At 74.5% G+C, this 57,671-nt stretch carries 31 protein-coding genes and 11 pseudogenes; 22 read left to right on the top strand and 20 right to left on the bottom strand.

Annotation, left to right across the window (positions count from 1 at the left end; translation table 11 throughout):
- Positions 1 to 440: 440 nt before the first annotated feature.
- Positions 441 to 767 (bottom strand): annotated as a pseudogene (locus ACFCY7_RS17130) (IS5 family transposase); the annotation flags it as partial.
- A 306-nt stretch (positions 768 to 1,073) separates the two neighbouring features.
- Between ACFCY7_RS17130 and ACFCY7_RS17125 the strand changes: the two are divergent.
- Positions 1,074 to 1,258, top strand: a pseudogene (locus ACFCY7_RS17125) (hypothetical protein); the annotation flags it as partial.
- Positions 1,259 to 1,325: 67 nt separating this feature from the next.
- On the opposite strand, the gene ACFCY7_RS17120 reads toward ACFCY7_RS17125, so the two are convergent.
- Positions 1,326 to 3,596, bottom strand: a complete 2,271-nt coding sequence (locus tag ACFCY7_RS17120) for an MMPL family transporter (RefSeq protein WP_376485683.1) — start codon at positions 3,594 to 3,596, stop codon at positions 1,326 to 1,328.
- A gap of 175 nt (positions 3,597 to 3,771) precedes the next feature.
- Between ACFCY7_RS17120 and ACFCY7_RS17115 the strand changes: the two genes are divergently transcribed.
- The 3 genes from ACFCY7_RS17115 (at position 3,772) to ACFCY7_RS17105 (ending at position 6,484) form a co-directional block, all read left to right on the top strand.
- Positions 3,772 to 4,944, top strand: a complete 1,173-nt coding sequence (locus ACFCY7_RS17115; RefSeq protein ID WP_376485681.1) for a sensor histidine kinase — start codon at positions 3,772 to 3,774, stop codon at positions 4,942 to 4,944.
- Complete coding sequence (locus ACFCY7_RS17110) at positions 4,919 to 5,581, top strand: response regulator (RefSeq protein WP_376485678.1); 663 nt, start codon at positions 4,919 to 4,921, stop codon at positions 5,579 to 5,581. The genes ACFCY7_RS17115 and ACFCY7_RS17110 overlap by 26 nt, the downstream gene beginning before the upstream one ends.
- A gap of 468 nt (positions 5,582 to 6,049) precedes the next feature.
- Positions 6,050 to 6,484 (top strand): ester cyclase, encoded by a 435-nt coding sequence (locus tag ACFCY7_RS17105; RefSeq protein ID WP_376485676.1) that lies wholly within the window; start codon positions 6,050 to 6,052, stop codon positions 6,482 to 6,484.
- Between the two features lie 40 nt (positions 6,485 to 6,524).
- On the opposite strand, the gene ACFCY7_RS17100 is transcribed toward ACFCY7_RS17105, so the two are convergent.
- A complete protein-coding gene (locus ACFCY7_RS17100; protein ID WP_376485673.1) occupies positions 6,525 to 6,743 on the bottom strand; it encodes a hypothetical protein in 219 nt (72 codons plus the stop codon).
- A gap of 160 nt (positions 6,744 to 6,903) precedes the next feature.
- On the opposite strand from ACFCY7_RS17100, the pseudogene ACFCY7_RS17095 reads away from it, so the two are divergent.
- Positions 6,904 to 7,062: pseudogene (locus ACFCY7_RS17095) on the top strand (DUF6766 family protein); the annotation flags it as partial.
- Between the two features lie 76 nt (positions 7,063 to 7,138).
- Positions 7,139 to 8,413, top strand: coding sequence for a geranylgeranyl reductase family protein (locus tag ACFCY7_RS17090; protein WP_376485670.1), 1,275 nt, complete (start codon positions 7,139 to 7,141; stop codon positions 8,411 to 8,413).
- A 66-nt stretch (positions 8,414 to 8,479) separates the two neighbouring features.
- Here the strand turns inward: ACFCY7_RS17090 and ACFCY7_RS17085 are convergent.
- Positions 8,480 to 8,749 (bottom strand): annotated as a pseudogene (locus ACFCY7_RS17085) (DUF4279 domain-containing protein); the annotation flags it as partial.
- Between the two features lie 2 nt (positions 8,750 to 8,751).
- Positions 8,752 to 8,985: pseudogene (locus ACFCY7_RS17080) on the bottom strand (hypothetical protein); the annotation flags it as partial.
- Between the two features lie 315 nt (positions 8,986 to 9,300).
- Between ACFCY7_RS17080 and ACFCY7_RS17075 the strand changes: the two are divergent.
- The 5 genes from ACFCY7_RS17075 to ACFCY7_RS17055 all read left to right on the top strand — a co-directional run bounded on the left by ACFCY7_RS17075 (position 9,301) and on the right by ACFCY7_RS17055 (position 22,557).
- Positions 9,301 to 10,158 (top strand): DUF4132 domain-containing protein, encoded by an 858-nt coding sequence (locus ACFCY7_RS17075; protein WP_376485669.1) that lies wholly within the window; start codon positions 9,301 to 9,303, stop codon positions 10,156 to 10,158.
- Entirely contained in the window at positions 10,155 to 15,071 is a 4,917-nt protein-coding gene (locus tag ACFCY7_RS17070) for a DNA-binding protein (protein ID WP_376485666.1), read from the top strand. Before ACFCY7_RS17075 ends, ACFCY7_RS17070 begins: the two co-directional genes overlap by 4 nt.
- 294 nt (positions 15,072 to 15,365) lie before the next feature.
- Positions 15,366 to 16,520, top strand: a complete 1,155-nt coding sequence (locus ACFCY7_RS17065; RefSeq protein WP_376485664.1) for an AAA family ATPase — start codon at positions 15,366 to 15,368, stop codon at positions 16,518 to 16,520.
- Positions 16,517 to 20,566, top strand: a complete 4,050-nt coding sequence (locus ACFCY7_RS17060) for a DUF5682 family protein (RefSeq protein ID WP_376485662.1) — start codon at positions 16,517 to 16,519, stop codon at positions 20,564 to 20,566. The genes ACFCY7_RS17065 and ACFCY7_RS17060 overlap by 4 nt, the downstream gene beginning before the upstream one ends.
- Positions 20,563 to 22,557 carry a hypothetical protein gene (locus ACFCY7_RS17055; RefSeq protein ID WP_376485659.1) on the top strand — a complete coding sequence of 665 codons (1,995 nt, stop codon included), beginning with the start codon at positions 20,563 to 20,565 and terminating at the stop codon, positions 22,555 to 22,557. The genes ACFCY7_RS17060 and ACFCY7_RS17055 overlap by 4 nt, the downstream gene beginning before the upstream one ends.
- 35 nt (positions 22,558 to 22,592) lie before the next feature.
- Here ACFCY7_RS17055 and ACFCY7_RS17050 read toward each other — a convergent pair whose 3' ends face one another.
- Positions 22,593 to 23,195 (bottom strand): CGNR zinc finger domain-containing protein, encoded by a 603-nt coding sequence (locus ACFCY7_RS17050; RefSeq protein ID WP_376485657.1) that lies wholly within the window; start codon positions 23,193 to 23,195, stop codon positions 22,593 to 22,595.
- Positions 23,196 to 23,276: 81 nt separating this feature from the next.
- Between ACFCY7_RS17050 and ACFCY7_RS17045 the strand changes: the two genes are divergently transcribed.
- Positions 23,277 to 24,617, top strand: a complete 1,341-nt coding sequence (locus ACFCY7_RS17045; RefSeq protein ID WP_376485654.1) for an MFS transporter — start codon at positions 23,277 to 23,279, stop codon at positions 24,615 to 24,617.
- Here ACFCY7_RS17045 and ACFCY7_RS17040 read toward each other — a convergent pair.
- The 3 genes and pseudogenes from ACFCY7_RS17040 to ACFCY7_RS17030 form a co-directional block, all read right to left on the bottom strand.
- Positions 24,541 to 24,879 carry an NIPSNAP family protein gene (locus tag ACFCY7_RS17040; RefSeq protein ID WP_376485651.1) on the bottom strand — a complete coding sequence of 113 codons (339 nt, stop codon included), beginning with the start codon at positions 24,877 to 24,879 and terminating at the stop codon, positions 24,541 to 24,543. The genes ACFCY7_RS17045 and ACFCY7_RS17040 overlap by 77 nt on opposite strands.
- Positions 24,880 to 24,940: 61 nt before the next feature.
- Entirely contained in the window at positions 24,941 to 26,143 is a 1,203-nt protein-coding gene (locus ACFCY7_RS17035; RefSeq protein WP_376485649.1) for an MFS transporter, read from the bottom strand.
- A gap of 81 nt (positions 26,144 to 26,224) precedes the next feature.
- Positions 26,225 to 26,547: pseudogene (locus ACFCY7_RS17030) on the bottom strand (plasmid stabilization protein).
- Here ACFCY7_RS17030 and ACFCY7_RS17025 point away from each other — a divergent pair.
- Positions 26,539 to 27,666: an ANTAR domain-containing protein gene (locus ACFCY7_RS17025; protein WP_376485647.1), complete on the top strand. Its 1,128-nt coding sequence runs from the start codon at positions 26,539 to 26,541 to the stop codon at positions 27,664 to 27,666. The pseudogene ACFCY7_RS17030 and the gene ACFCY7_RS17025 sit on opposite strands and share 9 nt — an antisense overlap.
- Before the next feature lie 143 nt (positions 27,667 to 27,809).
- Here the strand turns inward: ACFCY7_RS17025 and ACFCY7_RS17020 are convergent.
- Positions 27,810 to 28,040 (bottom strand): annotated as a pseudogene (locus ACFCY7_RS17020) (ATP-binding protein); the annotation flags it as partial.
- Between the two features lie 317 nt (positions 28,041 to 28,357).
- Between ACFCY7_RS17020 and ACFCY7_RS17015 the strand changes: the two are divergent.
- Positions 28,358 to 28,639 carry an STAS domain-containing protein gene (locus ACFCY7_RS17015; protein ID WP_376485644.1) on the top strand — a complete coding sequence of 94 codons (282 nt, stop codon included), beginning with the start codon at positions 28,358 to 28,360 and terminating at the stop codon, positions 28,637 to 28,639.
- Between the two features lie 28 nt (positions 28,640 to 28,667).
- Positions 28,668 to 29,096: an ATP-binding protein gene (locus ACFCY7_RS17010; RefSeq protein ID WP_376485641.1), complete on the top strand. Its 429-nt coding sequence runs from the start codon at positions 28,668 to 28,670 to the stop codon at positions 29,094 to 29,096.
- On the opposite strand, the gene ACFCY7_RS17005 is transcribed toward ACFCY7_RS17010, so the two are convergent.
- The 3 genes and pseudogenes from ACFCY7_RS17005 to ACFCY7_RS16995 all read right to left on the bottom strand — a co-directional run.
- Complete coding sequence (locus ACFCY7_RS17005) at positions 29,044 to 29,454, bottom strand: sigma factor-like helix-turn-helix DNA-binding protein (protein ID WP_376485688.1); 411 nt, start codon at positions 29,452 to 29,454, stop codon at positions 29,044 to 29,046. The two genes, ACFCY7_RS17010 and ACFCY7_RS17005, sit on opposite strands and share 53 nt — an antisense overlap.
- Positions 29,451 to 29,606, bottom strand: a complete 156-nt coding sequence (locus ACFCY7_RS17000) for a hypothetical protein (RefSeq protein WP_376485689.1) — start codon at positions 29,604 to 29,606, stop codon at positions 29,451 to 29,453. The genes ACFCY7_RS17005 and ACFCY7_RS17000 overlap by 4 nt, the downstream gene beginning before the upstream one ends.
- A 91-nt stretch (positions 29,607 to 29,697) precedes the next feature.
- Positions 29,698 to 29,760, bottom strand: a pseudogene (locus tag ACFCY7_RS16995) (hypothetical protein); the annotation flags it as partial.
- Positions 29,761 to 30,222: 462 nt separating this feature from the next.
- On the opposite strand from ACFCY7_RS16995, the gene ACFCY7_RS16990 reads away from it, so the two are divergent.
- Positions 30,223 to 30,564, top strand: a complete 342-nt coding sequence (locus ACFCY7_RS16990) for a DUF3040 domain-containing protein (protein ID WP_376485638.1) — start codon at positions 30,223 to 30,225, stop codon at positions 30,562 to 30,564.
- Between the two features lie 120 nt (positions 30,565 to 30,684).
- On the opposite strand, the pseudogene ACFCY7_RS16985 reads toward ACFCY7_RS16990, so the two are convergent.
- Positions 30,685 to 30,759 (bottom strand): annotated as a pseudogene (locus ACFCY7_RS16985) (hydrophobic protein); the annotation flags it as partial.
- 480 nt (positions 30,760 to 31,239) lie between these two features.
- Here ACFCY7_RS16985 and ACFCY7_RS16980 point away from each other — a divergent pair.
- Positions 31,240 to 31,710, top strand: a pseudogene (locus ACFCY7_RS16980) (metallophosphoesterase); the annotation flags it as partial.
- Between the two features lie 19 nt (positions 31,711 to 31,729).
- Here ACFCY7_RS16980 and ACFCY7_RS16975 read toward each other — a convergent pair.
- From ACFCY7_RS16975 to ACFCY7_RS16960, 4 genes are all read right to left on the bottom strand, one after another.
- Positions 31,730 to 32,182 (bottom strand): iron chaperone, encoded by a 453-nt coding sequence (locus ACFCY7_RS16975; RefSeq protein ID WP_376485636.1) that lies wholly within the window; start codon positions 32,180 to 32,182, stop codon positions 31,730 to 31,732.
- A 141-nt stretch (positions 32,183 to 32,323) separates the two neighbouring features.
- The gene (locus tag ACFCY7_RS16970; RefSeq protein ID WP_376485634.1) at positions 32,324 to 33,097 is read right to left on the bottom strand and encodes a winged helix DNA-binding protein; all 774 of its coding nucleotides are present in this window, start codon (positions 33,095 to 33,097) and stop codon (positions 32,324 to 32,326) included.
- 80 nt (positions 33,098 to 33,177) lie between these two features.
- A complete protein-coding gene (ddaH, locus tag ACFCY7_RS16965) occupies positions 33,178 to 33,990 on the bottom strand; it encodes a dimethylargininase (RefSeq protein ID WP_376485631.1) in 813 nt (270 codons plus the stop codon).
- A 17-nt stretch (positions 33,991 to 34,007) separates the two neighbouring features.
- Positions 34,008 to 34,955, bottom strand: a complete 948-nt coding sequence (locus ACFCY7_RS16960) for a methionyl-tRNA formyltransferase (protein WP_376485628.1) — start codon at positions 34,953 to 34,955, stop codon at positions 34,008 to 34,010.
- A 245-nt stretch (positions 34,956 to 35,200) separates the two neighbouring features.
- Here ACFCY7_RS16960 and ACFCY7_RS16955 point away from each other — a divergent pair, with 245 nt between their 5' ends.
- The 5 genes from ACFCY7_RS16955 (at position 35,201) to ACFCY7_RS16935 (ending at position 54,777) form a co-directional block, all read left to right on the top strand.
- Positions 35,201 to 36,688, top strand: coding sequence for a lysine N(6)-hydroxylase/L-ornithine N(5)-oxygenase family protein (locus ACFCY7_RS16955; RefSeq protein WP_376485626.1), 1,488 nt, complete (start codon positions 35,201 to 35,203; stop codon positions 36,686 to 36,688).
- A 188-nt stretch (positions 36,689 to 36,876) separates the two neighbouring features.
- Positions 36,877 to 37,938 carry an iron-siderophore ABC transporter substrate-binding protein gene (locus ACFCY7_RS16950; protein WP_376485623.1) on the top strand — a complete coding sequence of 354 codons (1,062 nt, stop codon included), beginning with the start codon at positions 36,877 to 36,879 and terminating at the stop codon, positions 37,936 to 37,938.
- Positions 37,939 to 38,018: 80 nt separating this feature from the next.
- Positions 38,019 to 53,000, top strand: coding sequence for an amino acid adenylation domain-containing protein (locus ACFCY7_RS16945; protein WP_376485620.1), 14,982 nt, complete (start codon positions 38,019 to 38,021; stop codon positions 52,998 to 53,000).
- A complete protein-coding gene (locus ACFCY7_RS16940) occupies positions 52,997 to 53,206 on the top strand; it encodes an MbtH family protein (protein WP_376485617.1) in 210 nt (69 codons plus the stop codon). The genes ACFCY7_RS16945 and ACFCY7_RS16940 overlap by 4 nt, the downstream gene beginning before the upstream one ends.
- Positions 53,207 to 53,469: 263 nt before the next feature.
- Complete coding sequence (locus ACFCY7_RS16935; RefSeq protein WP_376485616.1) at positions 53,470 to 54,777, top strand: Rieske 2Fe-2S domain-containing protein; 1,308 nt, start codon at positions 53,470 to 53,472, stop codon at positions 54,775 to 54,777.
- Between the two features lie 135 nt (positions 54,778 to 54,912).
- Here the strand turns inward: ACFCY7_RS16935 and ACFCY7_RS16930 are convergent.
- Both ACFCY7_RS16930 and ACFCY7_RS16925 read right to left on the bottom strand, forming a co-directional pair.
- Positions 54,913 to 56,133 (bottom strand): annotated as a pseudogene (locus tag ACFCY7_RS16930) (BTAD domain-containing putative transcriptional regulator); the annotation flags it as partial.
- A gap of 253 nt (positions 56,134 to 56,386) precedes the next feature.
- Entirely contained in the window at positions 56,387 to 57,637 is a 1,251-nt protein-coding gene (locus tag ACFCY7_RS16925; protein ID WP_376485613.1) for a cation:proton antiporter, read from the bottom strand.
- Positions 57,638 to 57,671: the final 34 nt, after the last annotated feature.

Genomic DNA, 57,671 nt, shown 5'->3' with positions numbered 1-57,671 from the left:
ATGAGCGCAGATCATGAGGATCGACGCGGCATGGCAGCGTTCGTCGCCCGGGCGGGTGTCCGGCAACAGTGAATCTAGGGCCGGACGGAACGTCAGGGTGTGCGGGGCATGCAGCTTTTCTGTGCAACGGGTGCAGCTCGGCAGAGGCCCGCGTCGCTTCCCGTGGGGGATGTCCGGAGTGCGGGGGCCCGGAGTGCGGGCATCGTCGGGCTTGCCGGCGCGGTGTCCCTGGACGGCGTCCAGGGCCAGGTCCAGCAGGAACTCGGGCCGGCTGGTCTGGGGCCGACCGGGGCCTGGTCGGTCGGATGAAGGCGTATCCGTGCGTTCCTCACTGCTCCTGTCTGACGATCCCGCGGACTTTCACGCCTCACCGATCCCGCCAGGGGCCGCGTCCTCGTTCTCGGCGCCGGTTACGCCGGGGCCTACGTGGCCGGGACCCTGGCGCGGCGGTTGGCGCCGTCGCATGTCGAGTCCACGCAGACGATCGACCAGTCGACCGTTCCGACGGTGTCGGAGTGCTGCTGGACGTGGGCCAGCAGCCGGTCCCAGGTGCCGTCGGCAGACCAGTGCCGAAACCGTTCGTAGACCGTCTTCCACGGCCCGTAACGCCCGGGCAGGTCACGCCACGCGGCACCGGTGGACAGCTTCCACGAGATCCCGTTCACGACCTGGCGCCGGTCCCGCACAGGCCTGCCCATCCGGCCCGGCGCCAGCAACGGAGCGATCAACGCCCACGACTCATCCGTCAGTTCATGTCGACGCACCACGAACGGAGCGACGACCGACCGACTTTACGGACACGGCCTAGGGCGCGTATCGAGTCGTGATCAATTTGCGGGATGTGCCTTCGTGGCACGGTCCGGCCCGATGGACGGTCTTACGTGACGCGAGTGCAACTTGCCGATCCGGATGGGGAGTTCATCGAGCCGTACATGCCGATCGGCGAGTACGGCCCGTACCCCGAGCGGCTGCGGCAGCAGTTCGAGGGCGTGATCTGACGGTCCGAGACGGGTGGGCAGTGACGGGAGGTGTCGCAGGAGTTCGGCGCCTGGTCGACCGTCCACAACCGCTTCCGGCAGTGGCGTGACGACGCCGACCTCCACAAGGAGCGGAACACCGTCGAACGCCTGATCAACGAGCTCACAGCATGGCGAGGCATCGCCACCCGATACGACAAGACCCCCGACAGCTACCTCGCCGGTCTCACCTGCGCGCCTCGATGATCTGCATCAAGGGCCTCACCAGGACCACCCGATGATCACGACTCGATACGCCCCTAAACGACGCGCTGAGGTGCCGGACGCCAAGGGCGGGCAGGAGTCGAGTCAACGGTCGACCAGCCGTGGACGCGGGTCCTCACCCGTGGATTCCGCGTCGGTGCCGTCGGTGCCGACCGGGCCGCGGGGAAGCATCCGGTCCAGCCACTTCGGCAGCCACCAGTTGGTCCGGCCGAGGAGTGTCATGGTCGCCGGTACCAGCACCATGCGTACGACCGTGGCGTCGATGAAGATCGCGGTGGCCAGGCCGAGGCCGAACATTTTGGTGGAGGGGTCGTCGGCGACGGCGAAGGACAGGAAGACCGCCACCATGATGAGGGCGGCCGAGGTGATGATCCGGGCGGTGCGCGAGACGCCCTCGACGATCGCCGTGCGGTTGTCGCCGGTGCGCAGGTACTCCTCGCGTACGCGGGAGAGGAGGAACACCTCGTAGTCCATCGACAGGCCGAACAGGATGGCGAAGAGGAACATCGGGATGAACGACACGATCGGAACCGTCGCTTCCAGCCCGATGAGTGCGCCTCCCCAGCCCCACTGGAAGACCGCGACCATGATGCCGTAGGCCGCGCCGATGCTCAGCAGATTCAGCAGTACCGCCTTGAGCGGTACGAGTACAGAGCGGAAGACCAGCATCAGCAGCAGGAACGACATCGCCAGCACGGTGGCGACCAACAGCGGCAGGCGTTCGCTGGTGCGTCGGCCCACATCGGACAGGCTCGCGGCGGCGCCGCCGACGTGGGCCCTGGCCGGGCCGTGCCCGATCGCCGTGGGCAGCACGTCGGCGCGCAGCCGGGCGATGGTGTCGGCCGTGGCCTTGTCCTGAGGGCTGGTGGTCGGGAACACCACGAGGGTCGCGATGCCGGTGGCCCGATCGATCTGCGTCGGCGCGACGGACGCGATGCCCGGATCCGCCGCGACCGTCGCGACGAGTCGGTCCAGCACTCCCGGATCGCCGGCGGGGTCCGCGGCGATGACGAGGGGACCGTTGGTGCCCGGGCCGAACCCCTCGGCGACGAGGTCGTAGGCACGGCGCTCGGTACGGCTGGGGGGCAGTGAGCCGTCGTCGGGCAGGCCGACGCGCAGGCCGAGCACGGGCAGCGTCGCCGTCAGCAGCAGCACCGCCGCGCCGACCGCGTACGGCACCGGGTGCCGGCTGACGTGCCCGATCCAGCGACGCCACCCGGCGGCGTCGGCGGCGCCTGCCGCCGGGTCCCGCCGCCGTGCGAGTCGGCCCGGCCTCCTGGTCTGCAGAGCCCGGCCGATCCGGCCGGCCCGGGCCAGGCGTGGGCCGGCGGCGCCGAGGAAGGCCGGCAGCAGCGTCACCGACGCGACCACCATGATCAGGACGACGATCGAGACGGCGAGCCCGCCCACCGTCATGAACGGTACGTTCGCGACCGCCAGGCCGAGGATCGACACGACGACGGTGCCGCCGGCGAAGACCACGGGCCTCCCCGCCGTGGCCACCGCTCGCCCCGCCGCCTCGCGGGGATCGAGCCCGCGCGCGAGGTACTCCCGGTGCCTGGCGAGCACGAACAGCGCGTAGTCGATGCCCACTCCGAGCCCGACCATGCTGCCCAGGACCGGTGCGAAGGTGGGGACGTCCGTGACCCCCGCCAGTACCGTCATCGTGGCGACCCCGACGGTCAGTCCGAAGACCGCCATGCCGATCGGCAGCGCGGCGGCGACGAGCGAACCGAACGCCAGGAACAGGATCGCGGCCGCGGCGAGGAGGCCGATCAGCTCGCTCGCGCCGCCGTCGGGGTCGGAGAACGCGTAGAAGAGGTTCCCGCCCATCTCGATGCGCAGGGGCAGTTCGGCGCGCAGCCGGTCGCCGAGATCGACGAGGGCGTCGAGGTCTTCGGCCGACAGCCGGCTCTGGTCGGGGTACTGCACCCGGACGACCGCGATCCGCCCGTCGGCCGAGACGAGGCCGCCGCGCACGGCGGTGTCCCCGCCCGCGTCGAGCGCCCCCGCCGGGTCGCTCGTGCCGAGCACGTGCGGCAGCCGCTTCACCTCGGTCTGCAGCCGCGCGAGAGCGGTGCGCGCGCCGTCGTCGTCGAAGAACGTCGCACCGTCGTCGAGGGGGGTGACGACCACTTGGGCGGTCATCCCCTCCTGGCCGGTGCCTGCCCGCTCGATCAGTTCCGCGGCCCGTTGGGAGTCCAGCCCCGGAGCGGTCATCGAGTCAGCGGTCCGCCCGCCGAAGGCGACGGCGGCGAGGACGGCGAGCGTGGTGGCGATGAGCCATGCCGCGATCACCCGCCAGGGATGGCGGGCGGCGCTTGCGCCCAGGCGCAACAGGGCTTTCGAGAGCATCGGGTCCTCCAACCACCTCGTCGGCCGTCCTTGTACGGCCGCCGATGCCGAGGTTCGTCGCCACGGCGCTCCGCGGCATCGGCCCGCGGGCCGCGGATCCGTCGTCCCCGGGGCCGAGCGACGACCCGTCCTTTCGGCCGATGCGCGGCACGCCGCGGTCTCTAGGCTGGGAACCGTGCTCCGAGACGACCTGCGAACCCTGTGGACCGAACCCCGGCCGCCCGACCCGCCCGCCCGGGTGTGGCGGGACTGGGCGCTGCTCGCCGCGGGCCTTGCCGGTGTGGCGCTGGAGGCCACCCTGCGCGAGAACGTCGTATGGCGGCCGGTGGCGGTGGTGTTCGCCGTATGGCTGTGGCTGCTGCCCCTGTGGCGCCGGACCCGCCCGCTGGCGATGGTGACGCTGGCGTTCGGCTCGGTGATCCTGCTCGCGGCGGCCTCGCTCGTCGCCGCACCGCGCGAGCCCGTCGGCCTGTACACCAGCGGGGTCGTGCTCGTGCTGGTGTACGCGCTGCCCCGGTGGGGTTCGGGACGCGAGATCGTGCTGGGCAGCGCGGTGATCCTCGCGGCCGGCGTGCTGTGTTCCGTCACGGACGAGACCCCGTTCCTCGAAAACGTCGTGGGCCTCGCCTTCCTGCTGCTGCCCGGCGTGGTCGGGGCCGCCGTGCGGTTCCGGGGGACCGCTCGCGACCGGCAGTTGGAGCAGGTGCGCTCCCGCGAGCGCGAGCAGCTCGCCCGGGAACTGCACGACACGGTGGCCCACCACGTGTCGGCCATGGTGATCATCGCCCAGGCGGGCAGGGTGCTCGCGGGCACCGACCCGTCCGCCGCCGTCGAGGCGCTGGAGGGGGTCGAGGAGGAAGGGGCGCGCACGCTGGAGGAAATGCGCGCCATGGTCGCCGCGCTGCGCGACCGCGGGGTCGGCGCCGAGCTCGCGCCCCCTGCCGGAGTCGCGGATCTGGAGCGCCTGGTGCGCACCCCGGGCGGTCGCCTCAGGGTCGACCTCGGGCTCGACGGCGAACTGGACGCGCTGCCCCCGGCCGTGGACGCGGCCGTCTACCGGATCGTGCAGGAGTCGGTGACCAACGCGCTGCGCCATGCGGTCGACGCGACCGAGCTCGTCGTCCGGGTCGCCGCGGAACGGCACACGGTACGGGTGAGCGTGCGCGACAACGGCCGGCGCACCGGCCGGGGTCGCGACGGATACGGACTTACCGGACTGCGCGAGCGCGCGACGCTGCTCGGCGGCACACTACGAGCCGGCCCGGGTACCGACCGGGGCTGGCATGTCGACGCCGAACTGCCGAGAGCGAGGAGCCAGAGCGGTGTCCATTCGCGTCCTCGTCGCTGACGACCAGACGATCATCCGCACCGGGTTGCGGATCATGCTGAACGCCCAGCCCGGCATCGAGGTGGTCGGCGAGGCCGCCGACGGACACGAAGCGGTACGTCTGGCCCGCGAACTACGCCCCGACGTCTGCCTGTTCGACATCCGTATGCCCGTACTCGACGGGCTCGAGGCCACCCGGCTGATCGCCGGCCCGGGCGTCGCCGACCCACTGGCCGTGGTCGTCATCACCACGTTCGACCTCGACGAGTACGTCTACGGCTCACTGCGTGCCGGCGCCCGCGGATTCCTCCTCAAGGACACGGGACCGGACCTTCTGGCCCAGGCCGTACGGTCGGCGTCCGACGGTGAGGCGCTCATCGCGCCCAGCGTCACCGTCCGTCTGCTCCAGGCGTTCGCGGACCTGCCCGCCGGCCGGCCCGCGGCCCAGCCGGTCTCCCCCGTCACCGCCCGCGAGGAGCAGGTGCTCCTCGCCGTCGCCCGCGGGCTGACCAACACCGAGATCGCCGACGCGCTGCACATCAGCCTCAGCACGGTGAAGACGCATCTGGCCAGCCTGATGGCCAAACTCGGCGCCCGCAACCGGGTCGAGATCGCGATGTGGGCCTACGAAACGCGCCGTATCCTCCCCGGAACCTGAGCCGGTGCCGGGCCGTGTCCCATGAGTCCCCGCCCGGACATCAGCGCACCGATCGGCTCACGTCGGCTCCACGTGCCTCACCCGCCCCAGAGCGTGACGTACCAGGAGGCCGGAACCGGGACGGTGAGACACCCGATGCGACAAGACTCCCGACAGCCACCTCGCTGGTCTCCACCTGCACGCCTCGATGATCTGGATCAAAGACCTCACCAGGACCACCCGATGATCACGACTCGATACGCGCTCTGGGCGCCTCCGGGTCCCCGATCCTGTGGCCCCCGCCTGGAGTGGGAGGCGCCCGCGGGTCCCGACCCGACAGCCCCGGCCCGACCCGACCTGGCCCGGCCCCGGCCCGGCATGTCACATCCGGGCCGGCTGTCTCGTCCTACTGGCGAGACGCCATCGTCCCGGCAGCCGGGCGAGGGCGAACGGACAGGCCTCCAGGGCACGGACCAGAGGAGAGACCCCATGTCGGCAACCGTGGCAGAACGCAACATCGCGACCCTCCACCGGTTCCACACCGCCGTGAACAGCGGCGACCCGGACACCATCGCGAAGGCCTTCGACGAGCACCTCGCACCCGACCTGGTCTTCCACGCCCCCGTGGCCGTCGGAGCGACCGGGGCCGAAGGACTCAAGCGCGTGTGGGAGGTCCTCCTCACGGCGTTCCCCGATCTCCGCGTCGCCGTCGAGGAGACGATCGCCGAGGGCGACAAGGTCGTCTCCAGGAACACGGTCACGGGAACACACCGCGGCGACTACCAGGGCCTGGCGCCCACCGGGAGGACCGTCAGCTACGGCGAGATCTTCATCCTCCGCTTCGTCGACGGCCGCATCGCCGAGATCCGGGGCGTCGTCGACGTCCTCTCCCAGCTCCGCCAGCTCGGCGCCGTCCCGTCCTGACAGCGGCCCCCCCCGAGAGCCGGGCCGCCCCGGCCGGCCCTCACCTGTGCGGCCGGCCGTAGGAGCGGGCGAACTGTTCGAGACAGCTCGGCTCGTCGGCGCACTTCGCCTCGTCGAACTCGGGGGCGTCCTTGATCCGGTCCTTCGTGCGGCCGACGTACACCTTCTCCTCGGCCGCCTCGACCCGGTAGCCGATGAGGTCGGTCCCCAGCTCGTATCCGGTCCTCGGATCATGGCTCCGGATGCCGGACCCGCTCATGACGACATCTCTTCTCCGCCTCCATCGTCTCGTGGGCCGGCGCCCGCACGTCGTCGCCGGCGGTGACCCGAACGGGTGGGGAGCACGACCGTGCGGCCGCGCGGCCCGTGGTGCCGCCGCCCGAAAGGGCAGGGTGGGAGCGTGAGAGTCCGCCTGTCCCTCGGAACTGCCGGCCGTGGCGGCCGTGGCCGTCCTCTCCGTCTACCTGCGCCAGCGCGGCTCTCCGGAGTCCAAGCCGGTCGGAGCTCCGCACGACGTCACCGGCGTCGAAGGCCGAGGTGTCTCTCCCGTGGCCGAAGTCGCCTCCCGTGACGGGTGATCAAAGGTGCCGGCCCTGGGTACGGATGGGTAGCCGTTCCCCGTCAACCCCGCCGATCGCAGCAGAGGACGTTCTCATGGACCTGTCTCCCCACCGTGACTCGGCGGACGTGATCGTCGTCGGCGCGGGACCCGCCGGCTGCGCCGCCGCGTACCACCTGGCGCAGGCGGGACGCGACGTCCTGCTGATCGAGAAGGCGACGTTCCCGCGGGACAAGATCTGCGGGGACGGGTTGACCCCGCGGGCGGTGAAGGAACTGGTCGGCATGGGGGTGGACGTCGACGGGGACGGGTGGGTGAGGACGCGGGGGCTGCGGGCCCACGGGTCCGGCACGACGGTGGAGATGCCGTGGCCCAGTGTGGCGTCGTTCCCGGACTTCGGGCTGGTGCGCAGCCGGATGGACCTGGACGAGCTGCTGGCCCGCAAGGCGGTGGCGGCCGGTGCCCGGTTGCTGGAGGGGACCAAGGTGACGGGGCCGGTCATCGATCCGAGGACCGGGCACGTCAGCGGTGTGACCGCGCAGGGGGAGGGAGGTCCCCGGACCTTCCGGGCGCCGCTGGTGGTGGCCGCGGACGGGGCGTCGAGCCGGCTGGCCGTGGCGCTGGGGCTGCACCAGCGGGTGGACCGGCCGATGGGGGTGGCGGTGCGCCGGTACTACACGGTGCCGCACCGGGACCAGGACCACCTGGAGGCCTGGCTCGACCTGGAGACGCGGGACGGCCGGGGCCGGACGTACATGCCGTTCGGCTACGGATGGGTCTTCCCGGTGGGGGACGGCACGTTCAACGTCGGGCTGGGGACGTTCCACGTCGGGCGCAAGCCCGAGGTCGACCACCGGCAGATGTTCCGGGAGTGGACCGCGCGGCTGTCCCCGGACCGGGGGTTCGACGACGAACACGCCACCGGTCCGCTGCGCGGGGCACCCCTGCCCGCGGGCCTCAACCGGCGGCCCCAGTACACCCGGGGGCTGCTGCTGACCGGAGACGCCGGGGGAATGATCAACCCGCTGAGCGGCGAGGGCATCGACTACGCCCTGGAGTCCGGCCGCCTCGCGGCCGGCACCGTCGCCCGCGCGCTCGGACGGCCCACCCCGCACGCGCGCGAGGAGGCGCTGCTCCGCTACCCCGAGGAGGTCCGCGCCGCCTACGGCCGCTACTTCACCGTGGGCCGCCTGGTCGTCCAGGCGCTCAACCAGCCCCGAGTCATGAAGCTCGTCGCCACCAGGAGCCTCCGGAAGCCCGTGATGCAGCGCTTCATGTTCAAACTCTGGGCGAACCTCACGGACCCGCACAGCAAGGACGCCCTGGACCGCGTCCTCACCGCCATCCAGCGGGCGGTCCCGGCCGCCTGATTCTGTTGTCAAGTCGGCGGAGTACGACTCATCGGCCCAGGTGAGTACGGGGGCACGTGCACGTGCTCACCTGGCGGCCTCGTCTTCGGTCATGTCGTACTCGTCGACACCGAGCTCCGCGCCAGTGGCGCTGAGGAAGTCCAGGACCTTGCGGTCCAGGTGCCAACCGAAGAGGTTGGGGGCGTCAGCAGCGCCCGGCTGGGCTTGGCCGGTGTCGTTGAAGTAGCGCACGACGTGAAGCACTGCTCCGCCGCCAGTGCCGGCCAGATGCCTGGTGAGGTCGGAGATGCGGTCCGTGTGGGGCTGGAGCCTGTCGAGAATGCGGGTGATCTGCTGGAGAGAACCTCCTGGCCGTGGCCGACGAGCAGGGCCGGCAGCAGCGCGGGTTCCCCGCCGGTCATGTCGATGGCCCGGGTGACCTCGCGGCCCTCGCCCAGGTCCAGGACGTCGCCGATCGGCTTCAACAGCTCGGGCTCGTCGTTGGCCACCCGCCGCGACAGCAGCGTCTTTCCTTCCACACCCAGCACCCCTGGGCGACCCAACCCTACGAATGGCTCGATCAACCCGACCAAGAAGAAGGTAGAGCCGCCTGACCCTCCATCCGGGGCGTGGCTGCCGCGTGGCCGCTGTCTGTCCGTCAGTCCGCCCGCTGCTCGTCCGTAGCCCGTCCGAGAGCGTCCGTCAGCCCGCCCGTCCGCCGCGCGCCCGCCGCCCGTCCGCGCCGCCCCGTCCGCCGCGCGTCCACCGGCTGTTCGTCGCCCCGGTGGCGCCGGGGCGGGCGTTGTCAGTGCCCCTGGATAGTCTCCCCGCATACCGCAGCTCAGGGGCTTCGACCCCGTGGTTCGAGCTGCGCGGAAACCGATGGGACAGGCGGAGGGGCGCGGCTGATGGCGTGGCTGACAGCGGGTGAGGGGTACGAGATCACCCTTGAGGACGGGCGCGTGGTGGCACGGCGCGCCGGGGGACGGCAGCTGAAGACGCTGCCGAAGGCACTGCGCGACGAGCCCGAGGTCGACCGGCTGCGTCGGCTCGCCGAGTGGCTCGACCGGCACGCGGCCGCGTGCGTGGCGCAGGTCGACACCTGGATGGTGTCGTCGCTCCCGGTGCCGACCGAGCTGATCGCCCGGGTGTGGCCGGACGAGGCGTGGCAGTCCGCGCTGCGCGACATGGCCGTGGTCGGCGACGACCCGGACGAGGTCGGCTTCCTGCGGGACGTCACCGCCGACGGCGAGTTGAAGGTGGTCGACCTCGACGGCGAGACCGTACGGCTCTCGCCGCGCACCGTCACCCTCCCGCACCCCATGCTGCTGCCCGACTTGGACGACGTACGGGACTTCGCGGCCGAACTCGGGATCACCCAGCGGGTGGAGCAGATCCACCGCGCCACCTGGGCCCGGCCGGGCACCGGACATCCGGAGACCGCGACGGAGGTACGGGACTACGCGGGCGGCAAGTTCGCCTCGCGCTTCGGCCTCGCGGCCCGCGCCACGAGCCTCGGCTACCGGGTGTCCGGCGGCTACGCCACCTGCAAGGTCCGCGACGGCGGCCGGGGCACCGAGGCGTCGGTGTGGATCGGGGAGCCGTACTGGGACGGGGAGTCGGAGACCGGCGCGCTGACCTGGCACGACGAGGAAGGCCGCGCGGTGCGGCTGAACGAGGTCGGACCGGTCGCCTGGTCCGAGGGGATGCGCATGGCCGCGGCGCTGTACGCCGGCCGCAGGATCGAAGAGGGTGGGGACGCGTGACCAGCACGACCGCTTCCGACAACACGGAGCTGCTCAAGGCCGGAGCGGTGCTCCCGGCCGGCGCCGAAGGCGCGGGAGCCTCGGCCGTCGACATGACCGCACGGGCCTACCGCCACCCGGTGCTCGGCGACGAGCGGGTCGTCGTCCGGCTGACCGCGGCCGAGCTGGGCCCCGCCGAGGACCTCGCCGCAGGCTTCCTCGGACTCGCGCCCCACGGCGAACCGGCCCTGGTGGGCCTCGGCCGGCGCACGGAACTCGGCTTCCCCGAGTGGGTGCTCGTGCACCACCCGGAGGACGGCCACCACGCCCTGGCGGTCGTGCCCGAGCTGGACCGGCTGGCCCGGCAGGCCAGGACCAAGCCCAAGGCCGCCCTCGACGCCTGCCACGAACTGGCCGGGCGGCTCGCCTCGGCCGTGCCGCACTTCCTGCCCGTCTTCTACGAGCAGTCCGCACGGGTCTTCCTCGGTGTCGAGAACCCGACGTACGCCGGCCAGCTCTTCGGCCGCGCCCGCACCAGCGAGGCCCAGCACGGCCTCACCGTCGACGAGGACCGGCTCGACGCCGTCTTCCTCGAATTCGCCCTGGCCGGGGCGCTGCCGGTGAAGGTCCTCGCCGGCTACGGCAAGGAACTGGCGACCCGCCTCGCCCCCGCCGAGGCGTACGAGCGCTTCCGCCGCCTGTGCGTGCGCCGGACCGCCGGCGGCCTCGCACCGTCCGCCCAGGCCGCCGCGGAGCTGCGGCGCCTCGCCCGCGCCGCGGGCCTCTCCGCCGGCGAGGCGGAGCAGGACTACCTCGCCGAACTCCTGCCGCTGCCCGCCACGCTGCGGGCCGCGAGCGGCTGGTGGAAGGCCCACCGCACCGCGCTGATCGCCCTGGCGCGCCGCGTCCCCGAGGTGCGGGGCACCCTGCTGTCGATGACGCCGCCCGGTGGCGAGGCCGAACTGAGCGACCTGTGGCTGGAGATCCTCGCCGAGTCGGGGGCGGACGCGGGACTCACCGACGCGGACGTGCCGGCGTCGGAGCGCTGCGCCGACGGCGCGGCCGGCTGGCTGGAGCGCTTCCACACCGCCCGGCACCGCGGCTGGGGCAACCGCCCGACGCCGCCCGCCCTCCTCGACCTCGTGGAGCGGGCCGCGGGGCGGCTGCGCGCCGACCTGGCGGCCCGGCCCGACGGCGAGGGATCCCTGCGGATCGGCGTCGAGGACGTGAACCTCCTCGACCTGCTGCTCACCCTGGACCTCCCGGTGGCCGACCCCCGCGAGGACGGCCCCAACCGGCGCGGCGACGCCCTGAACCTGTCGGACTGGGCGCGCGGGGAGCAGCCGCGGGACCTGGCCGCGGTCGCCGCCGACCCGCGCTTCCGCCCCGCCTTCCGGCGCGCCGCGTACACGTACAACAGCGCGTCGACCGGCACGGACGTGATGTGCCGGCTCGCCGCGTCGACCGGCGGCCGCCCGATGCTCACCGAGTGGATGCGCGAGGTCGCCCGTGAGTCGGTGGCCGCCGGGCTGCCCGGCCTCCCGCAGGCCATCGCACGCCTGTCGTGGCTGCCGGCCGAGGCCCTGGCGCTCGCGCCCGACGAGGTCGCGGCCGCGGCCGGGGTCGACCTCGGCGTGACGCTGGCGCGCACCCTGCGCGGCGGGCTCTGGGAGGAGCTCTGCTGGCCGGCGTGGGAGGAGGCGCTCGCGGAGCTTTCGCCGACCCAGGACAAGCGCGACGGCCTCACCGTCGTCGAGGCCTGGCCCCACCTGATCGTGGCGAGCACGGCACAGGTGCGGGTCATCGACGCCGACTCCACCGTGCTCACGCACGACCTGCGCGTGCCCACCGGCCACTCGTACCGGTACGGCTTCCACTACGTGGACGGCGCCCTGCTCGTCTTCTGGAGCACCTACGGCCGCGACCGCGAGATCCAGGGCTACTGGCACACCGCCCCCGACACGGTGTTCACCCTGGAGGGCGACGCCGACCACTGGAACCTCCGCTCGCAGAACCTCAGCCTGCCGCTGGCCGGCGGCGGCCGCACCACCGGCGGCGGCGTCCTGCACCACGGCGACACCAAGCTGCCCCGGGAACGCCCGCTGCTCTCCGACGGCACCTCGTACTGGGTGTGGGCGGAGGCCCGCGAAGGGCACGACGCCGCCGGCTGGGCCGAGTACGACCCCGCCGAAGGCGCCCTCGGCCGGCGCTCCCGGCCCGGCTTCCTCGCCGACGCGCTCCGCGCCCACGCCACCGGCACCGAACCCGGCGAGCGTTCCTCGTGGCTCCGGCCCGCCCCCGCGGTCCCGGGCTCCGCCCTGGGCACCCCCGCGGACGGCCTGCTCGGCTGGCGCGTCGTCCGCCTCCCCGGCAACGGCTGGCACGCCGAGGACACCGCCGGACGCTCCGTCACCCTTCCCGAGGGATCCGACATGCCGCTCGCCGCCGTGTCGTTCCCCGGCGACGACCGGCCCAGGGCCCTCACCCAGCAGTGGCGCAAGCTGTCCCTCACCGACCCGGACGGCGTCGTCACCTCGACCACCGACGGCGACCGGAACGAGCTGTACGGCACCGCGAGCGTCACCCTGCCCCCGCTGTCCCACCTGTACGCGCTCCGCGCCCGGGACGCGGAAGGCTCGGCGGCGCTCCGCACCGCCGACGCGGAGACCGCGGGCACCCTCCTGAAGGCGGCCGCCGCCGCTGAGCGCGCCGCGGACCTTCCGGCACTGGTCACCGCCGCGCTGCCGGAGGTCACCGCGCCCGAGCTGGTCGCCGGCGTGGTGCGGGTGCTCCGCTTCGCGCTGCGGCAGCGGAAGGCGCTGGACGCCGTCGCCGCACGGCTCGACCCGGGCGCCGAGCCCGTGCGGGCCCGCGTCCAGGGACCGACCGACCGCCTGCTCGGCGAGGCGCTGAACGGCGTCGCCGGTACCGGCTACTACCGGTCGGGCACCGACGAGGACGTGGCCCACCGCTTCCTGACCGACCTCGCCGCGGTACGCGCCGACACCGCCGCCACGGCCAAGCCGGGCGGGCTGCACTTCGACCTGCCGTCGCTGCCGTACTCCTCGCTGCCCTTCACCACCCTCCTCGACGAACCGGCCGCGCTCGCCTACCGGGCCGTCGCACCCGGCAGCGGCGACCGGCACCGGGCCGCACTGCTCGGCCTGCTCGGCCGGGTCGACGGCCTGGGGCTCGCCTCGGCGGCGGGCTCGGCCGGCCACTGGCGCCGGGTCCTGGTCCACCTCGGGACCGCGCACCTGCACACCCCCGACGGCATGCAGCGCAACTTCTCGCACCGCTGCGTGCTCCCGCTCGGCGGCGGAGCGGCGCTCGGCATCACCGAGCACCACGCGGACGTCGACGGCGGACGGGAGTTCGGGGCGCTCCTCCACGACCCCAGCGGCCGGTTCGACGTGCCCGGCCCCTACACCGTGCGCGGCGACGCACCGGTCGGCGACCGCACGCGCGGCGCCGACTGGCTGACCGCGTTCCTGCGCGAGGCGGCCACCCGCGGGGAGGCACCCTTCCACGCGGAGGCGGCCGAGGAGTTCGGCCGGCTCACGGGCGCCTCCGGCGCACTGGCCCGGCTCGTCCTCGTCGGCATGCCCGGTATCGACAGCTGGGAGAACAACTTCCTGCCGGCGGACCTCCGCAAGACCCTCGGCCTGAAGGTCGCCGAGGCGGCGCAGGCCCGCGACGTCCTGCGCGCCCTCCCCATCGAGGTGCGGCGGTCCGTCGTGGCCGCGCTCCTGCCCGCCGACCCGGCACGCCTCTGGACCGAAGGACCCGACGTGGCGGCCGCGGCGGCCGAGTGGAACACCCGGGTGGGACGGCGCACGCAGGTGCCCGACTGGCTCGCCGCGGAGGCCGCGCGGGCCGCCCGCAGCGGGTGGCCCGTGCACACGGCGCTCCCGGCCCTCCTCGACCCGGCCTCGGCACCGGAACTCAGCACCGACGTGCCCTGGCACATCGAGCGCGACCGACCCGCGACCGTCGCCCCCGCCGAGGAACCGTTCACGGCGTCCGTGCTCACGGGCGCGATGAGCCTGACGGCCTGGCTCGCCCACCGGCTGCCCGCCGGCGACCCCCTGCGAGCCCGGCTTCCCGGGGCCCTCGACGCCGTGCGGCAGCGCCTCGCCTCGCCCGGACTCCTGCTCTCGATCGGCCACTTCACCTCCCTCCCGGACTTCCGCAAGGTGGCCGGCACGCCGACCGAGACCGCACCGGACCACGAGCGGTACGGCGCGGTGCTCATGGCCACGCACGACGACCAGCCCCAGCCGGCGCTGCGGACCGCCCTGCTCGACTCCACCGGCTCCGACCCCTACCTGGCGGCCCTGCGCGGCCCGGACCAGGTGCCCGGCGCCGTCGAGTCGGCGCTGCTGCGCGCGCACGCCCCGGCGTTCGCACGGCTCCTCGCCGACCCGGGCGCGCCCGCCGCCGGCGGGACCGACCCGGACGGCACCTGGTGGCCGCAGGACCCCTCGCGCTCGGTGCCCGCGCTCGTGGACGAGGTCGCCCTGGCCCACGGCCTGGGAGCCGACGCGGCGACGCTCTACCTGATGCTCCTCGCCCTGCCCGACCCCACCGACCGCAACACCGCCCGCTGGACCGGCTGGAAGCCGGCCCGCCTCAAGGCGGCCCGCGCCGAACTCGCCGCCGGCGAGCTCGTGGTCTCCGCCGTACGCACCCGGGCCGGACGCTCCCTCTTCCTGCCCGGCGCCTGGGCCGAGCAGTCGGCACCCGTACCGCCGGTCGAGCAGTGGAAGCTGCCGATGTACGGCCCCGTGGCGGGCACCCGGCCGGTCCTCGGCGCCCTGGTGCCGACCGAACCGGTCGCGGAGCTCTTCGCCCGGGCATGGCGGCGCATCCTCGACGGCGACGTCCCGCGCTTCGAGGAGCTGAAGGTGCGGCGCACCCGGCGCCGCCGCTGAGAGGCGGCGGCAGCAGCGGAGTCCGCTGCGCGCCGCCGCAGTTCGCCGCACGGTGCGGCGCACCCCACCCGGGGCGCCGCACCCGGTCCGGTGCACCCCACCCGGGGCGCCGCACCCGGTCCGGTGCACCCCACCCGGGGGCGCCGCACCCGGTCCGGTGCACCCCACCCGGGGGCGCCGCACCCGGTCCGGTGCACCCCACCCGGGGGCGCCGCACCCGGTCCGGCGCACCCACTTGGGGCTGCACCCCGCCCCCGACATCCCGCACCCGTGTTCCCCCGGAGGAATCCCCGCATGACCGTCACCGAGAAGTCCGCCCCCGCCCGGCAGGTCCAGCCGGCCGAGGAGCGGTACGCCGCAGAGCTCGCCTTCCTCGCCGCGCAGGACCCCGGCCCGCGCCCGCCCGGCTGGGCCCTGACGCCGCGCGCGGTGGTCACCTTCGTCTGCGGGAGCGACGGCGTGGAACTGGCACTGCCCGGGCGCCGGGCGGGCCTGCCGTCGAAGCTGGGGATCGCGCCCAAGTTCGTCGGCGAACGCGCGCTGGTCGAGCGCTGCGTGGTCACCCTGGCCGGAGAGCGCGGACTGCTGCTGACCGGTGAGCCCGGCACCGCCAAGTCGATGCTGTCGGAGCTGCTCGCGGCCGCCGTGAGCGGGACCAGCGCACTGACCGTGCAGGGCACCGCGGGCACGACCGAGGACGCCTTCCGCTACGGCTGGAACTACGCCCTGCTGCTCGCCCAGGGACCCACGCCGCAGGCCCTGGTCGACTCGCCCGTGCTCGCCGCCATGCGCACCGGACGGGTGGTCAGGGTGGAGGAGATCACCCGCTGCCTGCCCGAGGTGCAGGACGCCCTGGTGTCCATCCTCTCCGACCGCAGGATCACCGTGCCGGAACTGACCGCGACCGAGGACGCGGTGGTCGGCGCGGCACCCGGCTTCACCGTCATCGCCACCGCCAACCTGCGCGACCGGGGCGTCTCCGAGATGTCCGCCGCGCTGAAGCGCCGGTTCAACTTCGAGACGGTGGACCCGATCGCGGACGCCGACGCCGAGGCCGTCCTGATCCGCCGCCAGGCCGTCGCGGCGGTGCAGCGGGCGGGCGCGGCCTTCGGCGTCGACGACGCCGTCCTCGACGCCCTCGTCACCGTCTTCCGCGACCTGCGCTCCGGGCGTTCCACCGAGGGCTGGGACGTCGAGCGGCCGGGCACGGTCATGTCCACGGCCGAGGCCGTACAGGTGGCCGCGTCGCTCGGGGTCGCCGCCGCCTACCTGCCCGGCGGGGACGTACTCGACCTGCTGCCCGGCCATCTCCTCGGCGTCGTCCGCAAGGACGACCCGGCCGACCACGCCCGCCTCCTCGGGTACTGGGACGGCCCCGTGCGCCGCCGGGCCGAGAACGGCTCCGCGATGTGGCGTCGGCTCTGGGACCTGCGCGGGAGCCTGCGTTGACGATCCTCGACCCGCGGTCGGCCGTCGACGCGCTCGCCGCGTCGCGCGCCCCGTACCTCCTCGGGGTGCGCCACCACAGCCCCGCGCTCGCCGCGGTGGTGCCCGCACTCCTCGACGCCGCGCGGGCCCAGGTGGTCTGCGTGGAACTGCCGGCCGACTTCCGGCCCTGGCTGGAACACCTGGCCGACCCCGAGACCGTCGCCCCCGTCGCCCTGGCCGGCGCCGGCGACGGCGGACGCCTCGCCTTCTACCCCTTCGCCGACTTCTCCCCGGAGCTCGCCGCCGTGAGATGGGCCCGGGACAACGGGGCGGAGGTCGTGTGCTGCGACCTTCCCCTGTCCGACCCCGGATGGTCCCTGTCCGGCACGGGACCGGCCACCGAACCGGCCAACGGACCGGGCGGGGAGGACGATCCGGCCGACCGGACGGCCGACCGGACGGTCGACCGGGCAGCCGACCGGGTGGACGAACCGACGGACGAACCGGCGGACGAACCGGCGGACGAACCGGCGGACGAACCGGCGGACGAACCGGCGGACGACGAGGCGGAGGAACACGCCGGGACGGGGCGCCGCACCTTCGCCGGCGCGCTCGCCGCCGCCGGTACCGGCCGCGCCGGTGACGACATGTGGGACCGCGCCGTGGAGGTGCTGGCACCCGGCTGCTCGCCGGAGGCCGTGCGTCGCGCGGCCCTGGGCGTCGGCTGGGCCCTGCGTGCCGATGCCGCCGTGCCCGCGACCGACCTCGCGCGCGAGGCCCGGATGCGGCAGGTCGTGGCGGCGGCCGGCGCCGACGGGCGCCGGGTCGCCGCCGTGATCGGCGCCTTCCACGCGCCCGCACTGCTCGCGGCGGCGGCGGCCACAGCCCCGGACACGACCGCGGCCCCGGACACGACCACGGTCACGGACACCGGCACGAGGGCGGACGCGGAGCCGGGGGCGCAGACCGGAGCGGCCTGCCCGACCGGGGTGGCCGACGACACGTCCGGCGCGGTCGCGGACGGCTCCCGGGCGACGCGCCGCGGCCGGGCCCCGGCGGCACCGGAGGCGGCGGTGACCTCGTTCGTCCCGTACTCCTTCGACCTGCTCGACTCCCGGTCCGGGTATCCCGCCGGAATCCGGGACCCGCTGTGGCAGCAGGCCGTGCTGACGGCGGCGGGGGACCCGGACAGGATCCGGGAGGCGGCGGCCGCCGCGGTGACCGGGCTGTGCAGGGAGCTGCGCCGCGCCGGCCACACCGCGGGGACCGGAGAGGCGGCCGAGACGCTGCGACTGGCCTGCGACCTGGCGGCGTTGCGCGGGCTGCCCGCGCCGGGACGCGGGGAGCTGCTCGAAGCGGTGACCACCGTGATGGGGCAGGGCGAACCCCTCGGCCGGGGCCGGGCGCTGGCCCGCGCCCTGGAGGCCGTGTTCGTCGGCACCGCACGCGGACGGATCAGCCCGCACGCGCCGCGCTCGGGCCTCGGCCCCTCCGTGGAGGACGAGCTCACCGCGCTGCGGCTGCCGCGCCCGGACGAGCCGGAACCCCGCGAGGTGCGCCTCGACCCGCTCCGCTCCGCGCTGGACGGCCGCCGCGAAGTGCTGCTGCAGCGCCTGCTCGTCATCGGTGCCTCGTACGGGGAACCCGTCGCGGTGGCGACCACCGGCGACGGCACCGCGCTCGGCACCAAGTGGCGCCTGACGTGGACGCCGTCCGTACCCGCGCGGCTCGACCTCGCGGGCGTACGCGGAGTCACGGCGGCCCAGGCCGCCGCCGGCACGCTCGCGGAGACCGCCCGCCGCGAGGCCGCCGACGGCGGACCCACCCCCGCCCAGATCCTGACCGGACTGACCGCCGCGGCCCGCTGCGACCTGCCCGAGCTGGTCGACGCGAGGCTGCGCGAGGCGTCCGCCGTCCTGCCCGACACCGCCGACCTGCCCGAACTCCTCGCGGCCCTCGACCTCTTGGAAGGCATCCGCCGCGGCCACTACCCCGGCACCCAGGACGACGCCCGCACCTTCGCCGGCACACTCACCGGCGAGCTCCTCGAGGCCGCCGTCCGGTCCCTCCCCGGCCTCGCCGGCAGCGACACCCCGGCGGACGCCGGGGCCCTCGTCGCCCTCGCGGACCGGACGGCCGCCCGCCACCTGGGCCTCCGGCTCGACCAGGCCCTCGCCGCCCTCGCCGCCGACGCGTCGCCGTTGATGCAGGGCGCCGCCCTCGCCGTACGCGTCATGCTCGACCTCGATCCGGCCGGCGGGCTCGGCGAGCGCACGGCGGGCTGGATCGACGGGGCGACCACCCCCGACACCCGACGCGCCCTGACGAAGCGCCTCGCCGGCCTCCTCACCGCCGCCGGCCCGCTGCTCCAGGCCTCCCCGGAGGCACTCACCCCCCTCCTCGACCGCGTGGACGACCTCGCCGACCAGGACTTCCTCGACCGGCTCCCCGCCCTGCGCGGAGGATTCGACGCCCTCGCCCCCGCAGCCCGCGACCGCCTCCTCGCCACGGTCACCGACCGCCTCGGCGACCGCCTCGACCTCTCCCTGGACGCCCCGCCCGAACTGCTCGCCCTGTGGACCGCGGCCGACGCCGCCGGCCTCGCGGCACTGAAGGCCCTGTCCCTGAACGGCCCGGACGCCTTCGGCACGCCGGACGGCGCGCTCGACGCCCGCGCGTCCACCACCGGCGGGGCGGAGGCCGCCGCGCCCTCCGAGGCGACGGACCCCGCCGCCCGGACGGCCACGACTCCGGCCACGACTCCGGCCACAGGCCCGGCTGCCGCTACGGCCACCGGAGCCGCCGCCCCTGCGGCCACCGGCGCCGCCCCTGCGGCATCCGGCCCCGCTGCCTCGACGGCCACGGCCACGGCCCCGTCGGGACAGGTGTCACCCACGGCTCCGTCGGGACAGGTGCCCACGGTCCCGGTCGGGTCGCCCGACCGGCGCCTCGGGCCCGCCGACCGGTGGCGGCTGCTCCTGGGCCGGCACAAGGACCGGCTCGGCGCCGACGCGCGCCGGTACGCCCGGGCCCTGGACGAGCTGTACGGCAGCGGGCGCGGTGAGGGTGCCGACGACGCGGACGGCGGCGGATCCGGGCAGGCCGGGGGACAGGACGCGTCCTTCCCCACGGCACGCGAGTGGTCGCAGGAGCTGGAGGCCCTCTTCGGGGCGGAAGTGCGCGAGGAGGTGCTCGCGGAGGCGGCCGACGCGGGGCGTTCCGACGTGCTCACGCAGCTGGACCCGGCGGCGGTCCGTCCGTCGGTGGAGCTGCTGCGGTCGGTGCTGTCCCTGGCCGGAGGCATGCCCGAGGCGCAACTGGCCCGGCTGAGGCCGCTGGTGAAGAGGCTCGTCGACGAGCTCGCCCGGGAGCTGGCCACCCGGCTGCGCCCGGCGCTCTCCGGACTGGCCACCCCGCGCCCCACCCGCCGCCCGGGCGGTCGCCTGGACCTCGCCCGTACGCTGCGCGCCAACCTCGTCCACAGCCGGCGCGCGGACGACGGCCGGGTCGTGGTCGTCCCGGAGCGGCCGGTGTTCAGCACGCGGGCGAGCAGGGAGGCGGACTGGCGGCTGATCCTGGTGGTCGACGTCTCCGGCTCGATGGAGGCGTCGGTGATCTGGTCGGCGCTGACCGCCGCCGTCCTGGGCGGTGTCCCGACGCTGTCCACGCACTTCCTGGCGTTCTCCACGCAGGTGGTGGACCTCACCGACCGGGTCGAGGACCCCCTCTCCCTCCTCCTGGAGGTCCGGGTCGGCGGCGGCACGCACATCGCGGCGGGTCTCGCCCACGCCCGGTCGCTGATCACCGTCCCCAGCCGCACCCTCGTCGTCGTGGTCAGCGACTTCGAGGAGGGCGCACCGCTCGCCGGACTCCTCGGGGAGGTGAGGGCGCTCGCCTCGTCCGGCGCCCACCTCCTCGGTTGCGCCGCGCTCGACGACTCCGGCGCGCCCCGCTACTCGGTGCCCGTGGCGCGCCGGCTCGTCGCCGCCGGCATGCCGGTCGCCGCCCTCAGCCCGCTCGCCCTCGCCCGCTGGGTGGGCGACCGCCTCCGTGGAGAACCCCGTTGACCCCCGAAGACCTGCCGCCCGTCGCCCCCGACGTCCTCGTCGAAGCGGTGGAGCAACTCACCGCCCGGCTGCGCAAGAAGCTCGACGCCGCCATCGCCTCCTGCGCCGAGCACGCCATCCCTGCCGCCGACGGCACCGTCACCGTCCCCTTCGGCGAGGACGCGCACGTCACCCTCCGCCCCGGCCCGTCCGGTGCCGTCACCCGTGCCGAACAGGCCGTCTGCACCTGCCTGCTGGCCCCCCGCTGCCTCCACAGGGCGGCCGTGCTCGGTGCGGCGCCGATCGCGGACGCGGAGCCGCCCGCACCCGTGGAGGCGGCGGCGGACGGAGGCCCGGAGCCGACCGCCGACGCCGACGGGCGGCCGCCGGAGTCCGCGGACGGCGCCGCGCCCGACGCACGGTCCGGCGCCGCGCCCGCCACGCCGTCCGCAGCCGTGCCCGCGACCCGCTCCGGGGCTGTGCCCGCCACGCCGTCCGGCGGCGTCTCGGCGACGCCCGACGGGAGTGCTTCCGGGCCGGCCGGCGTCCACTCCGCCTCGGCGGCGGAAGCCGAGCCACCCACCTCGCCCCTGCTCACCGCCGCGCAGGTACGGGCGGCGACCGGGCTGTGGACGGCGGCGGCCGAGGCGCTGGCCGCCGGGGTCACGGCCGGTGGGGCGGTGGTCCAGGCCGAGTTGCTGCGCGCGGCCCACACCGCGCGGCTGGCCGGACTGCCCCGTGGCGAGGCCGCCGCGCTGAGGGTCGTACGGGGCCTCCGTGCCGCGCGGCAGCGGGGCGAGGGGCAGCGGCTCGGCGATCTCGCGGCCGCGTTCCGCGAGTTGCTGGCGGGGGCGGCCCTCGCGGCCTCCGGGGTGGTGGGCCCCGGGGTGGTCGGCACCACGCGCCGGACGTACGAACGGGGCGGCAGCCTGCGGGTGTCGGGTCTGTGCCGCGAGCCGGTGCTGTCCGCGACGGGGTACGGAGGCGTGGCCACCCACGTCATGGGTCAGGACGGCTCCTGCTACACGGTGTCCGACGTGCGCCCGGGCGGTCTGGCCCGCGCGAGGGGTGCGGGCACCGCGTCCGTGGCGCTCGGCGGGGCGGTCCTCGACCACGCCGGGCTCGCGCGCGGAGGTCTGCGGATCGTGGGCGCGACCGTCTCCCCGGACGGGCGGCTCGGCGCGGGCCGGGGGGTCAGCGCGACGCCGCTGCGGGGGGCGGAGTGGTCGGAGGAGCCCGCGGCGGCGCTGTTCGCCCGCCCGCTCCACGAGGCGGTGTCCGCCGCGCTGGAGGGCTTCGCGCAGGAGGAAGGGGATCGTGAGGCCGGGCTCATCGGCTGCGACGTGGAGGTGCTCGGCGCGGCGGGGGAGTACCTGGTGGCCCGCGTCGCCGGCGACGGACCCTTGCTGCGGCTCCGCGCGGCCCACCCGCACCCGGAGCTCCCGCACGCCGCGAACCTGCGCAGGATCGCCCGGCACCCGGGGCTCGCCCTCCGGGTCCTGGGCCGCCCCGACCCGGACCGGGCCGCGACGCTCCGCGCGCTCGCGGTCGGCCCCGTGCCGGGAGCCCCGTACACGCTGAGGCTGCCCGAGGAGTGGCTGGGCCGGGCCGACCTGGGGTACGACCGGCTCCAGGGCAGCCACTTCCCGCGCGAGGCGCCGGAGCCCGCACCGCTCGGTCCGGTGGCCGCCGGCCCGGACCCGCTGGCGGACGCGCCCTTGTGGCGGGTCCGCCGTCTCCTGGAGACCGGCGTCGCGGGCGGGCGGCGGGCGCTCGCCGAGGCGGGCCGGGGCGCGGACGCGGCGGGACTGCTCGTGCCCCTGCGCCGCGCGGGTCTCGGCGGAGCCGCGCACCTGGCGGCGGCCCTCACCGCGGAAGCGGACCGCAGACCCCGCGACTCCTTCGGTCGCCTCACCGACGCCTCGCCCGACGGCTATGCCCGTGCCTGGCTCGCCTCGGCCGTCCATCTGGCCGCGGCCGAACGCGCGTTGGTGCTGGCGTCCTGGTCCTGACGCCGGCCGGCGAGGTGCCCGCCGCCCGGCGCGCCTCAGCCGGAGCCGCCGCCCTTCCGGGCGCGGAACGCGGCCGCCTTCGTGCGGTTCTGGCAGGCCGTCGAGCAGAACTGGCGGGCGGCGTTGCGGGAGGTGTCGACGTAGACGCGGTCGCAGCGGTCGGCGTGGCAGACGCCGAGGCGCCCGGCGAGGCTGCCGCCCACGGCGAGGGCGAGGGCGGTGGCGCAGCCGGCGCTGTGTCCGGCGGCGAAGGAGTCGTCGGGGCCGTGGAAGTGCAGCTGCCAGGTGGTGCCGCCGCCGTCCCGGCCCGGGTCCGGGGCGCGGTCGAGCCGGGGGCGGGCGCCGCTGTCCTGGAGGAGGCCGTTGACGGTGGTGGCGGCGACGTCGAGTTCGCCGTCGTGCATGGCCTGGAAGACCCGGCGCATGGCGCGGGCGGTGGCGGCCAGGTACTCCGCCTGGGGGGCGTCGATGGTGCGCGGCAGCGAGCCCTCGGTGTCCGACACGGCGTCCTCGACGGCGCGGGGGAGGTCGGCGCCGCGGGGCACGGCGTAGGGGCGGCCGCGTGCCTCTCCGTCGGTCAGGGTGTTCACGAGCGATACGGCGTGTTCCAGCAGTACCGCGACGTGACTGTCGAACATCACTTGACCAGTCACTCCCTCGATGGTTAGCGTTCGTGACTGACATTACTCGATTCGACAGTCACGCGAAGGGGTGGTGGCATGCCGCGGACCGTATGGCTCCTGGTGGCGGCACGCGCGGTCAACCGGCTGGGCGCCTTCTCGCTGCCCTTCCTGACCGTCCTGATCAGCACCGAGTTCGGGGCGGGCGTCACCACCGCGGGCCTGCTCTCGGCGGGCTTCGGGCTCGCGACGATCCCCTCGCGACTGGCCGGCGGCCGCCTCGCGCGCGGCATCGGGCGACGTCGCACGATCGTGCTCGGCCTCACCGGATGCGCGGTCGCGCAACTGGGCATCGCGGCGGCCGGATCACTGCTCGCGGTGGCGGTCTTCGCCGTCCTGCTCGGCCTCGTCTTCGAGCTGTACGAGCCGCCGAGCCAGGCGCTGATCGCGGACGCGGTCGGCCCCACCGAACGGGTCCGCGCCTACAGCCTGTTCAACGCCGCCCTCGCGGCGGGCGGCACCGGAGCGGGCCTGATCGCGGCCGCCCTGGGACGCTGGGACCTCCGCTGGCTCTTCGTCGTCGACGCGGCCACCTGCCTGCTGTCCGCGCTGATCCTCCGCATCGCCCTGCCCGCCGACCACGCCGGGCCCGCCGACCATGCCGGTCCTGCCGACCGGGCCGAACAGACCGGTCCCGCCGACCACTCCGGCCCCGCCGACCCCGCCGACCACTCCGGCCACGCCGGGCCCGCCGACCGAACCGACCGCGCAGCGCCCGTCGACCGCGTCGACCGCGCCGAGCCCGTACGGCCCTGGCGGGACAGGGCGCTGAGGGCCGTGTTCCTGTCGGGGACCCTGTTCGCGCTCGTCACCACGACGATCGCGATGGGGTTGCCGCTGACGCTCGCGCGGCGCGGCCTCGAACCCGCCGACGCGGGGCTGCTGTTCACCGCGTCGGCGGTGACGGTGGTCGCCGCGCAGCCGGCCCTGCGGCTGCGCCGCCTCGCGTCGCTGTCCGACTCGGGGGCCATCGCGATCGGCCACGTGCTGCTCGCGGCCGGCCTGGCGGGGTACGCGGTCGCGTCGACCCTGCCGACGTTCCTGGCGGCCACGGTGCTGTGGAGCCTGGGTGACGTGCTCGTCCTCGGGCGGGTCCTGACCGTCGTGGCGGACCTGGCGCCGCGCGGCGGCGCGGACGGCTATCTGGCCGCGTACGGCATCAGCTGGGGCATCGCCACGGTCGCGGCGCCGGTCACCTCCACCCAGCTGCTCGCGCACGTCGGGGTGGGGGCGCTGTGGACCGGCGCCGCGGTCCTGTGCCTGGCACTGGCGGCCGCGCAGCCGCTCGTGGTCGGGCCGCTCGTCAGTGCCCCTCGGCGCCGATCGACGGAGCGGGGTCGAGGTCGAGCGGGCGCAGGAAGCGACGCTCGTAGCGCTTGATGCAGCGGGTGGTGCGGGCCAGTTCGAAGGCCGCCTGGCACTCCGCGTCGGTGGCGCTGGCCTTCCGGTAGACCTCGTACTCGGCGAGGCCGGGGAAGGAGAACAGGGCGTAGGCGATGTCGCTGTCGCCCTCGCTCGGCAGGAAGTAGCCGTGGTGGATGCCGCCGAAGCGGTTGACGAGGACGACCCAGCGGCGGCCGTACTCCTCGAAGTCGTCCAGCTTGTCGGGGTCGATCTCGTACTTCAGGTGAACGGTGATCATGCCTCCAGTGTCGCCGACCCGCGCCGGGTATCCACCGGGGATCCGCCGGGGGCCGTCCTCCTCACCCGCGGTCGGCCGCCTCGGTCCGCACCGGCCTGCGGAGCAGGTAGATGGCGGCGGTGGCGACGAGGAGCAGCATGCAGGCGGTGAAGACCAGACCCGCCCGTTCGAGGCCGAGGGGATCGGAGAGGAGGCCGACGCCGATCACCGGGATGGAGATGCCGGTGTACGCGACGAGGAAGAGGGTGGAGATCACCGCCGCGCGGCGGTCCGGCGGCGCGGCGCCCGCCACGGCGGAGAGCGCGGCGCGGAAGGAGAGGCCCTGTCCGGCGCCACCGACGACGGCGGCCAGGACCACGAGCGCGAGGAGCTCGGTGGCGAGTGCGCCGGCGAGGAAGGCCAGGCCGGCGAAGAGGACGGCGCAGCCCAGCGGGAGGGAGCGGGCCACTCCGACGCGTCCGACGGCGAGTTGTCCCGCGGTGGACGCGAAGAAGGCGAGTGCGACGATCAGGCCGCTCACGGCGTGGTCGTCCACGTGGAGGTAGCGGGCGAGGAACGCGGGGCTGACCGAGGTGAACACCCCGAACAGGGCGAAGCCCGCGAACGCGGCGATGGCCGCCGGCACGAACACGGGGCGGACCCGTGCGGGCAGCGCCGGCTTCTGCGGCCGTACGGCGGTCAGGGGCCGGAGCTCCCGCACGGTCTCCGGCAGCCACAGCAGGACGACGGCCGACACGGCGACCAGGGCGAGGTGGACGGCGAACGGCAGCAGCAGGGGCTCGGGGGCGTACTCGGCGAGCACTCCGGCGAGCAGGGGGCCGCAGCCGAGGCCGCCCATGTTGGCGGCCGTCGCCACCAGTGTCGCCCGGGACGCGCCGCCCGGCGGGGCCAGGTCCATGACGTACGCGGTGGCGGCGCCGGTGAACAAGCCGGCCGACAGGCCCGACAGGAGCCGGCCCGCGTACAGCCAGCCGAGGCCCTGCGCGCACAGGAAGCAGACGGCGCTCACCGCCGCGAAACCGAGGCCCCACAGCAGCGTCGGCCGTCTGCCGATCGTGTCCGACGCGTTGCCCGCGAGGAGCAGCACCCCGATGACCCCGAAGGCGTACACCGCGTACACGACGGTCACGGTCAGCTCGGAGAAGCCGAACTCCTCCTGGTACAGGGGATACAGCGGCGTCGGCAGCGTCGTGCCGGTCATCCCCACCACGAACACGGCCCCGGCGAGCAGACACCGGAGCCACCCTTGACGATCACCGACCATGCCGCCGACCGTAACCCCGCCGACGGCTCCGGGCGTGGTGACGCGACCCCGCGATCGGGTTCATCGGAGTCCGGGGCCCGCTCAGTGGCCCAGGGACCGCTTCAGCTCCGCCTTGTTCATCGAGGAGCGGCCGTGCAGGTCGCGGCGCTGCGCCTCGGCGTAGAGCCGGTCGTACGTCGAGCCCTGCGCGCCGCTCTGCGAGCGCTTCCCTCCGCGGCGCGAGGAGGACATGTCCTGGATCGAGCTCTTGCTCGCGGTCTTCGACTCGCCCGTCCGGGCCCGTTCCTCGTTCACGGTGCGTGCCGCGATCTCCGCGGCGCGCTCCTCGCTCTCGCCGCGGTCCAGACGCTCTCCTTGATGTGCTCGTACCGGCGCTCGCGCTTGGCGTTCGATCCGTGGGGCATGGTCCTCTCCTCTCCGGTCCGGCCGCCGAGAACCGCTGGCTGCGCGCCCGGCACGCCCGGCGCCGCCTCCTCGACCTCGCCACCGGGGTGCTCGCGGCCCAGATGCGGCTGCCGCCCGCCGAGGCGTCGGAGTACCCGGAGTCACTGGCCGGGGCGACCGGTCTGTCCGTCGAGGACATCGCGGCGGACATCGTGAACGCGGTGGCCGGGGACGGCGGACCCTTCGACACCGGCCTCCCCAGACCGGCGGCCGCGTCGGGGAGCGCCTCGCCGAGCATCGGTGTCTGCGTCGGAGAGCGCCTCGCCGAGCACTGGTGGCTGCGTCGCGCCGCAGCGGCGGCGGAGACCGCCGAAATCGCGGGCGAGGCGGCGCGGACCCTGCTGGACGACGGGCTCTCCTCGCTCGGCGCGGACAGCCTCTGGCTGTGGCGGCACACCGGCCCGGGCTGCCTGCGCCTCGCGGGACACGCGGGCGTGGGCGCCGCCGAGGCCGTGGCCTGGCAGTGGATCCCCCCAGCTGCACCGGAACCCTTCCGGACCGTCCTCGCCGACAGCGCGCCCGTCCGGCTGGAGGAGGGACCGGACGACGGAGTGCTGCTGCCGGGCCCCGCCGCGGACGCGGCCCGCGCGCTGCTGCCGCTGAGCCGGCGCGACAGGACCGTCGGGGTCGCGCTGGTCGGCCGGCCGGGCCCGGCGACCCTCGACGGGGCGGCGCGGCGGGCCGTCGCCGGACTCCTGGAGGTCGCGGGCACCGTACTCGACGGCGACGACCCCGGCCTGCCGCCCGTGCCCGTGCCCGTACTCGTCGACGTCCTCGACTCCCTGGCGCATCCGGCGGCACTCCTCTGTACGCGCGGCGCGGCCGGGGCGGCGTCCCTGGAGCACCTCGACGACGACGTGGTCACCGCGCTCGGGGGCGCTGCCCCCGCGTACGGCTCCTCCCTCACCCGCGCCTTCCCCGTGGTCCACGCCGAACTCGCCCGGCTGACCCGGCGGGCCCTCGCTCGCCACCACGCGCGTCCAGCGGGCCGCGCGACTGCCCGTGGCACCCCGCGCGGGGGCAACCCCGCCGCGGTGCTGTGGCGCACCGCGGGGTCCCGCTTCACCCCTCCGCTGTAGGGCGGTCGTGATCCCCGGGCCTGGGGATCACGACCACCTCGAACCAGACCGCCTTCCCCCCGGCCGCGCGGGAGCCAGCCCCACGCGGCCGAGAGCCGCTCCAGGAGGTACAGCCCGTGCCCCGAGGAGCGGCCCGTCCGGTGCGGGCCGTGCGGCCGGGGCCGTACCGGGCCCGTGTCGCCGACCCGGACCCACAGCCGTTTGTCGGTCCGGTCCAGACACAGCTCGTACGGGACGCCGCCGTGGGCGAACGCGTTAGTGACGACCTCGGAGACCAGCAGCAGGGTGTCGTCGACGGCGACCCGACCGGTCGCGCCCGCCTTCCCGAACCACTCGCTCAGCGCACGCCGGGTGTGCTCACGGCACTCCCGCATCGCCCCGTCCCCTTCCGCCGGCTCGAAGCGGCGAGTCCGGGAGGTCGCGGGCCGTACCTGCCGATGGGCCATGGGCTGCGCCCTTCCTCGGCCCGCGGGCCGCTACGCGGACGACCGTCGATCACGCAGGGCGACGCCGGCGTCCTCGTACACCCGGAAGATCTGGGACGCCCCGCCCTCCCGCACTCGTTTCTTCCCGGCCCTGAGTACGCCCCGTGGCGCCCGTCCGGCGGCCGGGATGTATCGAATCCAGCCCTGCCGGGAAAGGTGCGAAAAGGGTGAAAAGGTCTAAAGGTGCGAGGGAGGGTCGCGAGGTCATGCGGGACGAAGAGCAGGCGGAGCAGGACGCCGGACCGGGGTCCGACCGCTTCGGTGTCTCCGTCCGGTCCGTGCCGGAGGCGGACACCGTCGTCCTGGTCCTCGTGGGCGAACTCGACCGTGACACCGTCCGGCCGCTGGGGGAGGCGGTGGAGGGGTGCCCGCCGACCGGCAGGATCCTCGTCGACTGCTCCGGCCTGGGGTTCTGCGACTCGTCCGGGCTGAACGCGCTGCCCGAAGGCGGCCACGGAAGCGGCGGACGTCATGGCGCGGAGCGCTGAGGTTCCCCCGGGTCAGGTGCGCCGACTGGTGCTGAACGGGACCCGGGGCGTGGTGGCCCGCTGCCGGGACTTCACCGCCGAGGCGCTCGCCGACTGGGGATGGATCCCGCCGGAGGACGAGGAGGCGGGGCGCCGGGTGGAGGACGTCCTGCTCATGGTGTCGGAGGTCGTCACGAACGCCTGCCTGCACGCCGGCGGCCCGGAGGAGCTGGTCCTTCGCCACGGGCACGGACGGCTCCGGGTCGAGGTGGCCGACGCCAGCCCCGAGCATCCGCGCGCCCAGGTGCCCCGGTCGCCCGGGCTTCCCGGCGGGCACGGTCTCATGGTGCTCGACCGGCTCGCCGGTGACTGGGGCACCGAGGACAAGGGGCCGGGACACGTGGGCAAAGTGGTGTGGCTGGAGGTCACTCGTCCGTCCCGGCCTCCGTGGCACCGTCCTGGAGCAGGCCCTTCTTGAGCTCGCCGAGGATTCGGGTGAGCAGGCGCGAGACGTGCATCTGGGAGAGGCCGACCCGGCGGCCTCTCTCCGCCTGCGTGAGTTCCCCTCCGAAGCGCAGTTCGAGAATGCGCCGGTTGCGGTTGCGGTTGCGGTTGCGGTTGCGGTTGCGGTCGTGGTCGTCGAGGCGGGCGAGCAGCGGTCGCAGCGGTCGCAGCGACGTCAGCGACTCGATCAGCCCGTAGGGCAGCTCGGAGTCGGCCAGGTGCCGTGCGCTCGTTCCGGACGTCGCGTCGTCGTCGCCCGCCGGCGCGTCCAGGGAGCGGGCGGCGTAGCCGTGGGCCGCGAGCCGGCCCTCCGCGACCTCCGCCTCCGTCACGTGCAGCCGTGCCGCCGGTTCCGCCCGGCCGGGGGGCGGCGCCCCAGCACCTGCTCCAGGCCGCCGGCCGCCTTCGCGAGGTCGATCCGCAACTCCTGGAGCCGGCGGGGCACCCGGACGGCCCGGCTGGTGTCGCGGAAGAAGCGCTTCATCTCGCCGGCGATCGTCGGGAGCGCGAACGAGGCGAAAGTCGACCGCGCGGTCGGGGTCGAACCGGTCGATCGCCTTGACCAGGCCGATCGTGCCCACCTGGACGATGCCCTCGGTCGGCTCGGCGCGGTTCCTGAACCTGCGGGCCGCGAACATCACCAGGCTGAGGCTGAGCTCCACCAGCGTGTTGCGCACGTACGCGTACTCCGGCGTCCCCTCCTGGAGCGCCCGCAGGTGTACGAAGAGGGCGACGGACAGCGTCCGCGCGTCGCCCGTGGAGAATCTGCTCGGACGGACCGGTTAGGGGAGCCCGCCCAGCGCCGCGTGGCGCGTCGCCGCCCCTGCGCCGCCCACGGGTTCCAGGGCGCGGTCGGGAGAGGTGGCGGAGTGCGTTCCTGCGGCGGGCATGAAGGCTCTTTCGACGGTGGCGGTGGGCCTGCGCCGCTGCGTCAGAAGGGGCGGCGGGGTCCGTCGGTCGAGCGTCTGAGCGAATGATGCCCGTTATCGCGCGATTCGGCACGGTCTCGCGGGGAACCCGCAGAGGTGCGACGCTTGTCGCGTCGGCCCACGATGCCGGGACCTCGCCGAGGAACCCGGGATCGGGAGGAGGTGTCCGCGATGGACGACGCCCGACTCTCGGCGCGAGAGCAACGCGTTCTGGCGGAGATCGAGGAACAGCTCGACCGCGACGAGCCGCTCGCCCGCCACCTGCGCACGATGCGACGCGGCCCCCGGCTGCGCCTGCCCTCGCTGTCCGGTAACCGCCACCGACTCCCCGCCCTCGGCGTCACCGCCCTCGGAACCCTCACGCTCGCCCTGCTCGTCCTCGCCGTCGCCACCGAGACCCCCGTGCTGATCTGGCTGTTCGCGGCCTCGTGGGTGCTGACCCTGGTCGCCCTCCTCGGCCTCCTCGTCCGCTGGTCGCGCCGCCGGGCGGCGGGATCCCGCCGGACCGAGTGAGACATCCCGCCGGATCGAGTCGAGCCGAGCCGCCGATCCGGCACCTCGAACACCTGCTGCGCGCCCAGGACTTGGTCCTGGGCGCGCACCAGGTGCTCGTTCGAGTGCGGATCCGACTCGCCAGCGGCACCAACGGCCGCTGCCGCTCCGCATCAGGAAGCCGAGCAGCCACAGCACGAGCACGGCGACGGCGACGGCGACGTACCACCCTGTCCGCCAGCCCCTTCACCTCCGTCCCGGCCGCACTGGAAGAATCCTCCGGCTGACCGTCGGCGACCCGGCCCGCGCGCGCCCGTGCCGCCGGACCGGCCCGTCTGCCTCCCACGGATCCGGCCCAGGGGCCGGCAGGAGTGACTGCGGGCGACTGCACGAGGGACCCGAGGGCCCGGTGCGCACCGCCGCACGAGGCAGGGGCCGGCGTTTCACCGCCGGCCCACCGGGCACCGCATCCCGCACAGCGGCGGTACCTGCAGTCGAGGAGGTCGGCTGGCGCGCGGGGAGGTGGCCGAGCTCGGGGTGCGGGTCGAGGTGCGGGGCGCGGCCGTGCTGCTGACAGGGCCGTGCCGACCGCGGACCGCCGTGACGAGATCGTGCGGATCGCGGTCGCGGAGCTGGACGGCATTCCGGTCCGGCACGACCTGCTGGAGGGCGACAGCGTGATCCTGCCGGTGGACGGGGAAGGTAGGCGTCGCGGGTGCGAAGGGTTTCTGCGGCGGGTTCGCCGGCCGCAGCGCCGGGGAGTTCGGCGAGCGCGAGACGGAGGAGTTCGTCCGCACCGCGCGGCGGGGTGCCGAGGGTCCGCACCGGGCGCCGACCGGTCTGTCGGCCGGTGACTGCAAGGCGAGGATCGCCCTCACCCGCTTCGCGCCGGTGCCCGACACGCCGGCGGGGGAACCGGTGGAGATCCCCCTGTTCCTGGGGAGCCATCTCCTCGCGGAGGTGATCGACGAGGTCGGCGCCGATCTCGCGGTGCACGGCCACGCCCACCTGGGCGTCGAGCACGGCATGGCGGCGGACGGGATTCGCGTGCGCAACGTTGACCAGACCGTCATCGGCCGGGCGTTCGCGCTGTGCCACCTGCCGATGGGCCGCCCGGGCGGGCGTCGCGAGGAGCCGCGGGGGGCCGCGGTCCGGGCGCCCGCCTGAGCCGTGCGTTTGCGGAGGGTCAGCTCACCGCCTGCTTCACGAGGGCGCCGATGCGCTTCTCGACGTCGGGGGTGACCTCGGTGAGGGCGAAGCCGGCGGCCCACATGGTGCCGTCGTCGAGTTTGGCCTGGTCGCTGAAGCCGAGGGTGGCGTAGCGGGCCTTGAACTTCTCGGCGCTCTGGAAGAAGCAGACGACCTTGCCGTCGAGGGCGTAGGAGGGCATGCCGTACCAGAGCTTGGGTGCGAGGACGGGGGCGTGGGTGGTGACGACGGCGTGGACGCGCTCGGCGAGGACGCGGTCGGAGTCCTGCATTTCGGCGATCTTGGCGAGTACGTCGCGTTCGGCCTCGGCGGCCTTGTCGGCGCGGGAGCTGCGGCGGGCGGCCGTCTTCTGCTCCTTGGCGTGGTCCTTCATCGCGGCCCGCTCCTCGGCCGAGAAGCCCTCGTACGTGCCGCTTTCGGTCTTGCCCATGGCGGAGTGCCCCCTTGAGGGTTGTGGCGAACGGGATCTTGAGACGGGACTGTAGCCCGGGGGATCGTCGTTTCACCGTCATAACGCGCTGGTTCCACCATAGTTGTCGTATCTCCTGCCGAATCCTTCCGGTTGCGTTCGTCAGCCCTCCAGGTGGTGGTGGACGCGGCGGAGGAGGGCGGCCAGTTGGAGGCGTTCGTCCGCGCTGAGAGGGGTGAGGACGTCGTCGTCGGTCGCCGCGATCTCCGCGCCGAGTTCGGCGAGGGAGGCCCGGCCGGCGGGGGTGAGGTGGACCACGACGCGGCGCCGGTCGGAGGGGTCGTTTCCGCAGTCGACGTGGCCGAGGCGGACGAGGTCGTTGACGATCTTCACGAGGTCGCTGGCGTTGATGTCGAGCCGGGTGGCGAGGAGCGTCTTCATCTGCGGGCCGAGGTCGTCGAGCAGGGCCATGACGGTGAGGTGCCAGAGGCGTAACCCGTGGGCGGCGAGCGTGTCGGTGAGTCTGCGGCGCGCGGCCTTGCCGACGGCGGCCATCAGGTAGGCGTTGAGGTCGAGGACGCTCGGCGGTGTCGCCCGTGCCGCTCCCGGTGTCTGTACCGCTCCCGCCGTCTGTACGGCGCCCGGTGTCCGTGCCGCTCCCGGAGTCTGGGCTTCTTCCGGAGTCTGGGCTTCTTCCGGTGTCCGTGTCGCTTCCGGGGCCCGTGGCCCTTTCGCGGTCCGAGTCCCTTCCGCGTTCCGTGTCACTTCCGGCGTCCGGACCGCTTCCGGGGGCCGGACCGGGGCGAGCGCGAGGTCGGCCGCGGCGAGCGATCTGAAGACCTGTGCCCAGTCGGTCGGCACGTTCGAGATGCCGACGAGGGTGAAGCGGTTGCCCGCCGGGTCGTGCGCCGTACCCGCGATCACCGGCTGTTCCATCAACTCTTCCTTGGGGTCCGGCCGGTGCGTCGGAGACACCCCGGCGACGTGCCCCGGGACCGTCCGGGGCACGTCGGGGTTCAGGCGGCCGTCCGCAGCTCAAGGGTGCAGCACTTGACGCTGCCGCCGGCCTTGAGGAGCTCCGAGAGGTCCACGCCGACGGGGCGGAAGCCCCGCTCGCGCAACTGCTCGGTCAGTGCCGTGGCGTTGTGGGGCAGGACCACGTTCAGTCCGTCGGACGTGGCGTTGAGGCCGAAGACGGCCGCGTCCTGCTCGGTGGCGATGACGGCGTCGGGGAACAGCCGCCGCAGCACGGCGAGGCTGCCCGGGGAGAACGCCGCCGGGTAGTAGGCGATCGTCGTCTCGTCGAGCACCGTCAGCGCGGTGTCCAGGTGGTAGTAGTTCGGGTCGACGAGCGTCAGGCCGATGACGGGACGCCCGAAGAACTCCTGGGCCTCGTCGTGCGAACGCGGGTCGCTGCGGAACCCGGTGCCCGCGAGCAGCCACTCGCCGGCCAGCAGGTAGTCGCCCTCGCCCTCGTTGACGACCCCGGCGGTCCTGAGGTCGGGGAAGCCGTGGTCGCGCAGCCAGTCGTGGTAGGCGGGGCCTTCGGCGATGCGTTCGGCGTCGCGGAAGCGCGCCACCAGGGCGCGCCCGTCGACGACCGTGGCGCCGTTGGCGGCGAAGACCATGTCGGGGAGGCCGGGGAGGGGTTCGATCGTGTCGACGGTGTGGCCGAGGCTCAGGTAGACCTCGCGCAGCTTCTCCCACTGGGTGATGGCCAGCGGGGTGTCGACGGGCTTCGCCGGGTCCATCCAGGGGTTGATGGAGTAGACCACGTCGAAGTGGGTGGGCCGGCACATGAGGTAGTGCCTGGGCCGTGCGGTACGCATGGTGAGGGTCCTCGGGGTCAGGGGCGTCCGGTGAGGTAGCCGCCCATGGACGTGAAGTACTCGGCGGCGGGGAGTTCGCGTCCGTCCTCGGTCCGGACGCGGGTGAGGGCCAGGCCGTGGTTGCGGCCGGTGCGGGCGTCGGGGCCGGCGACGATCACGACGCCGTCGCCCTCGCGGTAGAACACGCGGCCGGGGGTGCCTCCGTAACGGCCCGTCGAGACGACGGCGGAGAGCACTTCGAGGCGCTTGCCCCGGTGGTGGGTGAAGGCGGGCGGATACGGCGCCGACTGGGCGCGGACCAGGCGTTCCAGGACGTCGGCCGGCCAGTTCCAGTCGATGAGGACGTCCTCTTCGGCGCGCTTGTGGAAGAAGCTGGCCTGCGAGCGGTCCTGCGGGGTGAAGTCGGTCCGCCCGGAGGCGATCAGGTCGAGGGCGCCGATGGTGACGGGGGCGATGAGGTCGACCGTCTTGTGGAAGAGGTCGGTCGCCGTGTCGGTGGGTCCGACGGCGACCGCGCGCTGCTGGACGATGTCGCCGGCGTCGAGCACCTCGTCCATCATGTGGGCCGTCACGCCCACTTCGGGCTCGCCGTTGATCAGGGCCCAGATCAGCGGGGAGAACCCGGCGTACTTGGGCAGCAGCGAGTCGTGGACGTTGAGCGTGCCGTGGCGGGGCAGGGTGTAGATCCTCGGCGGGATCCACGTACGCCAGTTGTTGGCCACGATGATGTCCGGATCGGCCTCCTTGAGGAGGGCGAACAGCTCCTCGTCGTCGGGCCGGTTGCGGATGACGACGGGGACGCCGTGCTCCGCGGCCAGGTCGGCGACGGAGTCGCTCCAGATCTTCTCGTAGGCATGCTCGCTCCTGGGATGCGTCACGACCGTGACGACGTCGTGTTCGGAGTCCAGGAGCGCTTGGAGGGTGCGGTGGCCCCAGGTCTGATAGCCGAACATGACGACCCGCATGGGCTTCCTCCTCGGAAGGGGCGTGGGAACGGCGCCAAGTAAAGCAAGGCTTACCTAACATGGCAACTAGCCCTGATTTAAAGGGTGTTCAAGCCGTCCGGCCGGAACTCGACCTCTGCGACCCGGTCGACAGCTCCCGCCAGATGAGGTTAGCTTTACCTAAGTTCGGGCCCGGCCGCCTTTCGGTGCGCCCGACGTCCCGTTCCCACCCACGCCCTCCACACGGCTCGCACGATGGGAGTGACATGTCGCAGGTTCTTCCTGGTGACACACCTCTGGTCCACGACCTCATTGGCATCGGCTTCGGGCCGTCCAATGTGGCCATGGCGTTGGCGCTCAGCGAGCACAACGCCCGCGTCGGCAGGGAGGAGGCGGTCACCGCCCACTTCTTCGAGCGGCAGGCCCGCTTCGGCTGGCACCGCGGCATGCTGATCGACGACGCCACCATGCAGGTGTCCTTCCTCAAGGACCTGGTGACGCTGCGGAACCCCGCCAGCGAGTACAGCTTCCTCTGCTACCTGCAGAGCAAGGGCCGGCTCATCGACTTCGTCAACCACAAGAACCTGTTCCCGCTCCGCGTGGAGTTCCACGACTACTTCGAGTGGGCCGCCGCGAAGGTCGACGACATGGTCTCCTACGGCCACGAGATCATCGCCGTCCGCCCCGTCGTCCAGGACGACGTCGTGGAGTACCTGGAGGTCACCGCCCGCTCGGGCGCCGAACTCGTCGTCCACCGCGCCCGGAACCTCGTCCTCGGCACCGGACTGCGCCCCCGCCTGCCCGAAGGCATCGAACGGAGCGACCGCGTCTGGCACAACTCCGACCTGCTCGCCAAGGTGGACACCCTGGAGGGCACCGACCCCGAGCGGTTCGTCGTCGTGGGCGCCGGACAGAGCGCCGCCGAGAACGTGGCCTACCTGCACCGCCGCTTCCCCGGCGCCGAGATCTGCGCCGTCTTCTCCCGCTACGGCTACAGCCCCGCCGACGACAGCAGCTTCGCCAACCGCATCTTCGACCCGGACGCGGTCGACGAGTACTTCACGGCACCCGACGACATCAAGCGCAAACTGATGGACTACCACGGGAACACCAACTACTCCGTGGTGGACATCGACCTCATCGACGACCTCTACCGGCAGTCGTACCAGGAGAAGGTCCTCGGCACCGAGCGCCTCCGCTTCCTCAACATCTCCCGGCTCACCGGCGTCGAGGACGGCCCCGACCGCGTCCGCGCCACCGTCACCTCCCTGGTCAGCGGCGAGGAGACCGTGCTCGACGCCGACGTGGTCGTCCTCGCCACCGGATACAGCCCCGCCGACCCCGTGGCCCTCCTCGGCGACGTCGCCGACCGCTGCCGGCGCGACGCGCAGGGCCGCCTCCTCGTCGAGCGCGACTACCGCCTCGCCACCGAACCCCGCCTGCGCTGCGGCATCTACCTCCAGGGCGGCACCGAGCACACCCACGGCATCACGTCCTCGCTGCTCTCCAACACCGCGGTCAGGGTCGGCGAGATCCTCGACTCGGTCCTCGACCACCGCCCGGCCCCGGCTTCCGCCGCGCCGACCACGGCTCCGGCCACGACTCCGGCTCCGGCTCCGGTCCCGGTCCCGGTCCCGGTCCCGGTCCCGGTCTCGCTCTCGGCATCAGCCTCCGCCTTCGCCGATGCCTCTGCGTCCGCCACCGACTCCGACGACGTTCGCTCCGTCGCCGACGAGGTCGGCACCGCCCGCTAGCGGTACTTCGGGCGCCCCATGCCCGCGCGCCCGCCGGCACCAACGCCCGAGCGCCACCCGAGAGCGCCGCCCAAGAGCGCCACCCCCGAGCACCACCCCCCACGCCACACCGTCATGCCCCACCGGGCGGCTTCGCCATGCCCCGGTCGGCCTGGCACGCACCGAGAATCCCCGTGAAAGGAACGTCCGTGTCCACTGGTACACGTCCCGCACTGGCGAGGTTCGCCAGATCCGGCCCCCGGCTGGCCGTCGTCGCGGTCGCGGCGCTCACCCTCGCCGCCTGCGGTGGCGGAACGGAGAAGAACGACCCGTCCACACCGACCACGGCACCCGCGCCGGCCGACGGGGCGGGCAATGCCGCCGTGTTCCCGGTCACCGTCACGCACAAGTACGGCAGCACGACGATCGACAAGGAGCCGAAGACGATCGTCACGCTCGGGCTCTCCGACCAGGACGCCGTGCTCGCGCTGGGCGTCAAGCCGGTCGGCGCGGTCGACTGGTTCAAGGAGCAGCCGTACGGCAAGTGGCCGTGGACGAAGGACAAGTGGGGTGCCGCGAAGCCGGAGATCGTCGGCGAGCGCGACGAGTACAACATCGAGAAGATCGCGGCGCTGAAGCCGGACCTCGTCATCGCCCAGTACTCGGGGATGAAGAAGGAGCAGTACGACACCCTCTCCAAGTTCACCAAGGTCGTCGCCCAGCCGAAGGACCACCCCGACTACGGCGCGCCCTGGCAGGTCATGACCCGGCAGATCGGCAAGGCCCTCGGCAAGGACGCCGAGACCGAGAAGCTGATCACGGACATCGGCGCCCGCTTCAAGGCCGTCCGGGACAAGCACCCCGAGTTCAGCGGGAAGACCCTGGCCGTCGCCGACAGCTTCGAGGCCGGCAAGTACTCCGCGTTCACCGCCACGGACCCCAAGGCCATCTTCTTCACCGAACTCGGCTTCACGCTGAAGCCGGAGATCGACGAGCTCGCCAAGCCCGGGTGGAACGCCGCCGAACTCGGCGCGGAGAAGCTGAACGTCCTGGACGTCGACCGTCTCGTCTGGGTCACCTCCAGCACCGAGGCCAACGACCGCATCAAGGCCGAGCCGCTCTACAAGAAGCTCAAGGTCCACCAGGGCAAGCGCGACCTCTTCGTGCCCTACCAGGACCCGGACATCGGCGCCGCGTTCTCCTTCAACACCGTCCTGTCGATCCCGTACGCCATCGACGAGATCGAGCCGCTGCTCGCGGCCGTCAAGTGACGACCGGTCCCGTGGGGCGGCAGACGCGCCCCACGGGCCCCCCACACCGACGCACCACCAGGGAAAGGCCACTTCGTACGATGTTTGACGTCGAGTCGGACCGGGTGTCGACCGCCGGGATCGCCCTCACCGGCGGCCAATCCGGCATCTGGCTGGCCCAGCAGATGGAGCCGGACAGCGCCGCCTACAACATCGTCTTCACGCTCGACCTCAGAGGCGGCGCGAGCGGCGGTGGCGGGCGACCCGTCGACGTCGACCGCCTCGCCGCGGCCGTCCGCCGGGCGGTCGAGGAGGCCGAGTGCCTGCGGGTGCACGTCGTTCCCGGGGGCGAGGGAGGCGGAGGCGGGGTCGGAGGAGCAGGCCGGGCCGGAGACGGACGCGGTGACGGAGAAAGTGCAGTCGGTGGTCTCCGCGGAGGCGGCTGCGCCGGACACGGCGGCGAGGCCGGACACGGTGGAGAGACCGGACACGGTGGAGAGACCGGACACGGTGGAGAGACCGGAGACGGCGGCGAGACCGGACACGGTGGCGAGGCCGGGCACGGTGGCGAGGTCGGACCGCGTCAGATCCTCCACGCCCTCCCCGTCGACGTCCCCGTCGTCGACCTGCGCGACGCCGCCGACCCCGAGGAAGCGGCCGCCGCGTGGATCGCCGCGGACCGCGACCGGACCGTCGACCTCGCCCGGGGGCAGCTGACCGCCCACGTGCTGCTGCGGCTCGCCGACGACCGGGTCCTCTGGTCCCAGCGCCACCACCACATCGCCGTCGACGGCATGGGCGTCACCCTCCTCACCCGAAGGGCGGGCGAGCTCTACACCCTGGGGGAGCGGGCGCCCGCGGCCGGCGACTGGTCCCTCGCCCGTCTCGTCGAGGCCGACCGCGCGTACCGCGGGTCCGGGCAGCGCGCGGCGGACCGGGCCTGGTGGGCGGAGCGGATGGCCGGCAGGACCGAGCCCGTACGCCTCGTCGAGCGGGGCGCCGTCCCGATGACGCGCCGGCTGCGGCGCACCACCGTCCTGTCGCCGGGGACCGTCGACCGGCTGGACGCCGCCGCCCGGACCGCGGGCGTCCGGCGCTCCCGCGTGCTCGTCGCGGCCGTCGCCGCGTATCTGCACCGGGTCGGCGGCGAGCGGGACCTCGTCCTCGGACTGCCGGTCACCGCCCGCCGCGACGAGGAGTCCGCGGGCATCCCCGGCATGGTGTCGAACGTGGTGCCACTGCGGCTGACGGTCGGGCCCGGCGTCACCGTCGCCGAGCTCGTGGCCCAGGTGCGGGACGCGACCGCCGACGCCGTCGCCCACAGCCGCTACCGCGCCGAGGACCTGGCCAAGGACCTGGGCCTCGTCGACGGCGTACCGGAGCTGGTCGGACCGACCGTCAACGTCCTGCCGCGCACCGACGACCTGCGCTTCGCGGACCACGCGACCGAACTGCGCCCCGACTGGCTGGGCCCGGTCAGCGACCTGGCGTTCGGCTTCGCCGAGACCCGGGACGGCGGCGTCGCGCTCCACCTCGACGCGGACGCGGACGTCTGCGACGACACCGCGCTCGGGGACCACGAGCGGCGCTTCCTCGCCCTCCTCGACGCCTTCGGTGAGGACGCCGACCGGCCCGTCGGCCACATCGAGGTCACCACGGAAGCCGAACGCGCCCTCGTACTGGAGGAGTTCGGCGTCGCACCGCGCGACACGGCGGAGCTCTCCTGGCCCGCCGCCTTCGAGCGCCGGGTCCGCAGCACGCCCGACGCCGTGGCACTCGTCTGCGAGGACGAGGAGATGACGTACGCCGAACTGAACCGCGCCGCCAACCGGCTCGCCCGCCTCCTCGAGTCCCGCGGCGTCGGCGCCGAGGACGTCGTGGGCGTGGCGCTGCCGCGCTCGCCGCAGCTCGTCGTGGCCCTGCTCGCCGTGATGAAGGCCGGCGCCGCCTACCTTCCGCTGGACGCGGACCACCCGTGGGACCGGATCGCCTACATGCTGTCCGACGCGGGCGCGCGCACCGTCGTCACCGTGCGCGAACTCGCCGCGGAACTACCGGAGTCGGCAGCGATCACCTACCTGGTGCTCGACGACCCGGCCACCGCCGGCGCCCGAGCCGCCCAGGCGGACACCGATCCCGGGGTGGAGATCGCCCTCGACCGGGCCGCGTACGTCATCTACACCTCCGGGTCCACCGGCCGGCCCAAGGGCGTCGTCGTGACGCACGACGGCATCGGCAGCCTCGTCGCCACCGCGACCGACCGGATCGGCGTCACCGCCGACAGCAGGATCGTGCAGTTCGCCTCGGTCGGCTTCGACGTGACGGTGTGGGACCTCGTCATGGCGCTCTGCGTCGGCGGCCGGATCGTCCTCGTCCCCACCGAGCGCCGCGTCGCGGGCCCCGCGCTCACCGACTACATCGCGCGCCACCGCGCCACCCACATGATCCTGCCGCCGTCGCTCGTCTCGGCGCTGCCGCCGGAGTGCGAACTCCCCGCAGGCGCCGTCCTCGTGGTCGGCACCGAGGCGGTACCGGCCGAACTGATCGCCCGGTGGGAGGGCCGGGTCCGGGTCGTCGTCGCGTACGGGCTCACCGAGGCGAGCGTCAACTCCACGCTCTGGCCCGCCGACCCCGCGCGCCAGGGGCCCGCGCCCATCGGCCGACCCGACCCCAACACCCGTGCCTACGTGCTCGACACGGCGCTCCGCCCGGTCCCCGTCGGACGCGAGGGCGAGCTGTACGTGGCCGGGCGCGGCCTTGCGCGCGGCTATCACGGACGCCCGGGGCTGACCTCCGAGCGGTTCGTCGCCGATCCGTACGGTGAGCCGGGCGCCCGCATGTACCGCACCGGCGACCGGGTCCGCTGGGGCGCCGACGGCCACCTGGAGTTCCTCGGCCGCGCGGACGGCCAGATCAAGATCCGCGGCCACCGGATCGAGCCGGGCGAGGTCGAGAGCGCCTTCATGGCCTGCCCCGGCATCGCCCAGGCCGCGGTCCTCGCCCGCGAGGACCACCGGGGCGTCAAGCGCCTCGTCGCCTACCTCGTCGCCGAGGCGCGGGGCGAGGGCGCGGGCACGCCCGTCGCGGCCGCCCGCGCCCGCGTCGCCGAGGTACTGCCCGACCACATGGTCCCTTCGGCCGTGGTCGTCCTCGAAGGACCGCTCCCGCTGACCCCCAACGGCAAGCTCGACGCCAAGGCCCTGCCCGAGCCCCGGTGGACGGCCGCGACCGGCTCCGACACCCCGGACACCCCCGCCGAGACCGTGCTCGCCGCGCTCTTCGCCGACCTCCTCGGACTGCCGTCGGTCGGCGTCCACGACAGCTTCTTCGAACTCGGCGGCGACAGCATCGTCGCCATCCACCTGGTCAACCGCGCCCGCGAGGCCGGCCTCGCGTTCACCCCGCGCGAGGTGTTCCGGCACCGGACCGTGGCGGCGCTCGCCCGCACCGCGAGCGAGCGCACCGCGAGCGACGCTTTCGTGGGTGACGCCTCCATGAGTGGCACCGCTGCGATCGAAACCTCCACCGGCGGAAACTCCACCAGCGAAACCTTCACCAGCGGAACCTTCACCAGCGAAACCTCCGTCAGCGAACCCGCCGCGGGTGAACCGGTCTCAGCCGACCCGGTCGTGCGCGCGACCTCCGCGCGCACCCCTGAGGCGACGACCGGCCCCCGCCTCGGCGCGACCCCGACCCCGACCCTGACCTCGACCGCCGCCACCCCGCCCCGCCCGGAGCCCCTCGATCCCGACGCCCTCCCGGTCTCCCCGCTCCAGGAAGGATTCTTCTTCCACGCGCGGTACGACGGCCGGGCGGCGGACCTCTACCTCGTACAGGAACTCCTCGACCTCGCCGGACCCGTCGACGCGGAGCGCCTGCGCCGCTCCCTCCAACTCCTGCTCGACCGGCACCCGTTGCTGCGGGCCTCGTTCCACCAGCTGCCGGGCGGCGAGGTGGTCCAGCGGATCGCGGACCGCGCGACCCTGCCGTGGCGCGAGTTCGACACGGCTGCCACCGGGCTCGACGAGGTCCTGCGCGCCGACCGCGCCGAGTCGTTCGACCTCGACCGCCCGCCGCTCCTGCGCGCCGCCCTGGTCAGGGACGGGCGGCGGCAGCGGCTGCTGCTCACCCTGCACCACATCGTCGCCGACGGCTGGTCCGTCGCCGTCCTGCTGCGTGAACTGACCGCCGTCTACCGGGACATCGGCCTGGCGGACCCCGTCGCCCCGGAGCCGTACCTCTCCTGGCTCGCGAACCGAGACCGGGGCGCGGCGCGGGAGGCCTGGCGCCTGGCGCTCGACGGACTCGCCGGACCGACGCGGCTTCCCGGGCTGTCTCCGGCGGAAGGGGGTGCCGCCGTGCCCGAGCGCGTCGACACCCGGCTGCCGCGGGACCTCACCGACGGACTCACCGCCTACGCCCGCGCGCACGGGCTCACCCTGAGCACCGTGCTCCACGGTCTGTGGGGCCTCCTGCTCGGCGGGCTGAGCGGCAGCGGGGACGTCGTCTTCGGCACCACGGTGTCCGGGCGGACCACGGAGGTGGCGGGTCTCGAATCGGCCGTGGGCCTGTTCGTCAACACGGTCCCGGCACGGGTGACCCTGCGGGCCGAGGAGTCGCTCACCGACCTGCTGCGGAGGGTCCAGGACGAGCACGCCGCCCTCCTCGACCACCAGCACCTCGGCCTCGCCGAGATCCAGCGGACCGCGGGCGGCGGCGAACTCTTCGACACGCTGGTGGTGATCGAGAACCACGTGACCGGCGACCGGCGCACACGGGAGGAGCCCGAGGGGCCGCTCGTGACCGGCGCCGAGGTGTTCGACGCCGTCCACTACCCGCTCGCGCTCGTCGTCGAGCCCGGTGCCGAAGGCCTGCTGCTGCGGTTCAAGCACGACGCGGCCCGGCTCGACGGCGTGGCCGTGGCCGTCCTCGCCGGCCGCTTCGTGAGCCTCCTCCGGACCGTGGTCGCCGAACCGGCCCGCCTCGTGGGCCGCACCGACCTGCTGTCCGACCGCGAGCGGGAGCACCTCGCGCGGCTCGACGCCACGGCCCGCCCCGTGCCGGACGCGACGCTCGCCTCGCTCTTCGCCGCCCGGGCGGCGGAGACCCCGCACGCCCCCGCCGTCGTCTTCGAGGACACCACCCTCACCTACGCGGAACTCGACCGCCGAGCCGAGGCGTTGGCCGGTCGCCTGCGGGCGCGCGGCGCGGGTCCCGAGGAGTTCGTCGCCGTCGCCGTACCGCGCTCGGCCGAGCTGATGGTGGCGCTCCTCGGCGTCCTCAAGACCGGAGCCGCCTACCTGCCCGTGGACCTCGACTACCCGGCCGACCGGGTCGCCTTCATGCTCGCCGACTCGGGAGCGCGGACGGTCGTCACGACCGTGGAGGCGGCCGGGCGTCTGCCCGCCGCCGTGCCGGGCCTGGCACATCTCGTCGTCGATGAGGAGGAAGGCACCGGGGGAGACGGCCCGCGCGGCCGGGAGACGGCGGCGCCGCTCCAAGCGGCCGACCCCGACCACACCGCAGGCCCCGACCAGGCCGCCGGCCCCGTCCACCTGGCCGGCCCCGACCACACCGCCGACCCCGACCACCCCGCCTACCTCATCTACACCTCCGGCTCCACCGGCCGCCCCAAGGGCGTCGCCGTCACCCATCGGGCCGTGGTGAACCGGCTCGCCTGGATGCAGGGCGCGTACGGGCTGACCGCGGACGACCGGGTGCTCCAGAAGACCCCGTCCAGTTTCGACGTGTCGGTGTGGGAGTTCTTCTGGGCGCTGGCCGAGGGCGCGACCGTGGTCCTCGCCCGTCCCGACGGGCACCGCGACCCGGCCTATCTGGCCCGTCTGATCCGCGAACGGCGCGTCACGACGGCCCACTTCGTGCCGTCGATGCTGGCCGCGTTCGTCGGGGTCATGGAGACCGACCACGGGACCCCGGACTGGGCGGCGAGTCTGCGCCGGGTGTTCTGCAGCGGCGAGGCGCTGACCGGCGCCGACGCGCGGCGCTGGTGGGAGCTCACCTCCCGCTCGGGCCGGGCGCCCGTACCGCTGCACAACCTCTACGGGCCGACCGAGGCGGCCGTCGACGTGACGTACTTCCCGTACGAGGGCGGCGACGAGCCGGCGGTGCCCATCGGGCGGCCCGTGTGGAACACCAGGCTGCACGTCCTGGACCCGTTCCTGCGGCCGGTGCCGGACGGCGTGCCGGGGGAGTTGTACCTCGCGGGCGTCCAGCTGGCCCGGGGCTACCACGACCGGCCCGGGCTGACCGCCGAGCGGTTCGTGGCGGACCCGTTCGGGGCGCCGGGGGAGCGGCTGTACCGCACCGGGGACCTGGTGAAGCGCCGTGCGGACGGGGTCGTCGAGTACCTCGGCCGTACCGACCGCCAGGTGAAGATCCGGGGCAACCGCGTCGAGCCGGGCGAGACGGAGACGGCCCTCGCGGCGCTTCCCGGCGTCGCCCGCGCGGCCGTGACCGTGCGCGACGGCGCCCTCGTCGGGTACGCGGTGCCCGCACCGGGCGCGGTCCTCGACAGCGGGACGCTGCACGCGGCGCTCGCGGACGCGCTGCCCGCCCCGATGGTGCCGGGCGCGATCGTCCTCCTCGCCGAACTGCCCCTGACGCCCAGCGGAAAGCTGGACGGGAACGCCCTGCCCGCTCCCGAGCTCGCGCCCCGCACGGGCGGACGGGCCCCGCGTGACGAGCGCGAGCGTGCCCTGTGCGAGATCTTCGCCGACGTCCTGGGGGTGCGGGGGATCGGCGCGGACGAGGACTTCTTCGTCCTCGGCGGCGACAGCCTCGGCTCGATCGTGGTCGCCACGCGGGCACGGGAGCGGGGGATGGAGCTCAGCCCGCGCGACGTGTTCGTGTGCCGTACTCCCGCCGCGCTCGCCGAGGCGGTCGGGAGGGCGGCGCCGGACGAGGCGTCGCCCACGCGGTCCGAGGCGCCGGTGGGGTCGGACGGCGTGACCGTCGCCGCCGGTGAGGCCGGGCAGGCCGCGGCCGCGCTCCAGGCCGTGCTGGCCCTCCAGCGGGAGTCGGGCGCCGCCGTGGACCCCGCTCTGACGGCGCTCCTCGACCGGTTGACGGTCGCCGCGCCCCCGGCCGCCGCGCCCCCGGCCGCCGCGCCCCCGGCCGGCGTGCTCCCGGAGACCGCATCCCCGGAGACCGCGCCCCCGGAGATCGCGGAGCCCGCCCCGCTGGGCGGCCTCGTCCTCACCCCGGAGGAGGCGGAGCGGGTGCGCGCCGCCGCCGGCCGCCCGGTCGCCGACGTGTGGCCGTTGTCCCCGCTCCAGGAGGGCATGTACTTCCACGCCACCTACGACGCGGGAGAGGCGCTCGACGTCTACCAGTCGCAGGAGACGCTGGACTTCGACCGACGGGTCGACGCCGACCGGCTGCGGGCCGCCTGCCGGACGCTCCTCGACCGGAACGCCGGTCTGCGCGCGGGCTTCACCAGCGGCGGACTGCCGCGCCCGGTGCAGTTCATCGCCGACGGAGCCGAGATCCCGCTCGTGGAGGTGGACCTGTCGGGGCTGCCCGCCGACGTCCGGGAGGCCCGGACGGAGGAGCTGCTCGCCGCCGACCGCAGGCAGCGCTTCGACCTGTCCTCGGCGCCGCTGTGCCGCCTGCTCCTCATCCGCCTCGGCGACGGCAGGGACCGGCTGGTCGTCACCCATCACCTGATCCTGTGGGACGGCTGGTCCGCGTGGCTGCTGCTGGAGGAGCTGTTCACGCTGTACGAGCGGGGCGGCGACGGCACCGGACTGCCGCTGCCCGGCTCGTACCGCGACTACCTGGCGTGGCTCGACGCCCAGGACACCGAGGCCGCCCTGGGGGCGTGGCGCGAGGCCCTCGCAGGGCTCGACGAGCCGACCCTGGTGGCGCCGTCCGGCCGTGACGCGGGCCCGGTCATCCCGGTGGACTTCGACGCCCACCTGTCCCGGGAGAGCAGCGACCGGCTGCGCGCCCTCGCCCGGCGACACGGGCTGACCCTGAACACCGTCCTGAACGCGGCCTGGGGCCTGGTCCTGTCGGCGATGACGGGCCGCGGCGACGTCGCGTTCGGCACGGCCGTCGCGGGACGGCCCGCGGACGTGCCGCGGGTGGCCGGCATCATCGGCATGTTCCTCAACACGATCCCGGCCCGGGTCGCCCTCGCCCCGGACGAGCCGCTGCTCGACCTGCTGCGCCGGATGCAGTCCGAGCGCGCGGCCGTCATGCCGTACGAGCACGTGGGTCTCGGGACCCTCCAGCAGGAGACCGGCCACCGCCGCCTGTTCGACACCCTGTTCGTCCTGCGCTCCGCCGACGGAGAGGACCGGGCGGCGGCGCTCCGGGAGCGGCACGGCATCACCGGCGTGTCCAACGTCGACGGCACGCACTTCCCGCTCACCCTCATCGTCACCCCCGGCGCCCGGCTGCGGGTGACGCTCGCGGCACGGCCCGACCTGTTCGGCGCGGCGGAGGCCACCACCGTCCTCGCCCGGTTCACGACGGTCCTCGACCGCCTCGGCGCGGCCCTCGACGGCCCGGACGCGAGTGCCGCGCGGACCGCCGGCGTGGACCTGCTCCTGCCGGCGGAGCGCGCCGCGCTGCTCGCCGCCCGGGAGACGAGCCGCGAGCCGGTGCCGGACGAGACCGTCGCCGACATGCTCGCGGCGCAGGCCGCCCGTACCCCCGACGCGGTGGCACTGGTCTTCGGCGACCGCTCCCTCACGTACGCCGCGCTCGACGCACGCGTCGACCGCCTCGCCCGGCTGCTGCTCTCGCGCGGCGCGGGGCCCGAGAAGGTGGTGGCGCTCGCGCTGCCCCGGTCCATCGAGACGGTCGTCGCACTGTTCGCCGTGCTGCGGACGGGCGCCGCCTACCTGCCGCTCGACCTCGACCACCCGGCCGACCGGCTGCGGATGATGGCCACGGACACCGGACCCCTGTGCCTGGTGTCCACGACCGCCGTCGCCCCCGCCCTGCGCGGCGAGGGAGGGCCGGTCGCCCCCGAACTGCTCCTCGACGAGCCGTCCGTGGCCGCCGAACTGGCCGCCCTGCCCGGCGGTCCGATCACCGACGCCGAGCGCCCCGCGTTCGCCCGCGGCGTGCCGGACCGCCTGGAGCACCCCGCGTACGTCATCTACACCTCGGGCTCCACCGGCCGCCCCAAGGGCGTCGTCACCCCCTACCGGGGTCTGACGAACATGCAGCTCAACCACCAGAAGGAGGTCTTCGACCCGGCCATCGCCTCGGCCGGCGGCCGGCGGCTCCGCATCGCGCACACCGTCTCCTTCGCCTTCGACATGTCGTGGGAGGAGCTGCTCTGGCTCGTCGAGGGCCACGAGGTCCACGTCTGCGACGAGGAACTCCGCCGCGACGCCGAGGCCCTGGTGGCGTACTGCGACGAGCACCGCGTCGACGTCGTCAACGTGACGCCGACCTACGCCCAACTGCTCATCGAGGAGGGCCTGCTCGACCGGGACGGGACCACGGGCACCCACCGGCCCGCGCTCGTCCTGCTCGGCGGCGAAGCCGTCTCCGACACCGTGTGGACGCGACTGCGCCGCACCGACGGCACGTACGGGTACAACCTCTACGGCCCCACCGAGTACACGATCAACACGCTCGGCGGGTCCACCGCCGACAGCGCGACGCCGACCGTCGGCAGGCCCATCCGCAACACCCGCGCCCACGTCCTCGACGCGATGCTGCGGCCCGTCCCGCCGGGTTGCCCCGGCGAGCTGTACATCGCCGGCACCGGCCTGGCCCGCGGCTACCACGACCGGCCGGGCCTGACGGCCGAACGTTTCGTCGCCGACCCGTTCGGCGAGCCCGGCGAGCGCATGTACCGCACGGGCGACCTCGTGCGGCAGCGGCCCGACGGCCTCCTCGACTTCCTCGGCCGCACCGACGACCAGGTCAAGATCCGCGGCTACCGCGTCGAACTCGGCGAGATCGCCTCGGCCCTGTCCGCCCATCCCGACGTCGCCCACGCCGCCGTCGTCGTCCACGAGAGCGTGGGCACGAAGCGCCTGGTCGGGTACGTCGTACGGGAGGACGCCGCCGCGCGTGACGACGCCGCACCGGACGAGGAGGAGTCGCTCCGGCGGCTGCGCGACCACCTCAGGACCCTGCTGCCCGACTACATGGTCCCGGCCGCCCTCGTCACCGTGGACACCCTGCCGCTGACCGTCAACGGCAAGCTCGACGTGAAGGCCCTGCCCGCCCCGGACCCGACCGGCACGGGCACGAGCCGCGCCCCCCGCACACCGCGGGAGGAGACGCTGTGCGCGCTGTTCGCCGAGGTGCTCGGCCTCGCCGCGGGCAGCGTCGGCATCGACGGCGACTTCTTCGAGCTCGGGGGGCACTCGCTCCTCGCCACCCGGCTCGTCAGCCGGGCCCGCACCGCGCTCGACACCGAACTGGTGATCCGCGACCTGTTCGAGGCGCCCACCGTCGCCGGGCTGCTGGAGCGCGCGGCGGCCTCGCGGCGCGCCGCGCGCCCGGCGGTGACCGCCCTGGCGGCGGCCGAACGCCCCCACGAACTGCCGCTGTCCCACGCCCAGCAGCGGCTGTGGGTCGTCCAGCAGATCGAGTGCACCTCGGCCGCGTACAACTTCCCGCTGGTCCTGCGGCTGCGCGGACCCTTCGACGGGGAGGCGTGGGGCGCCGCCCTCGCCGACGTGACCGACCGGCACGAGGCGCTGCGCACCCTCGTCGCCGAGCGCGACGGCCGGACGTACCAGCGGATCCTGCCCGCCGGATCGGCCCGCCCGGTGGTGGAGCGCCTGCGCGCCGCCGAGGACGAGCTGCCCGGCATCGTCGACGCGGCCGTGACCCGGCCGTTCGACCTCGCCCGTGAACTGCCGCTCCGCGCCACGACCGTCCGACTCGCCGACGACGACCACGTGGTCGTGCTGCTGCTCCACCACATCACGACCGACGAGTGGTCCGACCGCCCGTTCCTGCGGGACCTCACCACCGCCTACACGGCCCGCACCGGCGGCGCGGCCCCCGACTGGGAGCCGCTGCCCGTCCAGTACGCCGACTACGCTCTCTGGCAGCAGCGGCTGCTCGGCGACCCGGCCGACGGGGACAGCCTCGCCGCACGGCAGCTCGACCACTGGCGTACGGTCCTGGCCGGCGCTCCCGAGGAACTGGAGCTGCCCGCCGACCGGCCGCGGCCGGCCCGCCCGGCGTTCACCGGGGACGACGTCGACATCGCCTTCGACGGCGCGGTCCACGAGGGCCTCAGGCGGCTCGCCCGCGAGACGGGCGCCAGCATGTTCATGGTGGCGCACGCGGCCGTGGCCGCGCTGCTCCACCGGCTCGGCGCGGGCACGGACATCCCGCTCGGCGCGCCCATCGCCGGCCGGGGCGACGAGTCGCTCGACGAGCTCGTCGGCTTCTTCGTCAACACGCTCGTGCTGCGCACCGACCTCGCCGGCGACCCCACCTTCACCGAGCTGCTCGGCCGGGTGCGGGAGACCGACCTGGCCGCGTTCTCGCACGCCGACGTGCCGTTCGAGGCCGTCGTGGAGGCGCTCAACCCGACCCGCTCCCTCGCGCGCAACCCGCTGTTCCAGGTGATGGTCGGCCACCACGTCCGCACCGGCGACGAGCTGCGACTGCCGGGACTCCAGGCCCGGTACCTGCCCTTCCGGACCGGCTCGGCCAAGTTCGACCTCGTGTTCAGCTTCACGGAGCGCGTCCACGCCGACGGCGGCGCGGGCTCCCTCGGCTGCCGCCTGGAGTTCGCCACCGAACTCTTCGACCGGACGACCGCGGAACTCATCGGCGAACGCCTCCGCAGGCTGGTCACGGCGCTCGTCGAGGCCCCCGACCAGCCGCTGTCCCGGGCCGCCCTCCTCACCGCCGACGAGCACCACCTCGTCCTGGAGGGCTTCAACGGCCCGCCCCGCGCCGTCGACGAGGAGACCTTCCCCGCGCTGTTCGCCCGCCGGGTCGCCGAGCGCCCGGACGCCGTCGCCGTCGTCGAGCGGTCCCGCTCGGTCACGTACGCCGGGCTCGACGCCCGCGCCGACCGCATCGCCCGCCTGCTCGCCGCCCACGGCGTCGGCGCGGAGAGCGTCGTCGGCGTGGCCGTCCCGCGGTCGGTGGACACCGTCGCCACCGTGCTCGCCGCACTGAGGCTCGGTGCCGCGTTCCTGCCGCTCGACCTCGTCCACCCCGGCGACCGCCTCGCCTACATGATCGAGGACTCGGGCGCGGCCGTCGTGGTCGGCACGGAACCGGTCGCCGGCAAGATCCCCGACGTGCCGGGCGTGCCCGTGCTCCTGCTCGACGCGCCGGACACCGCGGCCGGTCCGAACGCACCGCGCGACGCACGAGCCGACGCGCCGGCCGCCGGACCGGTCGGCCTCGACCAGGCCGCGTACGTGATCTACACCTCGGGATCGACCGGCCGCCCGAAGGGAGTCGTCGTCCCGCACGAGGGCATCGCCAGCCTGGTCGCCACCGCCGTCGACCGGATGGGGCTGCGGGACGACAGCCACGTCCTCCAGTTCGCGTCCGTCGGCTTCGACGTGTTCGTCTTCGAACTGGCCATGGCCCTCTGCCACGGCGGCCGGCTCGTCCTGATCACCGACGAGGCCAGGGTCGCCGGACCGGCGCTCACCGACTTCCTCGCGGACCAGCGGATCACCCACATGATCCTGCCGCCGTCGCTGGTGTCGGCCCTGCCCCCGGGCTGCGCGCTCCCCGACGGCTCGACCGTCCTGGTCGGCACCGAGACCGTGCCGCCGGACCTCTTCGAACGGTTCGGCGCCACGGCGCACCTGATCTGCGCGTACGGGCTCACCGAGGCGACCGTCAACTCGACGCTGTGGCCCGCCCGCGAACACGGCGGCCGGGCCCCCGGCCGGGTCCCGATCGGCCGTCCCGACCCCAACACCCGCTGCTACGTCCTCGACGAGCACCTGCGGCCCGTGCCGCCCGGCGTCGTCGGCGAGCTGTACGTGGCCGGCCGCGGTCTCGCCCGCGGCTACCTCGGGCAGCCGGGGCTCAGCGCGGAGCGGTTCGTCGCCGACCCGTTCGGCGCGCCCGGCGGCCGGATGTACCGCACCGGCGACCGCGCCCGCTGGCGCGCCGACGGGAACCTCGACTTCCTCGGCCGCGTCGACACCCAGGTGAAGATCCGCGGCTTCCGCATCGAACTGGGCGAGATCGAGGCCGCCCTGGCGGGCCACCCGTCGGTCGCACAGGCCGCCGTCCTGCCCGACCGCGACGGCGACATCGTCCGCCTCGTCGGCTACGCCGTCCCCGAGGCGGGACGGGGCGCGCCACGCGAGCTCGACCCGGCGGAACTGCGCGCCCACGTCGCCGGGCGGCTGCCCGAGTACATGGTCCCCGCCCTCGTCGTCCCCCTGGACGGCCCGCTGCCGCTGACCCCCAACGGCAAACTGGACCGCAGGGCGCTGCCCGCGCCGGACTGGTCGGGCATGACCGGCGACGCGCGCCCGGCCACGGCGACGCAGGCCCGGATCGCCGGCCTGTTCCGCGAGATCCTCCGCCTCGACGACGTCGGCGTCCACGACGGCTTCTTCGCGCTCGGCGGCCACTCGATGGCCGCGATGCGGCTCCTCGGCCGGATCAGGACCGAGTTCGGCGTCGAACTGACCCTCCGGGACGTCTTCGACGCGCTCACCGTCGCCGGCATCGCCGGAAAGCTCGACGGCGCCGCCGCCGCACGTCCCGCCCTGCGGCCCGGAACCGACGTGACCGACGCGACCGAGTCGGCCTACGCGGCCGACGGGGACGGCGTCCGCCCTGCGGCCCCCGTACAGCAGGGCCAGTGGCAGGCGTACCGGCGCGCGCCCGGCTTCGACCACGCGCTGGTCCTCCGCTCGCCCGGCGGGCTCGACGCCCGGGCCCTCGCGGCGGCGCTCACCGACGTGACGGACCGCCACGAACCGCTGCGCACGGCCTTCGGCGAGCGCGCCGGCAGGGCGGTCCTGCGGCCCGTCGCCGCCCCGGCGCTCGCCGTGGAGGACTGCGCGGACCTCGACGCCCGGGTGGCCGAACTGGCCGCGGGGACACCGGACCCGGAGCACGAGGCGCCGCTGCGCGTCCGGCTGCTCACCGGCGCCGACGGGACCCAGGCGGTGCTGCTGACCGCCCACTACCTCGCCGTGGACGAATGGTCGGTGGTCCCGCTGCTCCGCGACCTCACCACGGCCTACGCCGCACGCGCAGCCGGCCGGGCCCCCGCCCTGCCGCCGCTCCCGGTGACGTACGCCGACTACGCCCGCTGGGCCCACGAGGTCCTCGGCGACCCCGCCGACCCGGAAAGCCGCGGCGGGCGCCAACTCGCCTACTGGCGGCGGACGCTGAAGGACGCGCCGCGCGAACTCCCGCTGCCCGCCGACGCCCCGGCCCCGGAGGTCGGCGCCGGCGGGGCACGCCGGGAGGCCGGACACGTCGGGTTCGTCCTCGACGAGGACCTGCACGCGGCCGTGGACCGGCTGGCCCGGGCCACCGGCACCAGCATGTTCATGGTCCTCCACGCGGCCCTCGCCGCCCTCCTCACCGCCCACGGGGCCGGCACCGACCTGCCCGTCGGCACGATGGTCGCCGGGCGCACCGACGAACGGCTCGCCGATCTCGTCGGCTGCTTCCTCAACACCGTCCTGCTGCGGACCGACACGGCGGGCGACCCGACGTTCACGGAACTCCTCGGCCGTGTACGGGAGACCACGCTCGGCGCCCTCGACCGGCAGGACGTCCCCTTCGACGAGGTCGTCCGGGCGGCAGGGTTGCGGCCCGGGGGACCCCAGGTCATGGTGATCCACCACGAACAGGCGGACCTCGGCCCGCTGGAGGGCGGTGTGGGCACCCTCCAGGCCGTTCCGACCGGCGCTGCACGGGCGGAGCTCACGCTGAGCTTCCACGAGCCGCGCGGCGAAGGCGCCGTGCACTGCGCCCTGATCCACGCGACCGGGCGGCTCGGCGCGGCGAAGGCCCGCCGGCTCGCCGACGAACTCCAGGCCCTGCTGCGCACGGTGGCGGCCGATCCCGGACAGCCGCTCTCCGCGCTGTTCCCCGTCCCATCCACGAGGAGTGACCACGCATGACGACCAACCCCTTCGAAGACCCCCAGGGCCGCTTCCTCGTCCTGGTCAACGAGGAGAACCAGCACTCGCTGTGGCCGTCCTTCGCCGCCGTCCCCGCCGGCTGGCGGACCGTCTTCGGCGAGGGCACCCGCGAAGCCTGCCTGGCCTACGTCGAGTCCCACTGGACCGACCTCCGCCCCGCGAGCCTCGCCGCCCGGCAGACCTGACCCGCCTCCCACACACCCGACGGCCGCCCGCAGGGGGATTCCTCCCCGCGGGCGGCCGCGTGCGTGTCCGGCCGGGCGAAGGACCCCCGGGGCGTCTTGCCGACCAGGCGAGGCGTCGGATCGCAGGAGGTAGAGCCGGTGTAGATCGGGAGTAGAACGCGGCTTCGGAGGATGGAGGGGAGAAGGCTGAATCGGGGCAGTCGGACCCACCGATGGCGGATGGGTTCCGAGTGGCCGGAGTGGAACGCGAAGGAGACTCCAGGATGCTCTCACCGGAGAAGAATCGGCTGCTGACCCAGGTGGGTGCCGGTACGCCCATGGGTGAACTGCTGCGCAGGTACTGGCATCCGATCGCCCCCGCCATGGAACTCCGCGAGCGGCGGGTCAAGCCGGTCAGGCTGCTGGGGGAGGACCTGGTCCTGTTCCGCAAACCGGATGGGGGGCACGGGCTGATCTCCCGGTACTGCCCGCACCGGAGGACCGATCTCAGTACGGGGTGGGTGGACGGGGACTTGATGCGGTGCGCCTACCACGGGTGGGCGTTCGACTCCGAGGGGCGGTGCGTGGAGCAGCCGTTCGAGGAGGCCGGGCCGGCCGGCGGGTTCCACGGGAAGGCCGGGGTGACGTCCTACCCGACCGCGACCCTCGGCGGGCTGGTGTGGGCGTACCTGGGCCCGGGGCCCGCGCCGCTGCTGCCGGACTTCGAGACGTTCAGCTGGGAGCACGGCTTCGTGGAGCTGATCCTCACCGAGCTACCGTGCAACTGGTTCCAGTGCCACGAGAACGGCATGGACCCGGTCCACTTCGAGTGGCTGCACTCGAACGGCAACGCGGTGCGGCTCGACCCCGACGCTCCCGTCTACGCACCCCGGCACACGGCGATCGACTTCCTGGAGTTCGAGCACGGCTTCGTCAACGGCCGCGAGGTCGAGACCGAGAACGCGCCGGAGGGGGCCTTCGCCCGGTCCAGCAGCACGGCCGACGGCGGGATCCTCTGCCTGTGGCCGTACACCCTCGCCTCGGGCAACACGGTCGAGTTCCGGGTGCCGGTCGACGACCACCGGACCCTCAACATCACCTGGCAGTACTCGGTGCTCCCCGACGACGTCGCCATCGGCGTGCCGGAATCGGAGGAGGTGCCGTACTGGTACGGCCCGCTCACCGAACCGGGGAGCGACCGGATCATCACGTCGCACACCGGCAACCAGGACTTCGCGGTCTGGATCGGCCAGGGCACCGTCACCGACCGGAGCACCGAGCACCTGGGACGCAGCGACAAGGGCATCACCCTGCTGCGGCGCAGGTACCTGGAGGCGATCGAGCAGGTCGCCAAGGGCGAGGACCCGCCGGGCACGGTGCGCGACCCGGCGGCGAACGTGCGGATCCAGCTCCCGCTCCCGCGGAAGTTCATCTACACCGAGGGCGTCCCCCGCGAGGTGTTCGAGGAGAAGCTCGCCGCTCGGAAGAAGAGCGGACTGTTCGGCATCGGTGGCTTCCTGGCGGTCCAGGCCGGACGGCCGGATCACCTCCAGGCGATGTACGAGGCGGCCGCCGGCATCGTGGACGGATAGGCCCTCGGCTCCCGCGGAGCCGGCCGGCCGGTGCCCCCTTGCCGGCGGCTCCGGACGGGGCGGCCGCGGTGAGCGCCGCTCGGTCCGGGCCACCAGCGAGGTCACGGTCCGGGCCGGGTGGCGGGCCAGCCGGGTGGCCGCGGCGCGGAGGGCCAGCGGGAGGTGGCCGCAGGCGGCGGCCAGCGACTGCACCGCGTGCGGCTCGGCGAGGGCCCGGGAGGCCCCGATCACCGAGGCGATCAGCGCGGTGGAGTCGCCGGCCGCCAGCGGTTCGAGCCGGACTGCGGCGGTGACGCCGAGCGCCGGGTGCTCGCGCGCCGTGAGCAGCACCGCACTGCCGGACGCGTTGGGGAGCAGCGGGGCGATCTGTCCGGGGTCGCCGACGTCGTCGAGGACGACCAGGACCCGGCGGTCGGCCAGCAGGCTCCGGTAGAGGGCGGCACGTTCGGGGGTTCCGCCGGGCAGCCGGCCGGGGGGCACGCCGAGGGCCTCCAGGAAGCCGGCGAGGATCTCGTGGGCGCGCACCGGCGTGTCGGAGGACGCGCCGAGCGCGGCCCACAGCTGGCCGTCGGGGAAGTGCCCGCTGACCGCGCGCGCCACGGCGGCGGCCACCGTGGTCTTTCCGGTGCCGCCCGCCCCGGTCACCAGACCCACGGCGTGGCTGTGCTCGGTCAGGGCCGAGGAGAGCCGTGCCGTCTCCGTGGTTCGGCCGACGAAGTCCGGCGTGAGCGGCGGGATCTGGCGGGGGACGGGTCGGGACGTGGCCGGCGGGGGAGTGAGCCGGACGGCCGGGCCGGCGGTCCGTCCGGCGGGCGCCGGGTCCTGGCCGTTGAGGATCGCGTGGTGGACCTCGGACAGATGGGTGCCCGGGTCGATGCCCAGCTCCTCGGCCAGCCTGCGGCGCATACGCCGGTACACCCGGAGCGCGTCGGCCTGCATGCCGCAGCGGTACAGGGTGGTCATCCAGGCCGCGTGCAGGTCCTCCGCGAACGGGGCCTCCTGGCAGCTGGCCGAGAGCTCGGCCAGCAGCGAGGCGTGGTTCCCCAGGGCCAGCTCGCACTCGTACCAGGCCAGCAGGGCGGCTTCCCGCTGCTGGGCCAGCGACTCGCGCCGGCCGTGGCACAGCGGCCCGGGGAGCCCGGCGAGGGCGGTGCCGCCGCCCCACAGGCCGAGTGCGGTGGCGAGCCGCTCGGCGTCCGCGCGGTCGTCGCCGGTGGGTCGGGCGGCGGTCAGTTCGCCGAACTCCAGGGCGTCGACCGCCGACCTCGGGACGTCCAGCGCGTACCCCGCGCCCGAGCGGACGATCAGCCCGGGGCCCAGGCCCTTGCGCAGCCGCAGGACGTAGTTGGCGACCATGGAGACCGCGCTGGGCGGCGGCCGTTCGCCGAACAGCCCGTCGACGAGCTCTGCCGTGCCGACGGGGGTGCCGGCCCGCAGGGCGAGTGCCGCCAGCACCGCCGCCTGCTGGGGCGGAATCCGCGGCAGCCGGGTCTGCGGGGTGCCCTCGCGCAGGATGGCCGGGGCACCGAGAAGTACGAACCTGAACACTGTGTCCCTCCACGGGTTCCCGGCCGTTCCTGCGGAACGTGGTGGTGCTGCTGCGGCCCCGTCAGGCCTGCTGGAGCTCCGACTCGCGCGCGGTGACGTCCGAAGCCGGGTCCTCCCGCTTCGGGCGTCCCTGCAGCCGGTTGAGGATCGGGCCGGTCGAGAGCGTGGTCAGGACCGCCATCGCGACCAAGAGGCTGTACGAGGAGTCGTTCAGCAGGCCCGCCTGGCGTCCGGCGGAGAGCACGATCAGTTCGGTGAGGCCGCGGGTGTTCATCAGGGCGCCCAGGACGGCGGCCTCACGCGGCCGCAGGCCGGACAAGCGGGCCGCCACCATGGTGCCGGCCACCTTTCCCACCACCGCGATCGCCAGCAGCACCAGCAGCTGCACCAGTTGGGTGGCGCGGAGGACGGAGAGGTCGACCTGCCAGCCGGCCACCACGAAGTACACCGGCATCAGCAGGCCCAGGCCGAGTCCCTCGGCGCTCTCCCGGACCGGTTTCAGCGCGCGCTCCCCCTCCGGGCCGCGGAGGCCGGACAGGACGATGCCGAAGAGGAAGGCACCGAGGACGAAGTGCAGGCCCATCCACTCGGTGGCGGCGGCGGAGGCCAGGAGACCGGCCAGGGCGACGACCGGGTTCAGCCGGCCGCCGCGCTTCTCCACCAGGCGGCGCAGCAGCGGTGTGCAGGCGGCCATCACGGCAACGTACGGAAGCAGCCAGATCAGGCGCCACGGCTGGTGGCCGCCCGCGCCGAGGGCCAGCACACCGGCCAGCAGCACCCAGGCCAGCAGGTCGCAGAAGGCCGCTCCGGCCAGGGCCAGCCGGCCCAGGGAGTGGCGGGTCATGCCACGGTCGTCCAGGATCCGGGCGAGCACCGGGAAGGCCGTGACCGAGAGGGCGAGCCCCATGAAGAGGCGGGCTCCGAGCGGGGTGGCGTCCGGTGTCGCGGTGTCCCACCAGGTGCCGAGGGACGTCCCCAGGACGAACGGCAGGACGATCGAGCCGAGCCCGATGCCGATGGCGGCCCGCCGGGGCGCGTGGTCGCCGCCGCGTCGGAACTCCAGGCCGGTGACGAACATGAAGAGGATGATCCCCAGGTTCGCGAACGAGACGAGGAAGCCGCGCACCTCCCCGGGGAAGAGCGTGCTCGCGAGAGAGCCGTGCAGCAGGGTGGGACCGAGCAGGATCCCCATGACGACCTCGCCGATGACCGCGGGCTGGCCGAACCGGCGGGCGAGCGCGCCCGCCGCTCGGGCCAGGACCGCGATCAGGGCCAGGTCGAGCAGGAGGATGACGATGGTGTCGCTGGCCATGCGTTCCGACCTTCCACGTACGCGTCGGCGGCCG

Origin of the sequence: Streptomyces sp. NPDC056361, assembly GCF_042262805.1 — a bacterium.
Lineage (GTDB): Bacteria > Actinomycetota > Actinomycetes > Streptomycetales > Streptomycetaceae > Streptomyces.
The sequence above is the reverse complement of the archived record's forward strand: the minus strand, read 5'-3'. Positions and strand labels throughout refer to the sequence as shown.

What these genes read in the sequence shown, in the direction of transcription:
- ACFCY7_RS17120 (WP_376485683.1), bottom strand. Translation starts at nt 3,596, where the DNA reads ATGCTCTCGAAAGCCCTGTTGCGCCTGGGCGCAAGCGCCGCCCGCCAT.
- ACFCY7_RS17105 (WP_376485676.1), top strand. Translation starts at nt 6,050, where the DNA reads ATGTCGGCAACCGTGGCAGAACGCAACATCGCGACCCTCCACCGGTTC.
- ACFCY7_RS17100 (WP_376485673.1), bottom strand. Translation starts at nt 6,743, where the DNA reads ATGAGCGGGTCCGGCATCCGGAGCCATGATCCGAGGACCGGATACGAG.
- ACFCY7_RS17090 (WP_376485670.1), top strand. Translation starts at nt 7,139, where the DNA reads ATGGACCTGTCTCCCCACCGTGACTCGGCGGACGTGATCGTCGTCGGC.
- ACFCY7_RS17075 (WP_376485669.1), top strand. Translation starts at nt 9,301, where the DNA reads ATGGCGTGGCTGACAGCGGGTGAGGGGTACGAGATCACCCTTGAGGAC.
- ACFCY7_RS17065 (WP_376485664.1), top strand. Translation starts at nt 15,366, where the DNA reads ATGACCGTCACCGAGAAGTCCGCCCCCGCCCGGCAGGTCCAGCCGGCC.
- ACFCY7_RS17050 (WP_376485657.1), bottom strand. Translation starts at nt 23,195, where the DNA reads ATGTTCGACAGTCACGTCGCGGTACTGCTGGAACACGCCGTATCGCTC.
- ACFCY7_RS17045 (WP_376485654.1), top strand. Translation starts at nt 23,277, where the DNA reads ATGCCGCGGACCGTATGGCTCCTGGTGGCGGCACGCGCGGTCAACCGG.
- ACFCY7_RS17040 (WP_376485651.1), bottom strand. Translation starts at nt 24,879, where the DNA reads ATGATCACCGTTCACCTGAAGTACGAGATCGACCCCGACAAGCTGGAC.
- ACFCY7_RS17035 (WP_376485649.1), bottom strand. Translation starts at nt 26,143, where the DNA reads ATGGTCGGTGATCGTCAAGGGTGGCTCCGGTGTCTGCTCGCCGGGGCC.
- ACFCY7_RS17015 (WP_376485644.1), top strand. Translation starts at nt 28,358, where the DNA reads ATGCGGGACGAAGAGCAGGCGGAGCAGGACGCCGGACCGGGGTCCGAC.
- ACFCY7_RS17000 (WP_376485689.1), bottom strand. Translation starts at nt 29,606, where the DNA reads ATGAAGCGCTTCTTCCGCGACACCAGCCGGGCCGTCCGGGTGCCCCGC.
- ACFCY7_RS16990 (WP_376485638.1), top strand. Translation starts at nt 30,223, where the DNA reads ATGGACGACGCCCGACTCTCGGCGCGAGAGCAACGCGTTCTGGCGGAG.
- ACFCY7_RS16975 (WP_376485636.1), bottom strand. Translation starts at nt 32,182, where the DNA reads ATGGGCAAGACCGAAAGCGGCACGTACGAGGGCTTCTCGGCCGAGGAG.
- ACFCY7_RS16970 (WP_376485634.1), bottom strand. Translation starts at nt 33,097, where the DNA reads ATGGAACAGCCGGTGATCGCGGGTACGGCGCACGACCCGGCGGGCAAC.
- ddaH (WP_376485631.1), bottom strand. Translation starts at nt 33,990, where the DNA reads ATGCGTACCGCACGGCCCAGGCACTACCTCATGTGCCGGCCCACCCAC.
- ACFCY7_RS16960 (WP_376485628.1), bottom strand. Translation starts at nt 34,955, where the DNA reads ATGCGGGTCGTCATGTTCGGCTATCAGACCTGGGGCCACCGCACCCTC.
- ACFCY7_RS16955 (WP_376485626.1), top strand. Translation starts at nt 35,201, where the DNA reads ATGTCGCAGGTTCTTCCTGGTGACACACCTCTGGTCCACGACCTCATT.
- ACFCY7_RS16945 (WP_376485620.1), top strand. Translation starts at nt 38,019, where the DNA reads ATGTTTGACGTCGAGTCGGACCGGGTGTCGACCGCCGGGATCGCCCTC.
- ACFCY7_RS16940 (WP_376485617.1), top strand. Translation starts at nt 52,997, where the DNA reads ATGACGACCAACCCCTTCGAAGACCCCCAGGGCCGCTTCCTCGTCCTG.
- ACFCY7_RS16935 (WP_376485616.1), top strand. Translation starts at nt 53,470, where the DNA reads ATGCTCTCACCGGAGAAGAATCGGCTGCTGACCCAGGTGGGTGCCGGT.
- ACFCY7_RS16925 (WP_376485613.1), bottom strand. Translation starts at nt 57,637, where the DNA reads ATGGCCAGCGACACCATCGTCATCCTCCTGCTCGACCTGGCCCTGATC.